Origin of the sequence: Amycolatopsis jiangsuensis, from assembly GCF_014204865.1 — a bacterium.
Classification (GTDB): domain Bacteria; phylum Actinomycetota; class Actinomycetes; order Mycobacteriales; family Pseudonocardiaceae; genus Amycolatopsis; species Amycolatopsis jiangsuensis.
The window spans coordinates 1,031,768-1,089,438 of sequence record NZ_JACHMG010000001.1 but is presented as its reverse complement, the minus strand read 5'-3'; the positions used below and the strand labels follow the sequence as shown (position 1 = coordinate 1,089,438).

Below are 57,671 nucleotides of genomic sequence, written 5' to 3'. Positions count from 1 at the left end.
CCAGGGCAACGAATACCTCGACTGCACCGCACAGGCCTGGTCGAACAACCTCGGCGCCGGCGACCCCCGCGTGATCGAAGCCGCGATCGCCCAGACCCGCGAGCTCACCCACGCCCGCCCCACCTTCCACACCCCCGCACTGCTCGAACTCGCCGCGCTCATGGTGTCGATCGCACCCGGGCAGCTCAACCGCGTCGGCTTCACCCTGCACGGCTCGATGGCGGTGGAAATGGCGCTCAAACTCGCCCTCCGCAACCGCCCCGACGCCGAACACGTCGCCGTCCTGCACGACGGCTACCACGGCCGTTCCATCACCACGATGGCCGCCAGCTGGCCGCACCCGCAGAACGCGTTCGGCCGCCTGCAACCACACTTCCTGCGCCTGCCCCGCCCGGACCTCTACCGCCCCCGCCTCGGCAGCACCGGCGAAGAGGACACCGAACGCACCCTCGCGGTCGTGCGCGACATCCTCGAAAAGGGCACCGAAGGATCCGTCGCCGCCCTCATCTACGAACCCCTCCAGGGCAACGGCGGGCACAACGAGTTCTCCCCCCGCTGGCACCAAGGAATCCGCGAACTCTGCGACGAGTTCGGCATGCTCCTGATCATCGACGAAGTCCAGACCGGACTCGGCCGCACCGGAAAGATGTGGGCCAGCGAGTACTACGACCTCGACCCCGACATCCTCGTGTTCGGCAAGGGTGTGGGCGGCGGCTTCCCGCTCGCCGGCGTGCTCACCAAACAGGAGTACGCGAAGTTCCAGGCCGGCGACGACCAGCTCACGTTCGGCCAGTTCCCCATCTCGATCGCCGCCGGGCTCGCCGCCGTCAGCGCTATCATCGAGGACGACCTGCCCGCCCGCGCCGCCGAACACGGCCACTACGCGACCGAACGGCTGCGGGAGATGCAGACCCGCCACCCCCTGATCGGCGAGGTACGCTCCCCCGGCCTGATGGTCTCCCTCGAACTCGTACGCGACCACGTCACCAAGGAACCGGCCACCACCGAGGCACACGAAGTGTTCGTCCGGGCACAGCGCAAAGGCGTGATCTTCGGCGAAAGCCGCTACGCGAGCCTCGGCAGCCTGATCAAGATCAAGCCCCCGCTCGACATCACCCGCGACCAGCTCTCCCACGCCCTCGACGTCCTCGACGAGGTCCTCACCGACGTCGAAACCGACCACGGGATCGGCCCCCGATGACGGCGCCCGAACGCCCGTCGGAAACCCGCGCCGACGCCACGCCGGTCTCCGACGACGACGACCTCACCACCCTCGGCTACCGTCCGCAGCTGCGCCGCACCATGAGCTCGTTCACCGCGTTCGCGCTCGCCTTCTCCATGGTCTCGATCAACACCGGCATCATCACCCTGTTCACCGACCCCTACCAGTTCCTCGGCGGATCCGCGGTGTTCCTGTGGCTGCCGGTGCTCCTGCTCGTGCTGACCCTGGTCGCGGTCTACGCGCACCTCGCCGGGCGAATGCCCATCACCGGATACGCCTACCAATGGTCGAGCCGGCTCGTCGGACCGAACTTCGGCTGGTTCACCGGCTGGATCGCGCTGATCTCGTTCCTCGCCGGCACCGCAGGCACCGCGGCCGCCGTGGGCACCGTCTTCGCCCCCGAGATCTGGACGGACCCGACCCCACGCCAGATCCAGCTGCTGTCCATCGGCTGCACCGTGGTCGCGGCCGTGCTGAACATCATCGGCGTCAAGGTCGCGACGCGGATCAACAACATCGGCGCGTCCATCGAGCTGATCGGCACCGTGGTCCTCGGCATCGTGCTGATCGCCGGCCTGCTGACCTTCTTCGGACACACCGAAGGGCCGGCAATCCTGACCGACACGAAACCACTGAGCGGCAGCGCGGTGACCCTCACCGGAGTCTCCCTGGCCGCCTTGCTGCCCGTCTACGTGCTGCTCGGCTGGGAAGGCGCGGCCGACCTCGCCGAGGAAACCCTCGACCCGCGCCGCGCCGCACCCCGCGCGATGTTCCGCGCGGTGATCGTGTCCGGCCTGATCGGCTTCGTGATCTTCGCCCTCCTCGGCATGGCCCTGCCCGAGGACCCCGCCGGCTTCTTCGCCAGCCCCGAAAACCCCGTGCTCCGGCTGCTGGCCGTCCACTTGGGACCATTCGCCCGTGCACTGATGATCGTGGTGGCCTTCGCCTCGATCTTCGCCTGCCTGATCGCCAACATGGCAGTGGCCACGCGGATGACCTTCGCCCTCTCCCGCGACAACATGCTCCCCGCCTCCCGCGGCCTGCAGAAGGTCACCAGCCGCAGCCGAGCCCCGGCCCGCGCGATCATTTTCGTCGCCGCGGTCGCGATCGGGCTGAACCTGCTCAACGACGGCCTCGTGGGCCAGATCTACGCCATGGTCGGGCTGACCTACTACCTGGTCTACGGACTGACCCTGATCGCCACCGCGATCGCGTCCCGCCGCGGCCGCATCCCCGCCGCCCGCCCCGGCGTGTTCGACCTCGGCCGCTGGCTCAACCCGATCGTCGTGCTCGGCCTGCTCTGGTGCGCCGCGGTCGTCACCGCACTCACCGTGCCCGAGGACAACCGCCAGAACGCGATCACCGCGGCGGTCGTCCTCGGAGTCGGCTTCCTGTGGTGGGTCCTGGTACTGCGCCGGCGCCTCAAGAACGGCGAAGCGGGCCCGCCCACCGCGCGCCCCACCGCGCACGACACTCAGCCGACCCCGGAATGACAGCCGGTCAGGCCACGCTGTCCTTCACCGGCACCGGATCACCGAGCCGCACCCGCTGCGAACGCGTGGTCAGGGAGATCGCGGCGGCAGCCAGCGTACTCACCGCGAGGAATCCGAACGCCGCCGCGAACCCGAACCGGTCCGCGAGCCAGCCCATCACCAGCGGCGCGAGCACCCCGGCCAGCTGCCCACCGGTGTTCACCAGCCCCATGCCCGAACCGACCAGGTCCCGCGGGAGCACGCGCAGCGGCAGGCCCACGATGCCGATCGAGGCCAGCGCGCTGAAGAACATCGCCAGGGTCTGCAGCACGGTGAACATCGTCGCCGACTCGGCCAGCAGCATCGGCACCAGCAACACCGCGGCGACCACCAGAGCGGGCACGACGAGCCGCCGCGCGTCCCGGTCGAACCAGCGGCTCATCAGCCAGCCTCCGATCATCACGCCCACCGCGTTGACCAGCTGCGGGATCGCCGCCGACACGCCGGCGGCGACCAGCGACAGGCCCTTCGCCTCGACCAGGTAGGAGGGCACCCAGGTGATCATCCCGTAGGCCAGCATGTTGAAGAAGGCGAACATCAGCGCGCACCGGATCACCAGCCCGTTCCGGAAGACCCGCGACACCGGCACTTTCGCCGGCTCGGGCAGCCCCTCCGGCTCGGTCAGCGCACGCGGCAGCGGCGGGGGAAGCAGTTTCCACAGCGCGATGCCGACGATCAGGCCGGCGGCCGCAACGATCCAGAACGTGTGCCGCCATCCCGCGGCCACCACCAGCGGCGCGACGATCAGCGGGCCGAGCCCGGCGCCGACGGAGTTCGATGCCAGGATCAGGCCGGCGCCCCGGCTGCGGCCGGCCTGCGTGGTGCGTTCGGCCAGCGCCTTGAACGAAGCCCCGGGGAACAGCGCCTGCGCCACCCCGAACAATGCCCGCAGCACCAGCAGCACGGCCAGCCCCGGGGCGAACCCGGTGGCGGCGGTGAACACCGACCACGCCACCAGTGAGATGACCAGCAATGGCCGTGCACCCACCCGGTCGGCCAGCAGGCCACCCGGCAGCTGACCGATCAGGTACGCGATCGCGAAAGCGGACACCACCAGTCCCTGCGTGGTGCGCGACAGCCCGAACTCGGCACCGATCAGCGGCAGCGCGACCGCGATCATCACGCGGTCGATGTAGTCGATGATGAAAACGCCCACCAGCAAGGTGAGAGTCGTGCGCTCCGTCCGCCGGACGGTCGCGGAAGTGCTCGAAGTACCCACCCGAGGTGCCTCCCGTGGCTTGACGATGAAGCATTGTGGGGCCACGGACCCCGGGTGCGGCTTCGTCCGATCCGCCGACAGAACCGTCCCGGTTCGGTGAATCGCACGAAGTGGCCGACCGCCACCCCACCGGAGGCGGCCGGCCGCTTCAGTTGCTGTTCGGTGTTGCTGGCTCGGACTTCGTAAACGGCTTATACGGTATGGAAAACACCAAACCCGCGCCGTATAGGGCGTTATACACTTGGATCAGGCGTTACCGAGTCCCCGGCGTTCGAGCAGGGGCTGGATTTCCGGGGCCCGGCCGCGGAAGGTCGCGAAGGCTTCCATCGGGTCGACGCTGCCGCCGAGGCCCAGCAGGGTGCGCCGGAAGTGGTCGCCGTTCTCGCGCTTCAACCCGCCGTTCTCGGTGAACCACTGCACCGTGTCGGCGTCGAGGACCTCGCTCCAGATGTAGGAGTAGTACCCCGCGCTGTAGCCGCCGGCGAAGACGTGGTTGAAGTAGGTCGTGCGGTACCTCGGGGGGATGCTCGCCACGGCCACGCCGGCCTTGTCCAGCGCCTCGGCCTCGAAGCGCTGGACGTCCTCCACGCGGTCGTCCGGGCCGAGGCGGTGCCAGGCGAGGTCGAGCAGCGACGCGGCCAGGTACTCGGTCGTCCGGAAACCTTCGCCGTACTGCTCGGCGGCTTGGAGCTTCGCCACCTGCTCGGCCGGCAGCGGCTCGCCGGTCACGTGGTGCTTGGCGTAGTTCGCCAGCACCTCCGGCCACATCTGCCACATCTCGTTGACCTGCGAGGGATACTCCACGAAGTCCCGCGGCACGCTCGTGCCGGAGAAGGCGGGGAACTCCACCCCGGACAGCAGCGAGTGCAGTGCGTGCCCGAACTCGTGGAACGACGTGCGCACCTCGTCCAGCGACAGCAGGGTGGGCTCCCCCGCCGGCGGCTTCGACACGTTCAGCACGTTGACCACCACGGTGCGCTTGCCGAGCAGCCGCGACTGGTCCACGAAGTTGTTCATCCACGCGCCGCCACGCTTGGAGTCGCGGGCGTAGTAGTCCATCAGGAAGAGACCGAGCTCGCTGCCGTCGGCGTCGCGCACCTCGAAGATCCGCACGTCGGGGTGGTACTTCGGCAAATCGTGCCGTTCGGTGACGCTCAGGCCGTACAGCCGGTTCGCCGCGTGGAAGACCCCGTCGTGCAGCACGCGGTCCAGCTCGAAGTACGGCCGCAGCGCGGCAGTGTCCACGTCGTAGCGTTCCCGGCGGACCCGCTCGGCGTAGAACGCCCAGTCCCACGGCTGCAGCGTCGCACCGGGCACGTCCGCTTCCAGGTACCGCTGCAGTTCCACGGCTTCCGTCCGGGCGTTCGCCACCGCGACCGGGGCCAGCCGTTCGAGCAGGCCGCTCGCCGCTTCGAGCGTCTTCGCGGTCTGGTCCTCGATCACGTACGACGCGTGGTTCGGGTAGCCGAGCAGCGCGGCCCGCTCCGCGCGCAGCCGCGCGATCTCGAGGACGACCGCCTTGTTGTCGGACTCGTTGTCCCGGTTGCCGCGCGACACCGAAGCGGTGAAGACCCGCTCGCGCACCGCGCGGTTCTCCAAGGACTCCAGCGCGGCCTGCGCGGTCGGCAGGGTCAGCGTGAGCACGTACTTCCCGTGCAGACCGCGCTCCCCCGCCGCCGCGGCGGCGGCCGCGACCGCACCTTCGCCCAGACCGGCCAGCTCGGCCTCGTCGTCGAGCACGACGGCGAGATCGTTGGTGTCCCGCAACAGGTTCTGGGAGAACCGGGTCTGCAGGGTGGACAGTTTCCCGTTCAGCTTCCGCAGCTTCTCCTGCTCGGCCTCGGCCAGCCCGGCGCCGGACCGGCGGAAGTCGGTGTGCACCCGCTCCAGCAGCCGCAGCTGTTCCGGCGACAGGCCGAGATCCGCGCGCCGCTCGTGCAGCGTGTCGATCCGCGCGAAGAGCCGCGGGTCGAGGTGGATCGCGTCGGAGTGCGCAGCCAGCCGCGGCGCCAGCTCGGCCTGGACTTCCTGGTTGGCCTCCGAGGCGTTCGAGCCGATGAGGTTGAAGAACGTGCCCGACACCCGCGTCAGCAACGCGCCCGCGCGTTCCATCGCGGCGATCGTGTTCTCGAACGTCGGCTCGGCCGCGTCGGTGGCGATCCGCTCGATCTCCGCGGTGTGCTCGGCGAGCCCGGCCTCGAAGGCGGGCCGGTAGTGCTCGTCGGAAATACGGTCGAAGGGCGGCAGCTCATAGGGCAGCTCGCTGGGGGCGGCGAACGGGTTGTCCGGCGAAATCATCGGGTAGCGCTCCTGGTTCTCCACGTCGGTCCCGCCCACCCTACGGGGCGGCGCACCCGCCGAAGGGACCATCGCGAGTCTCCGGGGTCGCCCGGAGCACCGTCACCGGCCGGTGCTGCCCCCCACCACGGCATCACCGCCGGCCTTCTTGGCGCGCCGGCCCTTCTTCGGCGGCGGAGGCACCACCCCGGACAGATCGCCGCCGTGGTCGTTCACGCGCAGCACGAACGGCCGCGTCTCGGTGTAGCGCACCACCGAGACCGACGCCGGGTCGACCACGATCCGCTGGAAGGAGTCGAGATGCTGGCCCAGCGCGTCGGCGAGGATCGCCTTGATCACGTCGCCGTGGCTGCACGCCACCCACACCGCGTGGTCGCCGTGCTCGGCGGTGATCCGCGCGTCGTGCGCCCGGATCGCAGCGACCGCACGCGCCTGCATCGCGGCCAGGCCCTCCCCGCCCGGGAACACCGCGGCCGAGGGATGCGCCTGCACCACCCGCCACAGCGGTTCCTTGACCAGCGTCTTCAGCTCGCGCCCGGTCCACTCGCCGTAGTCCACTTCGGACAGCCGCGGCTCCACGGTCCGGTCGAGGCCCAGCTCCCCCGCCAGCGGCCCGACCGTCTGCTTGCAGCGCAGCATCGGCGACACCACGAGTTCGGCGACCGGCACGCCGGCCAGCCTGCCGGGCAGCGCGGCGGCCTGGCCCCGGCCGGTGTCGTCGAGGCCCACCTTCGGCGTGCGCCCGGCGAGCACCCCGGACCCGTTCGCGGTGGACTTCCCGTGCCGGAGCAAGATGACCGTACTCACGCCGCCACCCTATCCGGTGATCGCGGTGCTCAGCTCCCGACCGGTCCCGCGTTCGGGTCGAGCACCCCACCGAAGATCAGGCCGAACAGCAACACCCCGAGCACCACCCGGTAGATCACGAACGGCACGAAGCTGCGCCGCTTGATGTAGGCCATCAGCCAGGCGATCACCAGGTAGCCGACGCCGAACGCGACGAGCGTGGCGAGGATAGTCGGCCCCCACTGCGCGCTTTCGCCGTTCTTCCCGATGTCGGTGAGCTTGTACAGCCCGGAGCTGAACACTGCGGGCAGCGCCAGCAGGAACGAGTACTCCGCGGCCTCCGAGCGGGTGTAGCCCATCAGCAGGCCGGCGCTGGTCGTGCCGCCGGAGCGGGACACCCCGGGGATCAGCGCGAGTGCCTGCGCGAAGCCGAAGCCCAGCCCGTGCGGCACGTTCAGCTGGTCGAGGGTGCGCTGCTGCTTCCCGATCCGGTCGGCGATCAGCAGGATGATCCCGAACACGATCAGCGTGGTCGCGGTGATCCGCAGATCGCGGAAGGTGGCGTCGATCTGGTCCTGCAGCAGCAGCCCGAGCACCCCGATCGGAAGCGAGCCGACGATGATCAGCCAGCCCAGCCGCGAATCGGGGTCACTTCGCCACTCTGGGCGGAACAGGCCGAGGAACCAGGCCCGCAGGATCCGGCCGATCTTCTTCCCGAAGTAGAGGATCACCGCGAGTTCGGTGCCGATCTGGGTGACCGCGGTGAACGCCGCGCCCGGATCGTCCCAGCCCGCCAGCGCGGCCACGATCCGCAGGTGCGCGCTCGAGGAGATCGGCAGGAACTCGGTGAGCCCCTGCACCAGCCCCAGCACCAGGGACTCGAACCACCCCATCAAGCCGCTCCCGCCCCGGCGCCCGCCCGGGCGCCGTCCAGTCCGATTCGCACGAGCGGTGAACCTATCGAGTGGATCGCGCGCCGCCGCGCCGGGGTCCGCCCCGACACGGGTCACCTTGGGCGGGCCGCGCGCCGGTCGCCCACTAGGCTCGCCGGTCGTGGAGAAGCGACAGCTCGGCCGGTCGGGACTGCGGGTCTCGCGTATGGCTCTCGGCACCATGACCTGGGGTGGCGACACCGATCCGGACGAGGCGGCCAGCCAGCTCGTCGCCTTCGTGGACGCCGGCGGCACGCTCGTGGACACCGCGGACATCTACGCCGAGGGTGAGTCCGAGCGGATGCTCGGCGGGCTGCTCGGCGATCTCGTCCCGCGTGACGACGTGGTGCTGGCCACCAAGACCGTGGCCCGGCGCACCGAAGGACCGTTCGGCGGCGGCGCCTCGCGCGGCGCGCTGCTGTCCGCGCTGGAGGGTTCGCTGCGCCGGCTCGGCACCGATCACCTCGATCTGTGGCAGCTGCACGCGTGGGACGCCGGGGTGCCCATCGAGGAGACGCTCTCCGCGTTGGGTCACGCGGTGAGCAGCGGAAAGGTCCGCTACGTCGGGGTGTCCAACTACTCCGGGTGGCAGCTGGCCACGGCGGCCGCGCTCGCCGCGCCGGAGGCGCCGGTGATCAGCGGGCAGTTCGAGTACTCGCTGCTGGAGCGCGGGATCGAACGCGAAGTCGTGCCCGCCGCCACGCACCACGGTGCCGGCGTCCTGCCGTGGGCACCGCTGGGCCGCGGCGTGCTCACCGGCAAGTACCGCACCGGCACCCCGGCCGACTCGCGCGGTGCCTCGGCCGACTACGCCGGATACGTCGAGTACCACCGCACCGAACGGGCGGCCCGGATCGTGCAGGCCGTGGTCACCGCGGCGGAAGGCCTCGGCACGTCACCGCTGGTCGTGGCGCTGGCCTGGGTCCGCGACCGGCCCGGGGTGGTCGCCCCGGTCGTCGGCGCCCGCGACACCGGGCAGCTGACCGGTTCGCTCGCGGCCGAGGAGCTCACCCTCCCGCCGGCCATCCGCAGTGCGCTGGACGACGTCAGCGGGATCGAGTTCGGCTACCCGGAACGGGGTACCCGGTGAGCGGCGGGTGTCGGGTGAGTGACAGGGACGTGACGGCTCGGGGATCCTGGAGGATGCTGGTGAGGACAGCTCGCCGGAAGAACGTCGGAGGCCCTCAGGTGCGTCGGCTCAGCGCCGCGTCGCGGTTCGCGATCCCGCTCGCCGGTGCCCTCGCGCTGTCCGCGTGTTCCTCGGGCGGGCAGGCCGACACCGATTCGCTGCAGGTCGTGGCGAACCCGGTGGCCGCGGAACCGGCCGTCTCCCCCGCTCCCGCGGTGTCGCCGGCCGGCCAGGTGCTGGCCATGCCCGCGGTCTCCGCGATCGCGACTGACACCCGGAGCCACACCCTCGTCGTGGCGGTGAAGCAGCCGCCGTCGGTCCGCGTCTACGATCTGGACGCGCTCGGCGAGACGAAGGCGACCGTCCCGCTGCCCGCGCCCGCAGAATCGCTGACCGCCTCCGAGGGCCAAGCCATCGCGAGCGTGCCCGGCAAGGGCGTGCTCGCGCGGATCTCGCTACCGGGCGGGCAGCTCGAGACCGAACCGGTCACCGGGCAGCCGGCCGAGGGCGTATCGAGTGGTGCGGACACGCTCGTGGCCGTACGCGACCGCAAGGCGGTCGAGGTGCTCTCCGGCGGCAAGGTCGCGAAGACGATCACAGGCCAGCTCTACAGCGCGGACGGTGTCGTGGACACCGGAGCCGGCGTCGTGGTCCTCGACCGGCTGCGCACCGCCGTGTTCAGCGTCGACGTGGCGGCCGGAACCATGGGCGAGGGCCTGCGCGCGGGCGAGGGCGCGGCCAACGCGGTCGCCGATTCCTACGGCCGGGTGCTGGTCACCGACGCGCGCGCCGGTGCGCTTCTCGCGTTCTCGACCAACCCGCTGATCCTGCGCCAGCGGTACCCGGTGCCCGGCGGAGCGTACGGCCTCGCCTACGACCACCAGCGCAATCTCGCCTGGGTCACCCTCACCGGGCGAAACGAGGTGGTCGGGTTCGACGTGCGAGGCGGCGAACCTGTGGAGAAGTACCGATTCCCGACCGTCCGCCAGCCGGATTCGGTCGGCGTGGACGACCGGAGCGGCCGCGTGCTCGTGGGCTCGGCCGCCGGAGAAGGGACCCAGGTGATCCAGCCATGACGACGGCCGAAGAGGCGGTGGTCGAAGGGGACTGGGAGTACCGCCGGCTGCGCCTGCCCCCGGCGGTGTCCCGGCGTGCGGCGATGATCCAGCTCTCCATCCACGCCGAGTTCGCCGGCTGGGAGCTGCGCACAGTGCGGCTCTACGCGGACGGCACCCGGCGGGTCTGGCTGCGCCGCAAGCGCACCGCCACCTCCCAGGCCTCCGGCCTCACCACCTGACCCTCGCGAGTGGCGCGGCCGGTTCTCGCGGACCTGGCCACTCACGAGGGTCGGCTGGCTCAGGACGAGCGCAGGAACCGGTCCAGCACGCGGGTGCCGAACTTCAGCGCCTCCACCGGCACGCGCTCGTCGACGCCGTGGAACAGGCCGGAGAAGTCCAGGTCGGCCGGCAGTTTCAACGGCGCGAAGCCGAAGTTGCGGATGCCGAGCTGCTGGAAGGACTTCGCGTCGGTACCGCCGGAGAGCATGTACGGCAGCGTCCGCGCACCGGGGTCCTCGGCGAGCACGGCGGCGGTCATGGCGTCCACGAGCGCCCCGTCGAAGGTCGTTTCGACCGGCGGGAGTTCCATCCACTCCTTCTCGATGTCCGGGCCGAGCAGCTCGTCCAGCTCGCGGTCGAACTGCTCGATCCGGCCGGGCAGGATGCGGCAGTCCACCGCCGCCTCGGCGACCGACGGGATCACGTTCGACTTGTAGCCCGCGGTGAGCATCGTCGGGTTCGCGGTGTCGCGCAGCGTCGCGCCGATCATCCGGGAGATGTTGCCCAGTTTGGCGACCGAACCCTCCAGGTCGTCCTCCGGGAAGTCCCAGCCGGTGATCTCGGTGACCCCGGCAAGGAACTCGCGCACCGAATCGGTGAGCACCAGCGGGAACTGGTGCGTGCCGAGCTTCGCGACGGCCTCGGAGAGCTTCGTGACCGCATTGTCCCGGTGGATCATCGAGCCGTGCCCGGCCGTGCCGCGCACGCGCAGCTTCATCCAGCGGATGCCCTTCTCCGCCGTCTCGATCACGTACGCGCGGACGTTGTCCTTCAACGTGATCGAGAACCCGCCGACCTCGCTGATCGCCTCGGTCACGCCCTCGAACAGCTCCGGCCGGTGCTCGACGAGCCACTGCGCCCCGAACTTCCCGCCGGCCTCCTCGTCGGCGAGGAAGGCGAACACCAGATCGCGCGGCGGGACGATGCCGTTGATCTTGTAGTGCCGGGCCAGCGCCAGCGCCATGCCGACCATGTCCTTCATGTCGACCGCGCCGCGGCCCCATACGTAGCCGTCCTGCACCGCGCCGGAGAACGGGTGCACCGACCACTCCGACGGGTCCGCCGGCACCACGTCGAGGTGACCGTGGATCAGCAGCGCGCCGCGGGACGGGTCGGCGCCGGGCAGCCGGACGACGACGTTGTGCCGGTCCTTCGCACCGGACTCGACATAGGTGATCTCGTAGCCGGCGTCGGTGAGCTTCTCCGCGACGTACTCGGCCGCAGCCCGCTCGCCGACCAGGGTCGCGGGGTCTCCGGTGTTGGTGCTGTCGATGCGGATGAGCTCGCTGGTGAGCGTGACGGCCTCGTCCGCGGCGGCGTCGATCTGGTTCGCTTCGGTCACCGGCCCTTCCTATCATCCGCGGTGCCCGGACGCCCCTGTCCCGGCGGGTGGGAGACGGGGCGTCACGCGGGCTGGACGCCGTCCGACTGATCAGCCAGTCAGCAGCTGATCGCAACTCCTTATCACTGCGGGATAACCGCAGGTAGTCCGCTGATTTGTGTCGCAACTGTTGCGATTTTCGCAACACAGGTTTAGCGTCTGCGGCCATGGACGAGACGGAACAGCTCAGGACCCGGGTCCGGACGCTGATCCGATCGCTTCCCGGAGCCCAGCGGGAGTTCGCCGCCGCGATCGGGCTCGACGGGACGAAACTGTCCAAGGCGCTGGGCGGCACCCGCCGGTTTTCGCCGCACGAGCTGGTCCGGATCGCCGAGTACTCGGGCGTCACGGTCAACTGGCTGCTCAACGGCAGCGACGACGCGCGCACCGTCACCGCGGTGCCCGCACCCGCCGCCCGGCCGGAGAGCGATCCGGCGCATCACACGCAGTCCGAACCCCGCCGCCGGATCCTGGAGACCGCCTGGGCGCTCATCGCCGAACGCGGCTACCACCGGGTGCGCATCTCCGACATCGCGCAGGCCTGCGGCACCAGCACCGCGGCCATCCACTACCACTTCCCCGGCAAGACCGAAGTTCTCAACGAAGCGTTGCGGCGCAACGTGAAGCTCGCCTTCGACCGGCAGGTCGCCGAGCTGCACGCGGTCGAGGAGGCGCACGACCGGCTGCTGAAGCTGGTCGAACTCCAGCTGCCGACCGAGGGACTGCTGCGCGCGGAATGGTCGGTGTGGCTGCAGGTGTGGAACGAGGTGGCGCTCGAGCCGGAGCTGCGGTCGCTCTACACCGATTCCTACGACCGCTGGTACCAAACCATCCGGATGACCATCCGCACCGGACAGGAACAAGGGGTGTTCCGGGTCGCCGACCCGGAAGCCGCCACCGTGCAGCTGACCGCGCTGATCGACGGCCTCGGCATCCAGGTGCTGACCGGCCGTCCCGGCAGTTCGGTGGGCACCATGCGTGCCCATCTGCACGATTTCATCACAAGGTCGATCGTCAAGGGAGCCTGATGAACCACGACGTCATCGTCACCTGCGCGCTGACCGGCGCGGGCGACACCGTCGGCCGGAGCCCGCACGTGCCGGTCTCCCCCGCCCAGATCGCCGCGAGTGCCGTGGAGGCGGCGAACGCGGGTGCCGCGGTGGTGCACATCCATGTGCGGGAACCGGAAACCGGCGCGCCCTCGCGTGAAGTGGCCCTGTACCGGGAAGCGGTGCGGCTGGTCCGGGAGTCCGGAGTGGACGTCGTGGTCAACCTGACCGCCGGGATGGGCGGGGACCTGGTGATCGACGAGGAGGATCCGCTCAAGCCGGTCGACGGCACCGATCTGGTCAACGCGATGGACCGGCTGCCGCACGTGGAGGAGCTGCTGCCGGACATCTGCACGCTCGACTGCGGGTCCCTCAACTTCGGCGAGGGCAGCCAGCTCTACGTGTCCACTCCGGACATGCTGCGCGCGGGCGCCCGGCGCATCCAGGAGCTCGGGGTCAAGCCGGAGCTGGAGATCTTCGACAGCGGGCAGCTGTGGTTCGCGAGCAAGATGGTCGAAGAGGGCCTGATCGACGCGCCGCCGCTGTTCCAGCTGTGCATGGGCATTCCCTACGGCGCGCCGGCCGACCCCGGTCTGCTGCAGGCCATGGTCAACCTCCTGCCGGAGGGTTCGCAGTGGGCTTCGTTCGCGATCGGCCGCAACCAGATGCCGTGGGTCGCGCAGTCCGTGCTGCTCGGCGGGCACGCGCGGGTCGGACTCGAGGACAACCTGTACCTCGCGCGCGGTGTCAAGGCGACCAACGGCCAGCTCGTGGAACGTGCGGTGGAGATCGTCCAGGACCTCGGCGCGAACATCGCGAGCCCGGACCGGGCACGGGAAATCCTCGGACTGAAGGAGCGGGTCGGTGCCTGAACCGGACACTGTGGACACTGTCGCTTGTGTCGGCGCCGGCGTGATCGGCGGAGGCTGGGTCGCGCACTTCCTCGCCCGCGGCTTCGACGTCCGGGCCTGGGATCCGGCACCGGACGCGGCCGCGAAGCTCACACGGCTCGTCGACGCGGCCTGGCCGGCGCTCACCGCGCTCGGGCTCGCCGAGGGCGCGAGCCGGGACCGGCTCACCGTCACCGGCACGCTGGCCGAAGCCGTGGAGGGCGCCGGGTTCGTCCAGGAAAGCGCGCCGGAAGACCTGGCGCTGAAGCAGAAACTGCTCGCCGACATCGACGCGGTCACCCCGGCCGGGATCGTGATCGCCTCGTCCACCTCCGGGTACGGCATGACCGAGATGCAGGTCGCCGCGAGGACCCCCGAGCGGCTCGTGGTCGGGCACCCGTTCAACCCGCCGTACCTGATCCCGCTGGTCGAGGTCGTCGGCGGGAAACTCACCGCGCCGTGGGCGGTCGAGCGGGCAGGCGCCTTCTACCGGCACGTCGGCAAGACCGTGCTGACCATGGCACGCGAGGTTCCCGGGTTCGTGGCGAACCGCCTCCAGGAGGCGTTGTGGCGCGAGGCGCTGCACATGGTCGACGCCGGCGAGGCGACGGTGGAGCAGATCGACGTCGCGATCACCGACGGGCCGGGTCTGCGCTGGCCGGTGCAGGGCCCGATGCTGACCTTCCACCTCGCCGGCGGCGAGGGTGGGATGGCCCACATGCTCGACCACTTCGGACCGTCGCTGAAATCGCCGTGGACACGGCTGGACGCCCCCGAGCTCACGACCGGGCTGCGCGACGCCGTGGTGCAGGGCTGCGACGAGGAAGCCGGGGACCGCACCATCGCCGATCTCGTGGCGGAACGGGACCGGGCGATCATCGCCATCCAGCGGGCAGTCGGCGAGGCACGCCGTGGGTGAGTACCGCGCCAAGGTCCGTCCGGAGTGGATCGACTACAACGGCCACCTGTCCGAGCCGTACTACGTGCTCGTTTTCGGCGACGCGACCACGGCGTTGATGGACCGGACCGGTATCGACCCGGAGTACCGGCAACGCAACGACGCGTCGCTGTACACAGTGGAGGCTCACGTCCGGTACCTGCATGAGGTCGGTCCGGACGCCGAACTGGTGGTGAGCACCGCGGTTCTGGACGTCGGCATCAAGAAGCTCCGGCTGTGTCACGAGATGCGAGCCGGGGGCGAGCTGGTCGCCACCGAGGAACTGCTCTGCCTGCACGTCACCGCGGGACGCACCAGTGCGTTCCCCGGCGAGATCGCCCGCCGGCTCGGCCGGCACCTCGCTCCCCTTCCCGACTACGCAGGACGTGCCATTGCCTGAACTCCTCCCCGCACACCCCCTCCCACCGGAAGTCATTCATGGAAGCGCGATGTAAACCGAATTCCCTGTCCCGGCGCGGCTTTCTGGCGCTGGGTGGCGTGAGCGCCCTCGCCGCCGTGCCGTTGTTGAGCGGGTGCGGCTCCACGGTCGCCGCGGCGGTCCCCACCGGGCCGCCGCGACGCGGGGGCACGCTGCGCGTCGGCGTCACCGGCGGCGGTGCCTCGGACACGCTCGACCCGCACATCCCGGCGACGAACCCCGACATCGCCCGGGTGATCAACCTCTATGAACCCTTGCTGCTGCGCGATCACGACTACCGGCTGCAGATGGTGCTGGCCGAATCGCTCACCGCGTCACCGGACGCGCGGACCTGGACCGCGGTGCTGCGCCGGGGCGTCCGGTTCCACGACGGACGTCCCCTCACGCCGGCCGACGTGGTCGCGACATTCCGGCGGATCACCGATCCGGACGATCCGAAGAGCGGCGCCGCCGGGCTGACCATGCTCGGCGAGGTGGCCGCGACCGGCGAGGCGACCGTGCAGTTCCGGCTCACCGAACCGAACGCCGGGTTCGACGACCTGCTCGGCCAGTACTCGCTCGGCATCGTGCCGGCCGATTTCGACCTGAAGCACCCGATCGGCACCGGCCCCTTCAAGGCGAGTGCGTTCACCCCCGGCCTGCAGAGCACCTTCGAGCGCAACGAGCACTACTGGCGACCGGGCCAGCCCTACGTCGACCGGCTGGTGCTGATCAACTTCGCCGACGACGACGCGCGGCTGAACGCACTGCTCTCCTCCCAGGTGGACGCGATCGACCAGGTCCCGGTGGCGCTGATCGACGTGCTGGGCAGCGATCCGCGGATCCGGGTGCTCACCTCCGAGACCGGCACCTGGCTGCCGTTCACCATGCGGGTGGACCGGCCGCCGTTCGACGACGTGCGGGTCCGGCAGGCACTGCGCCTGGTGGTGGACCGCGAGCAGATGATCAACCAGGTGCTGTCCGGGCAGGGCAGGCCCGGCAACGACCTCTACGCGCCGTTCGACCCCGCGTACGCCAAGCAGCTTCCGCAGCGGAAGCAGAACCTCGACGAGGCGAGACGGCTGCTGGCCGCGGCCGGGAAGCCGAACCTGGAGGTCGAACTGGTCACCGCGCCGATCCAGGCAGGTGCGGTGGAGGCCGCGCAGGTGTTCCAGCAGCAGGCCAAGGCGGCCGGCGTCACCGTGCGGATCCGCAAGATCGACACCACCACGTTCTACGGCGAGAACTACCTGTCCTGGGATTTCGCGCAGGACTTCTGGTATACCCGCAACTACCTGCCGCAGGTCGCGTCCGGTTCCCTGCCGAAGGCGCCGTACAACGAAACCCACTGGAACGACCCGGAGTTCACCGACCTGGTCACCCGCGCGAGTTCCACTGTGGACCCGGCTGCCCGCGCGGACCTGCTGCGCCAGGCCCAGCGCATCGAGTACGAGCGCGGTGGCCTGATCGTTTGGGGCTTCGTCGACCAGGTCGACGCCCACCAGGCGTACGTGGCCGGGCTGGTGCCCGACCGGACCGGGATCTCCCTGTCCGGCTACCAGTTCCGCCAGGCCTGGCTCGGCAAGGACACGGGAGGTGCGGCGTGACGCGGCTGATCGTGAAACGGCTCCTGGTGAGCCTCGTGGTGCTGTGGCTGGTCACGTTGCTGGTCTTCGTGGCGACGCTGCTGCTGCCGGGTGATCCGGCCCGCGCCATCCTCGGCCAGCAGGCCACCCCGGAACGGATCGCCGCGCTGCAGCACCAGCTGCACCTCGACGAGCCGGTCTGGCAGCGCTACCTGACCTGGCTCGGCGGCCTGTTCACCGGTGATCTCGGCACGTCCACCTCGACCCAGGGCCCGGTGACGGCGCTGCTGTCCGACCGCGTGAGCGCCTCGGTCGTGTTGCTGGTCCTCGCCGCGGTGATCGCCACTCCGCTCGGGCTCGCGCTGGGCACGTGGAGCGCGATCCGCCGCGGCCGGGCCACCGATCAGGCGGTGTCCGGCGTCAGCCTGGTCATCGCGGCCCTGCCGGAGTTCGTGATCGGGGTGGCGCTGATCGTGCTGTTCGCGACCACGGTGTTCAAGGTGCTGCCCTCGGTCACGCTCAGCCCGCCCGGCGAACCCGTGTGGCAGCAGCCCGGGCAGCTCGTGCTGCCCGTCGCGACCCTCGTCCTGGTCGTCACGCCCTACATCACCCGGATGATGCGCGCGACGATGAACGAGGTGCTCGACTCGGGCTATGTGGAAATGGCCCGGCTCAAAGGCATCCGGGAACGCACCGTCCTCTTGAGACACGCGCTCCCGCACGCGGTCGGCCCGGTCGCGCAGGTCGTCGCGCTGCAGCTGGCGTGGCTGGCCGGTGGCGTGGTCGTGGTCGAGTTCCTGTTCCGCTACCCCGGCATCGGCCAGGCACTCATCGACGCGGTCGGCAAACGCGACGTCGCAGTGGTGCAGGCGGTGACGCTGCTGATCGCCGCGGTGTACATCGTGGTCAACCTGCTGGCCGACGTGATCGGCATCCTCGCCGATCCCCGGGTGCGGACGGAGGCGCTGCGATGACCGCCGTGGACGAGGAGACCACCCTGCCCGCCGCCGCGGACACGCCGCCCCGGCCGACCGGACTGATCCGCACCGCGTGGACGTTCCCGCAGGCCAAGGTCGGCAGCGCGCTGACCGTGCTCGTGGTGCTGGTCGCGGTGCTCGGACCGTGGCTCGGCCCGGTGCTGACCGGGTACGACACCACCGGCTTCGCCGGGAAGCCGTTCAAACCGGACGGTCTCGCGGGCACCGACGGTCTCGGCCGCGACGTGCTCACCCGGTTCCTCGCCGGAGGAACCACGCTGCTGCTGTACGCGGTGCTCGCCACCGCGCTGGGCATCGTGCTCGGCGCGGCGATCGGCATGGTCGCCGGCTACGGCGGCGGCTGGCTCGACGCGGTCCTGATGCGGGGCAACGACGTGCTGCTGTCCTTCCCGCAGCTGGTGATCGCACTGCTGGCGATCGCCGTGATCGGGCCGAAGGGCTGGCTGCTCGTGCTGGTGATCGGGTTGACGCACGCACCGCGGACCGCGCGGGTGGCGCGCCAGGCGACCGTGGCCGTGCGCGGGCAGGACTTCATCCGCGCCGCCGAGATGTACGCGATGCCGCGCTCGCGGATCCTCGTGCGCGAGATCCTGCCGAACATCACCGGGCCGCTGATGGTGGAGCTCGGCCTGCGGCTGACCTATTCCATCGGCTACCTGGCCTCTTTGTCGTTCCTCGGGCTCGGTATCCAGCCTCCCACGGCCGACTGGGGCCTGATGATCAACGAGAACCGGATCGCGCTGGTGGTGCAGCCGTGGGGCGTGCTGCTGCCGGTCGTGGCGATCGCGGTGCTCGCCGTCGGCACGAACCTCGTCGCCGATTCGCTCGCCTCGGCCGCGGCCGGGCGGACCCGGGAGGTGCGGTCGTGACCGATCCCGTGCTCGAGGTGACCGGGCTGGCCGTGCGCACCACTGCGGGCGTTCCGGTGCTGCGAGACGTCTCGTACGCCATCGAACCCGGCGAAGTGCTCGCGCTCGTCGGGGAATCCGGCTCCGGAAAGACCACCGCTGGACTGGCCGCGCTCGGCCATTTCCGGCGCGGACTGGTCTCCGCCGGCGGAACCGTCACGCTGCGGCCGCGCGAGGGCGAACCGGTGGACCTGCTTGCCCTCGACGGCGCGGCACGGCGCCGGCTGCGGGGCAGCGCCGTCTCCTACATCCCGCAGGACCCGGCGCTGTCGCTGAACCCCGCGTTGCGGATCGGCCTGCAGATCGAGGAGGTCCTGCACACGCACGGCTATCCGGGTCCGGTGGACGAACGGGTGAGCGAGGTACTGGCCGAGGTCGGGCTGCCCGCCGACGAGCAGTACCGGCGCCGGTACCCGCACCAGCTTTCCGGCGGCCAGCAGCAGCGGGTCGGCATCGCGATGGCGTTCGCCTGCCGGCCGAGCGTGGTCGTGCTCGACGAGCCGACGACCGGGCTGGACGTGATGACCCAGGCGCTGGTGCTGGAGACAGTGCGCGGCCTGACCGCCGAGCACGGCGTCGCGGCGCTGTACATCACGCACGACCTCGCCGTGGTCGCGCAGCTCGCGGACCGGGTGGCCGTGATGTACCGGGGCGATCTGGTCGAGTGCGGACCGGCGGATCAGGTCCTCCGCCGCCCGGAACACGCCTATACGAAACGGCTGCTGTCGGCGGTGCCGGATCTTTCCGCGAAGCCGGCCGCCGCTCCCCCACCCGACGACGCTGTGCTGGCCGCCCGCGACATCCGCATGGCCTACGGCCGTCATGAGGTGCTGCGTGGAGTCGATCTCGCGGTCACGCGTGGCGAATGTGTGCTGTTGCTCGGGGAATCGGGCTCGGGCAAGACCACGCTGTCGCAGTGCATCGCGGGTCTGAACCGTGGTTTCACCGGCACCGTGGCGCTGGAGGGCACGCCACTCGCGTCGGCGACCCGGCAGCGCAGCATCGACGAACGGCGGCGCATCCAGTACGTGTTCCAGAGCCCGTTCTCGTCGCTCAATCCCCGCAAGACGATCGCGCAGTCCATCGAGGTCCCGCTGGTCCACCTCACTGCACTGTCGCGGGCACAACGGCGTGCTCGCGTCGCGGAGATGCTCGACCGGGTCCGGTTGCGGCCGGGCCTGGCGAACCGGCTGCCCGACCAGCTCAGCGGCGGGGAACGCCAGCGCGCGGCGATCGCCCGCGCGCTGGTGACCACTCCGGACGTCCTGGTCTGCGACGAGGTGACCTCGGCGCTGGACGTGTCGGTGCAGGCCTCCATCGTGGACCTGCTCGGCGAGCTGCGCCGGGAGCTGGGGATGGCCATGGTGTTCGTGACCCACAACATCGCGCTCGCCCCGGAGGTCGCGGACCGGATCGCGGTCCTGCGCGGTGGCGAGATCGTGGAGGAAGGAACGGTGGAGACCGTGCTCACCGCACCCGCGCACAGCTACACGCGTGAGCTGCTCGACACCACCCCGCGCCTGTGAGTGTGCGGGCCGGCTTCGAGGCCGTGCGCGACGCGTTCGCCGACGTGCTCGCCGGGTCCTCCGGCGGCGCCTCGTTCTGCGTGTACCGGCGTGGCGAACCGCTGGTGCGGCTGCACGGCAACTGGGCCGAGGACACCCGCGTGGTGTTGTTCAGCGGCACCAAGGGGATCGTCGCGACCGTCGTCGCGATGCTCACCGCGCGGGGGCTGCTCGATCCGGACGAACCGGTGTCGCGGTACTGGCCGGAGTTCGCCGCGGCGGGCAAACAGGACGTGCCGGTCTCCCAGGTCCTCGCGCACACCGTCGGGCTGCCTTACGTGGAGCCGGATCTGCCGATGCTGGACAACGCCGCCAACGCGGCCGCGCTCGCCGGGCAGAGTCCGCTGTGGACACCCGGCAGCCGCGTCGCCTACCACGCACTCACCTACGGCTACCTCCTGACCGAGCTCGTCCGGCGGGCCACCGGCGAACCCCTTGGCACCCTCGTGCGCACGATGCTCGCCGAGCCCCACGGTCTGGACCTGCGCCTCGGCACGCCGCCGGAGGTCCCGGTCGCGACGCTGCGGCGCGCGCCCGGGTACCGGATCAGCACGTTCCTCCAGGACCCGGGGCGACGCCGGGTGGTCGAGCGGATGTATCGCGGCCTGCTCGATTCGGGCGACACCATGAACTCACCCGAGTACCGCGGCGCGGCGCTGGCCGCAGGTGGTGGCGTGGGCACCGCCGACGCGATGGCCCGGCTGTACGACCTGCTGCTGTCCGGCGAGCTGGTCCCGGGGCAGGTACTGGGCCGGGCGACGCGCACCTGGTCCGAGGGCATCGACGCGATCAACGACCGCCCGCTGCGGTTCGGGCTCGGCTTCGAACTGGCCGACCCGATCGGCACCTACGGCCCGGCCGGCACCGCCTTCGGCCACTCCGGCGCGGGAGGCGGACGGCACGGCGCCTGGCCGGAGCACGGGATCGCGTTCTCGTTCACCACGAACGAACTCCAGGCCGAGGACGTCGACACCCGGGCGAGCAGCCTGCTGGCCGCACTGCACAGCTGTCTCTGATCCGGCCTACCGTGGACCCATGCGGATCGTGTCACTGCTGCCTGCCGCCACCGACCTGGTCGCCACGCTCGGGCAGCTCGGCAACCTCGTGGGGCGCACCCACGAGTGCGACTGGCCACCGGAGATCAGCGCGGTGCCGGTGGTGACCACCGCGGAGATCGACCCGGGCTCCTCGTCCAGCCGGGAGATCTCCGACGCCGTCGGCGGCTCCGCGCACCGTGGTTCGTCGCTGTATTCGGTCGATGTCGAGCAGCTGGCCGAGCTCGCCCCGGACCTGGTGCTCACCCAGGACCTGTGTGCGGTGTGCGCTGTCTCCTACACCCGGGTCGCCGATGCCGTGCGGATGATGGACGCCGGACCACGCGTGCTCAGCCTCGAGCCGCGGACCCTCGCCGAAGTCCTCGGCTGCGTCGCGACCCTCGGCGACGCACTCGGCGTGCCCGAAGTCGCCGCCGAACGCGACGCCGGACTGCGGCAGCGGCTCGCCGACGTACGAGCCGGGGTCGCCGGCCGAGCGCGCCCGCGGGTCGTGGCGCTGGAATGGCTCGACCCGCTCTGGCCGGCCGGGCACTGGGTGCCCGAGCAGATCACCACCGCCGGCGGTGCTCCCCTGCTCGCCCAGCCCGGCGAGCACACCGAGCCGATGCCGTGGGACGCCGTCCTGGACGCCCGTCCGGACGTGCTGCTCGTCCTGCCGTGCGGGTTCAGCCCGGACCGCACCGCGGACGAGCTCGACGTGCTCACCACTCGGCCCGGCTGGGCGCAGCTGCCCGCGGTACGGGCCGGGCAGGTCTGGCTGCTGGACGGACCGTCCTACTTCAACCGGCCCGGCCCCCGCGTGGTGCGGGGCGCCGAGATCCTCGCCTCGATCCTCCACGACGTACCGGCCGATCCCCCGGTGACCGGCGCCGAGGCCCGGCAGGTGAGGTAGCCGGGGCTACTCCGGCCACCGCACTCCCGTGCGGTGGGCCCGGCTGTCGCGGATGACCGCGGTGGCGGTGTCGAAGAACCAGTGCACCACCACTGCGCCGGGGTCGACGACGCCGCGGGCGCTGTCGCCGAGGTAGCTGGCTCGGCCGCGACGGGCGGTCATCTCCGCGGTGGCCCGAACGCCGCTGTCGGCGGCGCCGGCGGCCGCGGCGAGAGCGGCCGGAAGCGAGGCACCTTCCCGCGACGCTTGCTCCAGTGCGGTGACGGCCGGTTCGAGTGCGTCGATCATGGTGCGGTCCCCGGCACTCGCGCCGCCGAGTTCCCGCACGATCCGCAACCCTTCCGCGGAGGCGGCGGCGAGGACTGTCAGCGGGATCCCGTCCGAACCCGCCTGTGCCGTCGCCCGGGCGAAGGCCCGAAAGAACATGCCGAACAGCGCTCCGGACGTCCCGCCGGCCCGGACGAGGTACGACTCGGAGATCAGCTGGAACAGCGGGGAGAGGGAACGGTAACCCCGGGCCGCGAGGTCGCCGAGACCGGTGAGCGCGGCCAGCTGGGTGGCGCCGAAGTCGCCGTCCCCGGCACTGCGGTCGAGATCGGTCAGCTGCGGTTCGGACGCGATGACGCGGTCGGCGAACGACTGCAGCCACGCGACGGTCTCGTGGTGGCTCAGGTCGTCGTCGCCGGGCGGCGGCAGCACCGGATCGTCGGCTGACCCGGCGGCCGGAACCCGCAGGGTGATCTCCGGGGGACGCCGGTCGCCTATGCCGGAGAACTCGACAGGCGGCACGTTCGGCCACGCGGGAGCGGCCGTCGGCGCGTCGAACAGGTCCAGCATCTCGTCGTCCACGCGCACCAGGGTGACCGACACCCCCGACATGTCCAGCGCCGTGACGAAAGTGCCGACCAGCGATCGCCGGATCCGGACACCCGCACCGGCCAGCCGGTCGGCGACCTCGGCGAACACCAGCGAAAGCTCGAGGTCGTGAGTGGCGCCAAGGCCGTTCACCACGACGATCGTGTCGTCGCCGTCGGACAGGCCGAGAGCCCGCACTATCGGGTCCACCAGCGCGGCGACGAGTTCCCCGGCGGTCGCCGACGGAATCCGGGACGTCCCGCGTTCCCCGTGAATGCCGATCCCGAGCTCGGCCTCGCCCTCGGCCAGGTCGAAGGACGGCCGGGTCTCCCCCGGCAGGATCGGCGCGCGGAGCGCGACCGCCATCGAACGCGCCGCCGCCGCGGTGCGGCGCCCGAGCGCGGCGACGTCGGCGAGCGCGTCACCTCGCTGCGCGGCGGCGCCGCAGATCTTCTCCACGACGAGGGTGGCCGCAGTCCCCCGCCGTCCGGGGCCCTCGCCGTCCCGGTCACTGGCCACGTCGTCGTCGACGACCACGGTCTCCACGGCGATGCCCTCGGCCGCTGCCAGTTCGGCGGCGATGGCGAAGTTCAGGACGTCACCGGTGTAGTTCTTCACGATGTGCACGACGCCGGCTCCCGCGTGCGCGGCGGCCGTGGCGGCGTGGATCTGCACCGCGTTCGGCGAACTGAAGATCAGGCCGGGCGCCGCCGCGGTCAGCATGCCTTCGCCGACGAACCCGGCGTGCAGCGGCTCGTGCCCTGATCCGCCACCGGAGACGAGGGCGACCCGGCCGGCGGGCGGAGTGGTTTCGCGGACGAGGTACCCCGGGTCGGGCACCCACCGCAGGTCGGCGGCGTTCGCGACCACGCCGCGCAGGCTGTCGGCGACGAAGGACCGGGGGTCGTTGACGAAACGAGGGCCGGACAAGGCAACTCCTTGCAATGTGGAAGGGATGAGCGTGCGGGCCGCCGCGATCAGCAAGGCTGCCGACGTCGCGCCGGGGTCCTGGTGGCCGGCACTGCGTTCGCCGAGATAGCTGGCGCGGCCCTTCTTCGCGATCATGGCAATGGTGGCGTCGCGGCCGGCTTCGGCCGCGGCGGCCGCCCGGGCGAGCGCGCGGGCCGGTGACTGTCCTGCCGACAGCGCGGATTCGAGTGCGTCGACGGCCGGTGCGAGTGCGTCGTACAGGGTCTTGTCGCCAGGCTCGGCACCGCCCAGCTCAGCCACCCCGGCCACTCCCGCCCGCATCGCGCCGACGAGCGGGACGGCGCCGGTCGTGGTGGCCAAAGCTGCTGCCATACGAACGAAAAAGCTGCCGTACAGCGGGCCGCTGGCTCCGCCGACGTGGTCCACGATCGTCGAACCGACGGCGCGAAGCAGCTGCTCGGGCCGGGAAAAGTCGTGGTGCCGCACCAGCGTGGCGAGGACGAGTGCTCCGCGTCGCAGGTTGACGCCGTGGTCGGCGTCGCCGATGGCTGCGTCGAGGGCGTTGAGGTGTGCTTCGTGTTCGGTGAGCGACGCCGCGAAGGTCCCGATCCAGCGGGCGAACGCGGCGGTGTCCGGCAGCTCGTTCACCCGGACCACCGGCCCCACCGCAGCGCCTGGGTCAGCACCGGAGCGTCCCACAGCTCGAGGACGTCGGGATCCACTTTCGACAGCGTGACCGAGCATCCTGACTGGCCGCGGCTCGTCACGTAGGAGCCCACCAGCGACCGGACCGCCCGCACCTCTGCCCGCGCCAGCACCGCGGCGACCTCGTCGTAGATCAAGCAGAGCCCGGACAACCGCGTGCCACCGAGCCCGTTCACGAAGGTGATCACCTCGGTGCCGCGACGGCACTCCAGGTCGGCGAGAATCGGGTCGAGCAGCTGCGCGACGAGGTCCGCCGCCGGCCCCACGGGAATGCGGCGGCGTCCCGGTTCGCCGTGGATGCCGATCCCGAATTCGATCTCCGTGCCGGACTTTTCCGGCAACGCGACTCCCAAGCTGCGGCTGCCGTCGGCGACCCGGCGGGCCAGCGCCGCGACCTCGGAAAGCGGAAGTCCCCGTTCGGCCGCGGCACCGGCGATCTTCTCGACCAGGACCGTCGCGGCGATCCCGCGGCGACCAGCGCCGGGATGATCGCCGGCCAGGGCGGCGTCGTCGCGCACCACCACCGTTTCCACCGCGATCCCGGCGTCCGCCGCGAGCTCCGCGGCCATCGAGAAGTTCAGGACGTCGCCGGTGTGGTTCTTCACGATGTACAGGACGCCGGCGCCGGCCTCCACGCGCCGGGTGGCCTCGGTGATCTGCCAGGGCACCGGCGAGGTGAACAGCTCGCCGACGCATGCGGCGTCGAGCATCCCGGGCCCCACGAAACCGCTGTGCAACGGCTCGTGTCCCGAGCCGCCACCGGAAACCAGCCCGACCTTGCCCGGTACCGGGCCGTCCGCCCGCAGGACGATCCGGGCGTCGCGGTCGACCGCGAGACCCCGGCCCGCCGCAAGACCCTCCAACGCGTCCGCGGTCGCGTGCATGACGACTCCTCGTTGAGTTTCGGAACAGTATTCGACATTGTCGAACGACGGTCGTAAAGTACGCTACTGTGGCGGCACGCACAAGCCACCGCCCCGGCCGCGCGGTGAGGTGAGGGAGACCCGGTGATCCAGTCGGTGGATCGTGCGCTGCGGATCCTGAACGCACTGCAGAGCGCACGCAGGCTGAGTCTCCGCGAGCTGGCCGGCCGGCTCGAGCTGGCGCCGTCGACCGCGCACGGCATCGTGCGCACCCTGGTGACGCACGGCATGGTGGTGCAGGAACGCGATTCCCAGCAGTACCGGCTGGGCCCGGCCACCCTGCGGCTGGGCAATACCTACCTGGGCACCCTCGAGCTGCGCGCGCGGGCCTCCGGCTGGGCCGAAGACCTCGCCGAGCGGACCGGCTTCGCGGTCCGCACCGCGGTCCGGCTCCTCGACGACGTTCTCGTCGTGCACCACGCGCGACGGCCCGACGGCAGCCTGCAGATGGACGAGGTCGGGATCGTCATCCCGGCGCACGCCTGCGCTCTGGGCAAGGTGCTGCTCGCCTTCGGCTCCGACGACCGGGAACCGGCGCGGCTGCACAGCATGACCGGACACACCCTGACCGACGCGACCGCGCTGCGGAGCCAGCTGGAAACCGTCCGCCGGGGCGCACTCGCCGAGGAGGTCGAGGAGGCGGTGATCGGCGAGTGCGGCGTCGCGACACCGGTCTTCGACGCGACCGGCGACGCTGTCGGTGCGCTGGGCCTCGTCGTCCCGAGCACGGAGTGGCCGCTGGAACCGGCCACCGCGGACGCGTTGCGTACCGCCGCTCGCGCGGTGTGCCGGGAACTCGGCGGGCCCGCGCAGGCAATCCCGGGCTGAATCGCCGAGTGGCCCGGCTGCCCTCGCGAACCCCCGTGACCGAGCCGCGTCTCACGTCGTCAGAGATCACGAATCAGCCCGAACGCAAGCCCGAACTTGTCACACCCGATCCGGGAAGCGGACGGCTTCCTTCCGTGTTGGCTCCCAGCAGGACGAGGACGCGAAGGGGGCCCGCCGCCGATGGCCGTGAGCAGTTCCGAACACCGGTCCGCGGGGTACCCACGCGGCCGGCTCGCCGTGGACCTGCCGGTCGCCGGGCTGGTGATCGCCGCCCTCGCGCACTGGATCCGCGATGCTCCGGCGGACGCACTGATCTTCTTCGCGGCGGCCGTGCTGCTGCTGGTGACCGAACGGCACGCGCCCTCGGCCGAGAACGCGCTCGGCGAGCCGGTCCGGCTGCCAGGGTTGCCGCTGATCGCCGTGGTCGCGGTGGTGGCGCTGGTGTTCGGCAGGCAGACGGTGCCGATGCTGCTCACCGTGTCCGCGGTGGGAATCGGCGCGCTGGTGGTGGAGTGGCGGGAGCCCTCGCTGCCGGCCGCGCCGCGTGTGCCACGGGGCTGGGTCTGGGTGGCGCTCGCCGTCGGCTGGTGTGTCTGGGAGCTCGTCGCCTTCATCTACGAACAGGCCGCGGGCGGCCTGTCCCTGACCCATCCGACGATGAGCGACCTGGTCGACCCGATGCTCGGCAACCGGGTGGTGCAGGCGCTGGCCCTCGCGGTCTGGGTGGCCGCGGGGCTGGCCATGCTGCGCGCGGCCGCGGCGGCGAGGAGGACCGCGTGACCAGCAGGCTCGTCACCGAAATCGGGTTCGGCACGATCGTGGTCGCGGCGATCTCCCTGTGGGTGGCCAGCCACGTGGCGCCGAAGAAGGTGCCACCGCTGACGCGAGTGCTCTCCGCGCTGATGCGGAAACGGTCCACCCGCGTCGCGCTGGTCCTCGCGTGGTGGTGGGTCGGCTGGCACTTCTTCGTGCAGAGCTGAGCGGCCTCAGCGGTACCGCATCGCCGCCACGTTCCCGCGTTCGGCGAGGTACCGCTCGAACGTGACCACCCCGTCGGCGTGCCCGGGCGCCAGGTTCCCGCCCTCGGCGTAGGAGCGATAGAGCCGTCCGGGCCACCACACCCGCACCACCCGCTTGTCCCGCCCGGACGCGGCGAGCAGCGCCCGCACCAGGTCCGCCGCCGATCGCACTTCGGGTCCGCCGAGGTCGGCCACCCGGCCCCGCGGCGGACCGGCCGCCAGCTCCGCCAGCCGCGCCGCGACGTCACGCACGTCGACCGGCTGGAACCGCCACCGCGGCACCGGCACCACCGGCAACCGCGCCGCGGCGGCCAGCAACGACCGCACCAGCGCGTGGAACTGCGTCGCACGCAGGATCGTGTACGGCAGCCCGGAACCGGCCAGTACCTCCTCGGCAGCCAGCTTCGCCCGGTAGTAGCCGAGCGGGACCCGGTCCACCCCGGCGATCGACACATACACCACATGCGGTGCCTGCCGGCCCCAGCGCGCGGCCTCCACCAGCCGCCGCATCACCTCGGCCTCGCGGCGGAAATCCGTGGCACAGTGCACGATCACGTCCGCCCCGGCGACCGCGACGTCCAGGCCGCGTCCGGTCCGCAGGTCCCCGGTCGTCCACTCGGCGCCGCCGCCGGTGCGTCCGCGGCGGCTCAGCACCCGCACTCGCTGCCCGGCCGCCACCAGCTGGTCCACGAGCACCCGGCCGAGCTGGCCGGTTCCGCCGGTCACCAGGATCCGCTGCGGCACGTCGTCCTCCCGTCTCCCGGGCCATCGTGGCACGCGGGCCGGCCCGGCACCGCGCGACGGCCGGGATCAGTCGTCTCCGGCTTCCTCCAGCCCGTCGCGGTCGGCCCACTCGAGCAGTGGTTCCAGCGAGAAGGCCGCGTCGTCGATCCCGGCGTGCAGATCGCCGAGTTCGGCGAACCGCGCCGGAACCGTCGCGATGGTGCAGTCCCGGGGGTCGACGTCGTCGATCTCGTCCCAGCGCAGCGGGGTGGACACCGTCCCCTCCGGTACGCCACGCACCGAGTACGCGCTGGCGATGGTGTGGTCGCGAGCGTTCTGGTTGTAGTCCACGAACAGTTTCGCGGGGTCGCGGTCCTTGCGCCACCAGGCGGTGGTCACCTCGTCCGGCGCCCGCCGCTCCACCTCACGGGCGAAGGCCAGCGCCGCGCGGCGCACGTCGGAGAAGCCCCATCGCGGTTCGATGCGCACGTAGATGTGCAGCCCACTGCCACCCGAGGTCTTCGGCCAGCCGGCGAAGCCCAGCTCGTCGAGGACCTCGTGCGCGACGTGCGCGACCCGGCGCACCGTGGAGAACGGGCAGTCCGGCATCGGATCGAGGTCTATCCGCCATTCGTCCGGACGTTCGGTGTCCGCTCGTCGTGAATTCCACGGATGGAACTCCACTGTGGACATCTGCACCGCCCACGCGACGTGCGCCGCCTCGGTCACGCACAGCTCGTCGGCGTGCCGCCCGTACCGCGGGAAGTGCACCCGTACCGTCTCCAGCCACGGTGGCGCGCCGTTCGGCACCCGCTTCTGGTGCACCTTCTCCCCCGCCACACCGGACGGGAACCGGTGCAGCATGCACGGCCGCTCCCGTAGCGCCCGCACGATCCCCTCGCCCACCGACAGGTAGTAGCGCACGAGGTCCAGCTTCGTCTCGCCGCGCGCCGGGAAGTACACCCGATCCGGATGGGAGATCCGGACCGTCCGTCCGCCCACTTCGAGCTCGACCGCCGAGTCCTTGGCCATGTCCCGACGGTAGCCGCAAACCGCCCTTCGCGCGGGCCTCAGCCTTCCGGGAGCAGGGTGAAGTGCCCGACGCCCTTGGCCGCCGAGGTGACGGTCCACGAGTCGGGTCCGGTAGCCGGGCCCTCGCCGTAGAGCAGCCGGTAGTCCGGACGTCGCTTGGGCTGGGTCCGGTCGAACCAGCGGTAGTTCAGCCGCAACGCGAACGACTTGACCCCCGAGGCGCCGGCGATCCGCCGCTGCACGAGGGGCGCGACCTGGCTGCGGTCGGAGAACACGTCGAGGATCCGGCAGTCGCAGAAGTAGGCCAGCGTGCCGATCTCACCCGGACCGGCCACCGACTTCCCGTCCAGCCGGGCGCCCAGCTCACGCCCCACCCTGGCGTAGTCGGTCGAACTCGCCCAGTTGCCGAAGACGACCGGCGAACGCCACGGCACGCCCTGGGCGAGGTCCACCCCCACCGCGCCCGCGACGACCACCCCGACGACACCCAGTGCGGCCAGTGGCGCACCCCGGTGCGGCGCCGGACGCTCGGTCGCCTCCGTGAGCCAGACACCGGCCACCAGCACGGCGAACATCCCGATGCCGACCACCGGCGTCACGTAGTACCAGTGGTAGGGCCCGACCCCGAGCATCGAGTACACCAGGTAGTACAGCACCCCGCCCGCGCCGAGCCCGGCCACCGGTGCCAGTGCCGGGAAACCGTCCCAGCGGCGGGCGAAGCGGACGCCCGCCCACGCGATCAGGAGCACGACCCCGGCCAGCGCCGCCGCGAACGTGAAGACCACCGCGACCGGCTGGATGAGGAAATACATCATCGGCCCGGTGAAGTAGCCCCACTTGCCGAACAGATCGCTCTGGGCCTGCTTGATCACCAGCGTGTCCGGGACGAACGAACCGAGTGCGAACCAGCTGACCAGAAACCAGGGCGCGGCCACCGCGATCCCCGTCGCGAACGCACGCCAGAAGTGCCGCCGAATCCCCGCCGTGGCGAACCCGATGACCGCGACGAACACGACTAGGTCGAGCCGGGTCAGCACGGCCAGTGCGGCGGCCACCCCGAACAGCACCGGCCGCCCCTCGGCGGCGAACACCACCAGCCACAACAAAATGGCCGGTACCAGCAGGACTTCGAGCCCGGTGGCGGAAAGCAGGAACGGGTTCGCCACCACGAGCACCACGCCGAGCAGCGCAACCCACGGCGCCAGCCGGAACCGGTGCGTCAACCGCAGCCACGCCCAGCCGAGCGCCCCGCTCGTGAGCGCGGTGAGCACCCCGAGCGCGAACACCGGATGTGCGGAACCGCTGATCCGCGTCGCGAAGGTGAGCAGGCCCAGCAGCAGTACGTCGAGTGGCGACGTCGCGGAGTTCGCGACGCTGCCCGGCACGAGCGCCCACTCTCCGTGCACGGCAAGGTTCTTCGCGTAGGCAAGCGTGATGTACCCGTCGTCGGTCAGGCTTTCCCGCACCAGCAGGAACGACAGCAGCCCCAGCAGGGCCGCTGCCCAGGGCAGCCATCCGGTACGCACGGAAATCGACCGTACGGCACGATCCGCACGGTCTGCGCCACGGCGATCCGCCTCGGCGCTGCTCGCCGTCCTCGACTCCTCCACCGACACAGTCCCGGCACGATAGGGGGTGCGAGGTGTGTGGCGGTCAACGGCCTGTCGTGGCGAGGTGGTTCTCAGACGAGCGCGTGCCGCCCGGACCGTGCGGGATCCTCGCTCTCGTCGAGGATTCGGGTCGCCACACGGGTGATCGCGGCGTCCAGTCCGGCGCGGTCCGCGCCACCCCAGTCACCGAGCCGTTCGGCGATCCAGTTCCGCCACGCGTGCACGAGTTTCGCGGTCTCCGCACGGCCGCTCTCGGTGAGCGCGAACGTTCCGCGGCGATACGTCAGGTGCCCGGTCAGCTCCAGCCGCGCGAACGCCGGTTCCAGCACCTCGGGCGGCAAGGCGTAGTGCGCGCCGATGGCGGTGAGCGTGGCCGGCCGGTCCGTGCGCTCCCGCAGGTGGACCTGCACGAGGCACCACAGACCACCGCGGTCGAGGTCCGATCCGGCGCGGGCGGCGATGGCCGGCGCCGCCTTGCGCCGCTCGCGGAAGAACAGCGTCGCGATGGCCCGTTCGAGCTGCCGGTCGTGCTCGCGGGCTTCCGGCATGGCGAACCCGTCGCCGAGGTCCGGCGCGGCCGCCCGCGAGGTGTCCCGCAGCGGGACCTCCTTGAGGAAGCAGGCGAGCACGAACGCCAGCAGCCCCACCGGCGCGGCGTAGAGGAAGACCACGTGCAGCGCATCGCTGTAGGCCTCGATCACCGGGTCCGAGACCGCCCGCGGCAGCTGGTGCAGTGCTGCCGGGACCTGTACGACGTGCGGGTCGAGCCCCGGCGGCAACGGATGCTCGGCCGCCGCACGGGCGAGGTTCGGGCCGAGCTGGTTGGCGTAGATCGTGCCGAAGATCGCCGCGCCGAAGGAGCTGCCGATCGAGCGCAGGAAGGTCGCCCCGGACGTGGCGACGCCGAGATCGCGGTACTCCGCGGTGTTCTGCACCGCGATGACCAGCACCTGCATGCTGAGCCCGATGCCGAGGCCCAGCACCGCCATGTAGCCCGATGCCTCCCAGAATCCGGTGTCCGCCCCCAGCCGGGACAGCAGGTAGAGCCCGAGCGTCATCAACGCCGTGCCCACCAGCGGGAAGATCTTGTACCGGCCGGTGCGGCTGACCAGGTTGCCGGACAGGATCGAAGCGAACAGCAGCGCCAGCACCATCGGCAGCAGCCGGACGCCGGAGGTGGTGGCCGAGGTGCCCTGCACGTACTGCATGTAGGTCGGCAGGTAGGACAGCGCGCCGAGCATCGCGAAACCGACGACGAAGCTCATGATGCCGCTGACGGTGAACACCGGGTTCCGGAACAGCCGCATCGGCAGCATCGGCTCCTTCGCGCGCAGCTCCACGACCACGAAGGCGGCCAGCAGCACCACCGAGCCCGCGGCCATGCCGATGATCGTCGGCGAACCCCACGGGTAGGTGGTGCCGCCCCAGCTCGTCACGAGCGTGAGCCCGGTCGCCGCGAGGCCGATCAGCAGGATGCCGAGGTAGTCGATGACCGGCTTCGCCCTCGCCCGCACGCTGGGCATCGCGGCGGCCGCGACGATCAGCACGACCACGACCAGCGGGAGGTTCACGTAGAACGCCCATCGCCAGGACAGGTGGTCCACGAACAGCCCGCCGAGCATCGGCCCGGCGACGGTGACCACCCCGAACACCGAACCGAGCGCGCCCTGGTACTTCCCGCGTTCGCGCAGCGGCACCACGTCCGCGATCAGCGCGGTGGAGGTGACCATCAGGCCGCCGCCACCCAGCCCCTGCACCGCACGCCAGATGATCAGCCAGGTCATGCTGTCGGCGAACCCGCAGAAGAACGAGCCGATGCCGAAGACCACCACCGACAGCTGGAACATCAGCTTCCGGCCGAACAGGTCGCCGAGCTTGCCGATGACCACCGTCATGATCGTCTCGGCCAGCAGGTAGGCGGTGATCACCCAGGAGAGATGCCCGGCGCCCCCGAGATCGCCGACGATGGTGGGCAGGGCGGTGCCGACGATCGTCTGGTCCAGCGCGGCCAGCAGCATGCCCAGCAGAACCGCGCCGAACACCGCGTTGATCTTCCGCTTCGGCAGCGCGGCCCCCAGGGGCTGGTCCCCGGCGACCTCGGCCGTGGCCGTCATCCGGCACTCCTCCCGCCCGCGCCGGTGCTCCCGGCTCGTCCACCGTAGCCCACCTCTGTCCACAGTAGATTTACTCGTTCCGGTGACAGCGCGCGCCGACCGGCGCGGCACCACTTCGCAGGCCCCGTCGACCGCGGGCCGCACCCGCAGCTGTACCGGGCCGCACCGGGAGCTGTTCCCCTCCGGCCACGAAAAGGTTCCTGAAGATACCTCCCGCAGACCGTTCCGTCCGCACCGAACAGGCGATCGTGGTGTCAATCCGAAATGGGCGGTTCGCGCGGCTCGACTGTCGTGATCTCCCGCACACCTTAAGTTTTCCTAGGTGCGCTTGGTCACTGATTCACGGGACCAGTAACGTCCCGCAACCATGGATTCCACAGTCGTCACCGAGAAGGGTGACAACTACACCAAAGCACTGGGCAACCGCCAGGTGCAGATGATCGCGATCGGCGGGGCGATCGGGGTCGGGCTCTTCCTCGGCGCCGGGGGAAAGCTCCACACGGCCGGCCCGTCGCTCGTGCTCTCGTACGCGTTGTGCGGCATCGCCGCCTACTTCGTGATGCGCGCGCTCGGCGAACTGGTGCTGCACCAGCCCAGCTCCGGCAGTTTCGTGACCTACGCCCGCAAGTTCATCGGACCGTGGGCCGGTTTCGTGTCCGGCTGGATGTACTGGCTGAACTGGGCCATGACCGGGATCGCGGAGATCACCGCGGTCGCGATCTACGTGCACAAGTGGCTGCCCGACGTTCCGCAGTGGATCACCGCACTGGTCGCGCTCGGCGTGCTCATGACGGTGAACCTGTTGAGCGTCAAGCTCTTCGGCGAGCTCGAATTCTGGTTCTCCGTGGTCAAGGTGCTCGCGATCGTCGTGTTCCTGGTGACCGCGGTCGGGCTGGTGCTGACCGGCGCGAACATCGGCGGCGAGAAGGCCGGCGTGCAGAACCTCACCAACCACGGCGGGTTCTTCCCGGCAGGCGTCGGAATCGCGCTGATGACGCTGCAGGCCGTGGTCTTCGCGTACTCGGCGATCGAGGTCGTCGGCATCGCGGCCGGCGAGACGAAGGACGCCCGCAAGGTGCTGCCCAAGGCCATCAACGGCGTGGTGTGGCGGATCGGTGTCTTCTACGTCGGTTCCGTGCTGCTGCTGGCGATGCTGCTGCCGTGGCCGTTCTACAACGGCGACGAAAGCCCGTTCGTGACGGTCTTCTCCCGGCTCGGGATCGGCGGTATCGGCGACGTGATGAACGCGGTCGTGCTCACCGCGGCGCTGTCGTCGTGCAACTCGGGCCTGTACTCGACCGGCCGGATCCTGCGCGCCCTCGCGGACAAGGGCGAGGCCCCGAAGTTCGTCGGCAGGATGAACAGCCGGCACGTGCCCTTCGGCGGGATCCTGTTCACCTCGGTCGCCTACGTGCTCGGCGTGGTGCTGAACTACATCGTGCCCTCGGAGGCGTTCGACATCGCCACGGCGGTCGCGTCCCTCGGCGTGGTCGCCACCTGGGCCACCCTGATCCTCTCGCAGATGCGCATGCGGCAGGCCGCTCTCCGCGGCGAACTGGAACGCCCGAGCTACCGGATGCCCGGCGCGCCCTACACCAACTGGGCCACGCTCGGATTCCTCGTCCTGGTGATCGTCTTGATGGGCTTCTCGGACGGTGCCGAGAAGATCGCGTTCTACTCGATCCCGGTCATCGTCGTCGTCCTCGCGGGCGGCTGGTGGTTGGTCTCCCGCCGCCGCCAGGCGAAACTCGGCGCCTGACCTTCCGACGGACCGGCTCTGACGCCGGATCCCGATCGCGCGGCGGCCGGCTCCCCATCTCGGGGCCGGCCGCCACGTTCTGCACCCTACCGGGTGCCGTGGTCGGCAATCGGCGGATCGCCGCCTGCAGGCTGCCGTCCGCCACGAAATCCGCAGTGGACTTACCACTCCACCATCAGCGACGGCCTCGTCCGGACCAAGTTGTCCACAACCACTCCGACTGTCCACAGATTTCACCGCTGACTGGTCACTCGCTCTTCCGCCGGTAAGGTCGAACCCGGATCGCTCACGAATCGCGAGGAGCCCGGGTCGGCCGTCCTTCCTCCTTTTCCCCGGCGCGCCGATATCCACCGGCTCCGGCCGGATGCCCCTGGCTTCGCCCTTTTCCGTAAGGAGGATCATGATGGCTGGTGAAACTCTCATCGACATCACCGGAAATCTCACGTCCGACCCCGAGCTGCGTTTCACACCGACCGGCGCGGCGGTCGCGAACTTCACGATCGCGTCCACGCCACGCACTCTCGACAAGGCCTCGGGCGAGTGGAAGGACGGCGATGCCCTGTTCCTGCGCTGCACCTGCTGGCGTCAGATGGCCGAGAACGTAGCCGAAAGCCTCACCCGGGGGACACGAGTCTGGGCCAAGGGCCGCCTGAAACAACGTTCTTTCGAGACCAAGGAAGGCGAGAAACGCACAGTCGTCGAACTGGACGTGGACGAGGTCGGCCCGTCACTGCGCTATGCCACGGCCAAAATCAGCAAAACAACCCGCACCGGTCCCGACGCATCCACCCCACCCGGCGACGGCTGGATGACCGGAGCCCCCGTCACCGCGGGCGACGCACCACCATTCTGACGCCATTTCCCGTCATCGGGCACCACGCGCTCGGCACTTGTCCGGGAATCCACCCAGGAATGCATCACCAACACGACCAGGTACCGCAACACCGCGTCGCTCCTGGTACTCCAGCCGCAAATTGTGGTCATGGCTCGGGCGGATCGTCGCCGGGGGTGAACCTGTCGGGCTCGGTGTTGGCGTCGGCTGATCAATATGGCTGGTGCGTGATCTGCCTGGGCGGTGTCATGACGAGCGTGGCATGCAGGTGTTGGGTTCGTTGCAGGTCAAGGGAGATGCAGCCGGACGACGCGGTCCTTCGAGCGCCGTCCTTCGAGCGCCGTCCTTCGAGCGGCGTCCTTCGAGCGCGGTGAGGAACGCGTGCGCGAGCATCGCCATGACCGTCCAGTGATGCCGCGGGACCCGGCGCCGGGCCTGACGCTGATCCGGGCCGGTCAACCTGCTCGCCGGTCCTGCCCGCCGTGGTGCTCGGTCGTCACGCGCGGTTAACGTTCGTCCCGCGGCCCGATTTCACGTCGGCGAGGTCCAGGAACGCCTGCATCATGACCTGCTGGGTGTTGTAGACGACCAGTTCCGAGCCGTCCGCGAACGCCGAGCGCGCGGCAGCACGGTTGCCCACGATCGAGAGCACCGCTTTGCCCTGCGCTTTGCTCACCGCGTGCACCTGGCGCAGCAGCGACCGGACTTCCGGGTCATCCGCGGGCCTACCGCCCATCGACACGCCGAGGTCGGCAGGGCCGACCATCACGCCGTCGACGCCTTCCACCGCCATGATTCCGGCCGCGGACGCGACGCCCTCGGTGTCCTCGATCATCACGAACACACAGGTTCTTTCCGCCATGTTCGCCAAGTGCTCGGAGGTGCTCGCCTGCCCGTAACGACCCGCGCGCGAGTAGGTCGCGAAGCCCCTCGCGCCGAGCGGCGGATAGTGCGCGAGCCGTACCGCGTGCTGGGCCTGCTCGACCGTCGAAACGTGCGGGAAAATGATGCCGGTCGCGCCGAGATCGAGTGCCCGCAGCACGTTCTGCGGCTCGGAGGGGTCGATCCGCACCAACGTCGCGAGGCCCTGTGAATGTGCCTGAGCCAGGTGTGCCTGCAGCGGAATGGTGTCGCCGGGGCCGTGCTCGAGGTCGATGAGCACGAAATCCAGCTCGGCGAAGCCCGCGAGGTCGATCAGCAACTCCGACGGAAGCCGCACCAGCGCGCCGACGAGCTCCTCGTGACGGGCGATGCGTTCTTTGAACGTGACGCTCACACTTTTCCCTTCGTCGTACCCGGAACGCCGGTCGTGGAGCGAACGACGAGCTCGCACGGGAGCAGGTGCCGCTCGAACTCGCTGCCGTCGTCGGCCACTCGCCGTTCCAGCACTGCGACGGCCTCCTCCGCCATCCGGCTGATGGGCTGCCGGACGGTGGTCAGGCCGATGGCATCCCACGACGCCATCGGGATGTCGTCGAACCCGACGACCGAAAGACCGCCGGGCACGTCGATACCGAGACGCCGGGCGGCGTTCAGCACGCCGAACGCGATCAGGTCGTTCACGCACATGACCGCGGTCGGAGGACGCGTGCCGCCGAGCAGCTCGAGTGCCGCCGAGAACGCGGCCCGCTGGTCGAACCCGGCCTCGACGCGGTGCGCCAGCCGGACACCGGCCCCCTCGAGCGACCGCACGAACGCGGCCTCGCGATCCCGGCTGGTGCTGGTCCTCGCATCACCGGTGATCAGGGCGATCCGCCGATGTCCCAGCCCCAGCAGATACTCGGCGGCCGCGGTCGCGCCTGCCACGTTGTCACCGACGATGGCGTCGGCCTCGACCCCGTCGACCTCGCGATTGACCAGCACCAGCGGGAAATCGTCGCTCGCCAGCCGCGGGATGGCCGTCGAGTCGACCTGGGTGGAGGTGAAGATGATGCCGTCGACGCGATGTTCCAACAGCAGCCGGACACGAGCGACCTCGTCGTCAGTCACGCCGATCGTGGCCAGCAGCATCGTCTTGCCTGCCTCCGCGAGTCGCGCGCCGATCGCTTCGACCAGCTCCGGATAGAACGGGTTGGTGATGTCGGCGACGACCACGCCGACGAGACCGCTCTTCTTCGTCACGAGCTCGCGCGCTGCGGCGTTGACGACGTATCCACGCCTGGCGGCGGCCTCGATGACACGGGCCCTGGTCGCCTCGGCCACCGATCCCCCGTTCAGCGCCCGGGAGACGGTGGACTGCGAGACGTCGAGTTCCCGTGCGATGTCGCGACTCGTCGGCGACCTGCCGCCTCCGCTACGGCGAGACAACGACAGCTCCGGCACGCACGTGACCTGCCCCGGTGGGCCGAAACCGGGCGGGGCATTGCCAATGGATACGCATGCAGCTAGCCTACACGCCGATTGCATACGTATCCATCCGCGCCGAGCGCACCACCGTGGAACGGACATGGAATGACAGAGTCGCCGGAACAGCCCGTTTCCGCACCGTCCTCACGGCGCCCCGTCGGCAAGAACATGCGTTGGGGCATCGCCGTGTTGATCGGCGTGGGAATCCTGATCAACTACTTCGACCGCAGCAATCTCTCCGTCGTCGAGGGGCCGATGTCCCAGGACCTCGGTCTCTCGGCGAGTCAGTTCGGGATCCTGCTGTCGTCGTTCGGCTGGTCGTACCTGCTCTTCCAGATCCCGATGGGCGCACTGCTCGACCGGATCGGCGTCCGGTGGATGCAGCGCGTCGCGACCCTCATCTGGTTCGTCGCCACGGCATTGACCGCGCTGGTGAGCGGTATGGGACTGATCCTGTTCGCCCGTCTCCTCCTCGGCGCGGCCGAAGCTCCGTCGCTCGTCGCCGCGTCGAAGGCGGTCGGCTACTGGTTCCCGGTGCGCGAACGCGGGCTGGCGTCGGCGTCCTACGAAGTCGCCGCGAAACTGTCCAACGTCATCGCCCTCCCGCTCGTCGCGGGCGCCACCGCGATATGGGGCTGGCAGGCGGGATTCCTCACGACGGCGATCCTGAGCCTGCTCTACGCGGCGGCGTTCTGGTTGTGGTACCGCGATCCTCAGCAGAAGCGATCGCTTTCGAAGCAGGAGTACGACTACATCGTCGACGGCGGCGCCCAGCAGCCCGGCGAATCCGCCCAGCCGATCGTCGCCGGGGTCGGGATGTTCCTTCGCCAGCGCAGGATCTGGGGGCTGTCCATCGGTTTCGCCGCCTACAACTACTCCTTCTACCTGTTCCTGACCTGGATTCCGGGCTATCTGGAACGCGAGATGCACATGAGCGTGCTCAAGGGCGGCGCGTACGCGGTCATCCCGTGGATCGTCGCGACGATCACCGACCTCGTCGTCGCGGGCTGGCTGGTCGATCGGCTGATCAAGAAGGGGTACGACCCGACGAAGGTCCGCAAGACCGTGCTGGTGGTCAGCATGCTCTTCGGCCTCACCGTCGTCGGCGCGGCGTTCACCCACTCCCCCGGCTTCGCCGTCCTGTGGATCACCATCGCGATGGGCGGGCTCGCCGCCGTCTCCCCGGTGTGCTGGAGCATCCCGTCCCTCATCGCGCCGCGCGGCACCGTCGGCACGGTCGGTTCGATCATGAACTGCATCGGGCAGATCGGGGCCATCACCGCGCCATTGATCACCGGGTTCACCGTCGATGCCAGCGGCGCCTTCGCGACCGCGTTCATCATCGCCGGGATCATCCTGCTGATCGGCATCGTCAGCTTCGTCTTCGTCCTCGGCTCCCTCGAGCAGGTCACCTTGGGACAGCCTGCCGCTGCCGTGAACAGCTGATCGCACAACGGATTTCCGCGAGCCGGATCGCGGCCGGATGAACTCCCCCGCAAAGCGCCGCACTACCGCCTTTCCGACCTGGCCGAGGCGTTCCACCGACGGAAGACGCTGACCGCCGGGGCCGCGCCGTGGTAGCTTCCCGTGAATGCGCGTACCCCGCCGAGCAGCGGTCACTGTCAGGGCTTTCGTTGCGTTCTCCGCGATTCTGCTGGCCGCGGTGTTCGCGCCGGCGGCACAGGCGGCGCCCGCCGGAGCCGGCGTAGGTCACGGTGAATGCGCCACGCCCTCGGTCGATCGGCTGCAGCAGTGGCTGGTCAGCGGCGAGGGCACCACCGTCCCGCCCACCGGGAGCCTTCTCGTCCCGGACGCGGACGGCACCGGTTACGCGGCCAAGGTCGTGTTCCAGAAGGACGAATGGCATGTCGCCGTCGTGTGGCTCGGCAATCGGTTCGACGCCCAGACCGATCTCACCGGCTCTGCCGGCTTCTGGCTGACCTACCGCGCGACCGACGACTTCTACGTCCAGCTGCGGCCCGCGTCGCACTGGAGCGGCGGCGACAAATGGCTCACGCCGATTCCGTCGACCGGCGGGAAACTCGTGCGGAAATTCTTCCCGTTCGATCCCGCCGCGTGGACGTCACTGCCCGAACTGGGCGCACCGCCGTATTCCTTCGCCTCCGCGCTGACCGAGGCACGCGGCCTGGTTTTCGTCGGCAAGACCCCGAACACCCTCGAGTTCCAGGGTCTGCGCATCGACGGCTACCAGCCGCCCTGCCTCTGACGCTCGCACCAGGTACGGGCCGACCTTTCCTACAGGTCGATGACGACCTTGCCGTGCACGTGCCGCCCGGCCTGCCGTTCGACCGCGGCGCGGATCTGCTCGATCGGGAAGCTCGCCGCGATCGGCACCCGGAGCCGGCCCGCCGCGACCAGGCCGGCGATCTCCTCGACCGCGTCCCGCGGTGCGTTGGCGCCGTTCGCCGACGTGATCCCGTCGACCTGGCCGGCGATGGTGGTGATGCGCTCGTCCGGCACGCCGAGTTCGCGTGCCGCCAGCACGGTGTCCGTCCCGTGCAAATCCATGACCGCAGAGACACCGCCGGGGGTCAGCGCGCGGACCCGATCGACCAGACCGTCGCCATAGGCGACCGGCTCGGCGCCCAGCGCGCGCAAGGCATCGGCCGAGGTCGCCGACCCCGTGCCGATCACCCGCGCGCCCGCGAGGCGCGCGAGCTGGACGGCGAACACGCCCACCCCACCTCCCGCGCCGCCGATGAGCACCGTGTCCCCCGCGCCCACCTTGACCACGGCGAGAGCCGCGGCCGCCGTGCACCCCGCGATGGCAAAGGTGGCAGCGGTGCGGTCCTCAACGCCGTCCGGGGTGCGGTGCGCCTCACCGCCCACCGCAATGGTCCCCGCCTCGTCCACGACGACGTAGTCGGCGACCGCGCGGGACATGGCACCACCGAACACCCGATCACCGACCGCGAACTCGCTCACGCCGTCATCGACCTGATCCACGACCCCGGCATAGTCGGTGCCGAACCCGCACGGCAGGCTCAGGCCGAACCGCGCGGCGGTCTCCGCATCCGAGGTCATGAACCAGTCCATCGGATTCAGACCGGCTGCGGTGACCCGCACCCGGATCTGCCCAGGACCGACCTCCGGCACCGCTACCTCGCGGACGCGCAGGGCCTCCGGCCCGCCGAACGACTCGAACCGCACCGCCCGGCTCGTGGTCGCCGACGTGCTGACGCTCGGTTCCTCCATGCTCACCTGTCTCCTGTGAAGGTCCTCAAACGGACTACGCTTCGTTTAGGTGACTCACTCTAACACAAGTGGAGCGCGATCCGTTTTGACTGACACAGACAGCCGTAAACCGCGGGCGGACGCGACCCGCAACCGCCGGCAGCTGCTGGCCGTGGCCACCCGCTTGTTCGTTTCGGCCGAGACCGGGGCCGAGCCGTCGATGCGTGCGATCGCGCAGGCGGCCGGGGTCGGCATCGCCACGCTCTACCGGCACTTCCCCACCCGCGAGTCGCTGGTCGACGCGGTCTACCAGGACCAGGTCTCGCGACTCACCACCGGTGCCCGTGCACTCCTCGCCGAGCTCGACCCGCCCGCCGCGCTGCGACGCTGGATGGACCTGTTCGGGGCCTGGATCGCGACCAAGAACGGGATGCTCGACACGCTGCTCGCGATGGTCGAATCGGGCGAGATCGCCCATGCCCACACGCGTACCGAGCTGCTCGCGGCGATCGACGAAATCCTCGAAGCCGGCCGTACGACCGGGAAACTGCGCGCCGACGTCCCCGCCTCAGACATCGCTGCCGCGCTCATCGGCATCTTCACCGTGGCCGGCTCGCCCGAGCACGAAGCGATGGCGGCTCGCCTGCTGGACCTCCTGATGGACGGACTCCGCGCTTCCGCCCCCAGCCAACCCAGGGCGGCCAAGTAAGAACCTCATGCACTGCTGCTCGGCGGGTTCAGGTGTCGAGGAGCTCGGGGACGAAGATGTCGTCGCTGGTGAGCAGCCGCTTCGAGAGACCCTGTTCGTAGTGGTACCGCAGAAAGGTGTCGACCGCCTTGCGGTTCGCGCCGACGCCGTAAGGCCACCAGTCCTCGCCGAACAACTCCCTGTTCTCTTCGAAGTGCTTGCTGAACCACGGGGTGATGGTGCCCATGTGCTGTTTCAGCGCACCTTCACTGTACTTCCGCTGGGTGATCTCCTTGGCTTCGCAGAAGGCGCGGTAGATCGACCGCATCAGACCCGCCCGCGTCGCGAGCTCCCGCCGGACCGCGACGATGTGCATGTGCGGGAAGATTCCGGTGCGCCGGTAGTAATCGCGTTCCACGGTCTCGTAGCCGGGGAAGAGCCGGGCGATCTTCGCCGAGCCGTTCAGCAGGGCCTGCGGGACGTCCACTGAGATCAGCGCGTCGATCTCGCCGGACTCGAGCATCGTTCCCAGGGTCTCGTCGCCGCTCGTGTGCCGCACGTCCACGCCGTCCGGTACCGGTTGCGGAACCCAGTCGAACGAGGGAATCGGGTGGTCGGTGCCGCCGATCACCCAGCGGGACTGCTCGGGAGTCAGCCCGTACTCGTCGGCGAAGATGCCCTTGATCCACACCCCCGGATCGTGCCCGAACATCGCGAACTCGCCGATGGTCTTGCCCGCGAGGTCCGGTGGCGCCTCGATTCCCGCCGCGGTGTTCACGAAGACCGCCGAATGCCGGAAGTTGCGGTTCGGGAAGATGGGCAGCGCGAGGAACGGCGAGTCCTGGAGGTCGAACGTCCGCAGGAAATAGGTCATGCCGTACTCGGCGACGTCGTAGTGCCCCTCGACCATGCGCCGGAAGATGTCCGACACGAGCGGCGCCGACTCGAAAGTCGGGTCCACCCCGTCCAGGGCGACGCGACCGGCGAGCAGCGCCTCGGTGTGCTCGTAGGCGTAGGTGGCGATCCTCAGCTTCGCGGCCATGACGACTCCTCACTTCCGTGAATAACCATTCACCATTAGAGTGGACCCCGCAGGGTCGGCCAGTCAAGGTAAATGTTCATTCACGGTGGAGGTGGGCATGCCACGGATCACGCCCGAGCGCCGCGAGGCCAAGCGCGCGGAGATCGTGGGGGCGGCGCGGCGCTGCTTCTCGCGCGACGGGTTCCACCAGACCTCCATGCCCGACATCGCCGCCGAAGCCGGCGTCTCGGCCGGGGCCCCCTACCGCTACTTCGCGAGCAAGGAGGAGATCATCCTCGCCATCGCCGGAGATGCGTTCCGGCTGATCTTCGAGCCGGTCGAGCGGCTGGCCGCCCGCGCCCGCGCCGCCTCAGTCGCAGATCTGGTGACGGCGGCACTCGAAACACTCAGCGTCGAGACCGTCACCGATGCCGCGGGAAATTCGGTACCGGTCGAGGAATTGTTGCGCTGCGCGGTGCAAACATGGTCCGAGCTGCTGCGGAACGATGCCGTACGGGCCCGGGCCGCTGAGGGCTTCGAGTCCGTGCGCCGCGGCATCGCCGACGCGCTGCGCCGCGGCCAGGCGGCGGGAGCGGTCGCCCGCACCGTGGAGCCGGAGCGCGGAGCGCGGGTGGTGATGGGCCTGCTGCACGGATTCCTGCTGCAGCGAGTGGCCTTCGACCTCACCGACACGGCAGGCTTCACCGACGACATCCGGACGCTCATGGACGGGGATCCGACGCCGAGATGAGCCCCGCCGGCGCACGGGCTGCCTCACGCACTTCCACGGCGCTCACGCCTCTCGGCTCAGCCCCGCGCAGACCGCGCCGGGCTGAGCCGAGGGCGGACGCGGGATCAGCCCGCGGCTTCGAACTCCCGGACCGTGTCAAGGGCGGTGCCCATGGCGGCATTGGCCTCGCGTTCGATCATGATCTCCACTAGGACCGGGCGGCGGGTGCGTTCGGCCTCCTTGCGGGCCCATTCCAGGGACGAGCGGATCTGCGCCGGGTCGGCCACCCTGGTGCCGGAACAGCCGTAGGCCTCCATGATCTTGACGTTGTCCGTGCCGTGGTCGTCGTAGTGGATGTCGACCTGGTAGTTCATCGCGTAGCCGAGTTCGGACTGGCGGATCAGGCCCAGGTACTCGTTGTTGAGCATCACCAGCACGAAACCCACGTCGTACTGGGCGGCCACGGCCAGTTCCTCCACCAGGAACTGGAACGAGTAGTCCCCCACCACACCGACCACCTCGGCGTCCGGGCGCGCCTTCTTCACGCCGATCGCGGCCGGGATCTCCCAGCCCAGCGGACCCGCCTGCCCGCACACCTGGTAGTGCCGCGGCAACTGCGCGCGCTGGAACTGGCCGGACCAGATCTGGTACAGGCCGATCGCGGTGACGAAGTACGTTTCCGGACCGTAGAACTCGTTGAGCTCCTTGAACACCCGCGGTGCCTTGATCGGCCGGTCGTCGAAGTCCTCGCGGCGCGGCAGCTGCGCCTTCAGGTCCGAGAGCCGCTTCACCCAGGTGCGGTCGCGGGTCGTCTCGCGTCCGTCCAGGGCACCGAGCAGCGCCTCGAGGAACTCGCGGGTTCCCGACACCACACCCAGGTCCGGACCGAACACCTTGCCCAGCTGGGTCGGCTCGATGTCGACGTGGACGAACTTGCGGTCGCCGCGGTAGACGGTCAGGTCGCCGGTGTGCCGGTCGCCGAACCGCGCGCCCAGCGCGAGCACCAGGTCCGATTCGAGGAAGGCCGCGTTCGCCCAGCGCTGCGACGTCTGGATGCCGGCCATGCCCGCGAACAGCTCGTGGTCCTCCGGGAAACTTCCCTTGCCCATCAAGGTGACGCCGACCGGCACGCCGAGCCGCTCGGCCACCGAGAGCAACGGGCCGCTCGCCTCACCCAGCACCACCCCGCCGCCGGCGAGGATCAGCGGGCGTTCCGCGGCCAGCAACAGGTCCAGCGCCCGCTCCACCCGCGCCGGCGCCGGATGGACCGCGCTCACCGGCAGCCGCGAGTCGATCGAACGGTCCCACTCGATCTCCTGCTTCTGCACGTCGATCGGCAGATCGATGAGGACCGGTCCGGGACGGCCGGAGCGAGCCACCCGGAACGCCTCGCGGAAGATCCACGGCAGCTGCGCGGCCTCCTTGACCTGCACCGCCCATTTCGTGACCGGCTTCGCGATCTCGACGATGTCGACGGCCTGGAACGCTTCCTGGTGCAGTTTCGCCGACGCCGCCTGCCCGGTGATGCACAGGATCGGGATCGAGTCGGCGTGCGCGGTGTAGAGGCCGGTGATCATGTTCGTGCCGGCCGGCCCGGACGTGCCGATCGCGACACCGACGTTGCCGGTGGTGCGAGCCCAGCCGTCGGCCATGTGCGTGGCACCCTCCTCGTGACGCACCACCAGGTGTTCGATGTCGCTGCCCTGCAAGGCTTCATACAGCGGCAGGATCGCCGCTCCCGGGCAGCCGAAGGCGACGTCCACGCCCTCGTCGGCCAGCACGTCGACGACTGCCTGCATCGCGGGGACTCGGGCCATGGTCATGCCTCCTGCGGCGATCGGCCGGACAGTTCTTCGATGACCTTCAGCAGTGCGGAATGGTCGAGCGAGCCGTACCCCATCGCCCGCCCGGCCGCGACGAGCTGCGCCACCAGCCCGGTCATCGGCAACGCCACCCCGGACTGGCGGGCCGCGGCCAGCGCGATGCCCATGTCCTTGTGGTGCAGGTCGATCCGGAAACCGGGACGGAATTCCCGCGCCACCATCGACGTCCGTTTCAGCTCCAGGACGCGGCTGCCGGCCAGCCCGCCCGCCAGGACGTCGAGCCCGGTGCCCGCGTCCACACCGGACGCTTCCAGCAGCACGATCGCCTCCGCGACCAGGCCGTAGATCCCGCCGACCACCAGCTGGTTCGCCGCCTTCACGACCTGCCCCGCACCGTGCGGGCCGACGTGCACGACGGTCGTGCCCAGCACGTCGAACACGGGTTTGACGGCCGCGAAGTCCGCCGCGTCACCACCGGCCATGATGGACAGTGCGGCCTGCTCGGCCCCCGCCTGACCGCCGGATACCGGTGCGTCCAGCACGCGGATCCCTTTGTCCGCACCGGCTTTCGCCACCTCGATCGACGTCTCCGGCCGGATCGTGCTCATGTCCGCGAGCAACGTCCCGCGCCCGGCGTGGTCGAGGACGCCGCCCGGGGCCAGCACCACCTGCTCGACCTGCGGATGATCCGGCAACATGGTGATCACCACCTCGGCGCCGGACACCGCGTCGGGCACGGCCGCGGCCGCCCGGCCGCCCGCCGCCACCAGCTTCGCCAGCGCGCCGGCGTTCAGGTCGAATCCGCGCACCTCGTGTCCCGCAGCGGCCAGGTGCGCGGCCATCGGCGTGCCCATCACGCCCAGGCCGATGAAGCCGATCCTGCTCATCAGTTTCCCCTTTGCTCGAACGGCAGCCAGGCCAGCGAGTCCACAGTGGATCCCGCCGGCCGGTACTCGATGCCCACGTACCCGTCGTAGCCGGCCGCGGCCAGCTTCTCCAGGTGCCCGGCGAGATCCAGCGTTCCGGTGCCGGGCTGGTGCCTGCCCGGCACGTCCGCGATCTGCACGTGCCCGATCCGCGAGGTGTGCCCGGTGATCACCGAGTCCAGGTCGTCGCCGTTCGCCGCCAGGTGGTACAGATCGGCGAGCAGCTTCACGTTGTCGAGCCCGAGCCCGTCCAGTACGGCCAGCGCGTCGGCCGCCGTCTTGAGCGGGTAGTCCGGGGTCCCGGACAGCGGCTCGAGCACCAGCTGCGCGCCGATCCCGGCGGCCGCCTCCGCGGCGGTGCGCAGCTGGACCCGCGCCAGTTCGTCCTGTTCGGACGGTGGCACACCGGGGACCCGGTTGCCGTACAACGCGTTGAAGCTGCGGCAGCCGAGCCGCTCGGCGACAGCCAGCCCGATGGTGAGACTCGCCGCGAACTCCGTCTCCCTGCCCACCCACGACACCAGGCCGCGTTCTCCGCCTGCCATGTCGCCCGCGTAGAAGTTGAGCCCGGTGAGCTGCACGCCGGCCTCCTCGATCGACCGCACGAACCGGTCCACCTCGGCCGTGCCCGGATCGGCGTCGTCGAACGGCCACCAGAACTCGACGGCGGTGAAGCCCGCTGCCCGAGCGGCCCGGGCACGCTCGAGCAGCGGGAGTTCGGTGAACAGGATCGACAGGTTGGCGGTGTAGCGCAGCCCGTGCCGCGCCCCGGAAAAACCGGTCATCGGATACCTCGGCTCCTCGGATCGCTGACCTTGAATTTCGTAGTGTGGAATTTTTCTTCCGCAAAACGAGAATAGCTGGCCGCGGCGCACGCAGTCAACGGCCGGCAAGCCGTTCCGCGCCGGACAAGCGGCTTGACTTCCGCGCCGGACTCGACGCAACGTGGCGGCCGGTAGTAGCCCGCTAGCCGAGGAGTGACGGATGTCCGAAGTGCGGGGGTACTGCACGTTGTGCCGCTCCCGGTGCGGCGCGGTCTACACGGTCGAGGACGGCCGGCTCCGCGGCGTCCGGCCGGACCCCGGCCATCCGACCGGGGCGGCGATGTGCCCGAAGGGGCGTGCCGCGCCGGAACTCGTGCACTCCCCCGCGCGGCTCACCCGGCCGCTGCGGCGGACCACGCCGAAGTCCGATCCCGACCCCGGCTGGCGCGAGATCACCTGGGACGAAGCGCTCACCGAGATCGCCGCGAGGCTGGGCGAGATCCGGGCCCGCGACGGCGCCGAGGCAGTCGCATTCTCGGTCACTTCGCCGAGCGGCACGCCGATGTCCGACGCCATCGACTGGGTCGAACGGTTCATCCGGCACTTCGGCAGCCCGAACACCCTCTACTCCACGGAAATCTGCAACTGGCACAAGGACTTCGCGCACGCGTTCACCTTCGGCCGCGGGCTGCCCGGTCCGGACTACGCCTCGACCGGCCTGGCCGTCCTCTGGGGACACAACCCGGCGAAATCGTGGCTCGCCCAGTCCGCCGCGCTCGCCACCGGCCGCGGCCGCGGGGCCCGGCTCGCGGTGATCGACCCCCGCCGGTCCACCAGCGCGCTCCAGGCCGACCACTGGTTGCGGGTGCGGCCCGGTACCGACGGGGCGCTGGCGCTCGGCCTCGCCGGCCGGCTGCTCGCCCGCCGCGGGCACGACGAGCGGTTCGTCCGGTCCTGGACGAACGCACCCCTGCTGGTGCGCCAGGACACCGGCCGTTTCCTGCGCGCACACGAGATCGAATCCGGCGCATCCGGCTTCGTGGTCTGGGACGAGCGTTCCGCTCAGCCGGAGCCGTACGACACCAGCCGCGCCGCGCGTCGTCCGGAGAGGTTCGCGCTGCACGGCCTCCGGCGCGTGCACACGCGCTCCGGACCGGTCGACTGCGTGCCCGCGTTCGCGCACTACGAAAAGGCATGCGCGGCGTGGCCCCTCGACCGGACCGCGTCGTTCACCACCGTCGAACCTGCCGCCATCGAGGCGCTCGCCGAGGATCTCGCCGCGGCGGAATCTGTTTCCTACGCTTCCTGGACCGGCATCGGCCAGCACGGCAACGCCACGCAGACTGAACGCGCAGTGGCCACGCTCTACGCGCTCACCGGCAGTTTCGACGCGCCGGGTGGCAACGTCGTGCTGCCGAAGCAGCCGATCGCCACGGTGTCCTCACCGGACCAACTCGACCCGCGCCAACGGGGCAAAGCCCTCGGGCTCAAACGGTTTCCGCTCGGCCCGCCGGCACAGGGCTGGATCACCGCGCGCGACTTCTGCCGGGCGGCCGTGGACGGCGACCCCTATCCGGTGCGCGCGCTCGTGTCGTTCGGCGGCAACCTCCTGCTCTCGCAGCCCGATCCACATCGGACCGCGGAAGCACTGCGCAGCCTGGAGTTCGCCGTTCACCTCGACTTGTTCGAGAACCCCACCGCGCGCTTCGCCGACCTGCTGTTGCCAGTACAGAGCCCGTGGGAGCACGAGGCGTTCCGGCCCGGGTTCGAGATCACGCTCGCCGCCCAGGAACGCGTCCAGCTGCGGCCGAGAATGGTGGCGCCGGTCGGCGAATCGCGTTCGGACACCGAGGTGGTCTTCGACCTCGCCACCCGGCTCGGCCTCGGCGAGGAGTTCTTCGGCGGCAGCATCGAGCGGGGATGGAACCACCAGCTCGCCCCGCTGGGCCTCACCGCGGACGACCTCCGCCGGCACCCCGGCGGGGTCGATCTGCCACTGGAGCACCGCCACCGCAAGTACTCGGAGGTTCGCGAGGACGGTTCCGTCACCGGGTTCGACACACCGACCGGGCGGGTCGAGCTGTATTCCGAACGGCTTGCCGAGCACGGGCAGCCCGCGGTCCCTGCCGCCGATCCGCCACCGGCGGACCCGCGCCGGCCGCTCGTGCTCACCTGCGCGAAGAACGGCTACTTCTGCCACAGCCAGCACCGCGGGATTTCCTCGCTGCGCAAGCGGTTCCCCGAGCCGGTCGTGGAACTGTCCGCCGAACTCGCCCGCGATCGCGGCATCGAGGACGGCCAGTGGGCCCGCATCACGACCGCGCAGGGCGCCGTACGCATGCGGGCCAGGATCGATCCGGCGCTGCATCCGGACGTCGTGGTGGCGGAGTACGGCTGGTGGCAGCCGGCGCCCGACCTGGCGCTGCCGGGCGCCGACCCGCTCGACCACGGGGGCACCAACTACAACCTGCTGATCGGCACCGACGCGCACGATCCGGTCAGCGGCTCCAGCCCGCTGCGCTGCACCCCCTGCGACATCCGGCCCGCCGAAACGCGACCGTGGACCGGGCGCCGGGAGTTCGTCGTCGACCAAGCCCGCCTCGAAACCGCGGACGTCCTGTCCCTGCGACTGCGCCCGGTGGACGGCCGCGCGCTGCCCGCGTTCCGCCCCGGCCAGCACCTCACCGTCGCCTGGCCGGACGAACCCGAGGTGACCCGCAGCTACTCGCTCACCGGCGCCGCGGCCGGACCGGGCGAGGCGTACTCGATCGCCGTCCGGCGGGTCGCGGGCGGGCGGTTCTCCCCCGCCGCGCACGATCGGCTCCGGCCGGGCACCCGGCTGCTGGCCTGGCCGCCGTCCGGCCTGTTCGCGATCCCGGCCGTGCATCCGCAGCCGATCGTGTTGCTGGCCGCCGGCATCGGCATCACCCCTTTCCTCAGCCACCTCGAAACGCTGGCGCGGGCCCCGCTCGACGCCCCGGAGGTCGTGCTCCACTACGGCAGCCGGCACCCGCGGAGCCAGGCCTTCCGGGAGCGCATCGCCGAGCTGATCGGGCACCTGCCACACGCGCGCGTCGCCGACCACTACAGCCGCCCGGAGGCCGGCACCCCGAGCCGGGTCTCCGCGGACAGCATCGACGAGGGATTGATCCGCCGGCGGGCGCGTTTCTACCTGTGCGGTCCGGAAAGCATGCTCACCGAGGTCACCGCCGGGCTCGTCGAGCGCGGGGTCCCGCGGTTCGACATCTTCACCGAGAAGTTCCACGCCGCGCCCGCGCCGGTCCGGATCCGCGACGACGCCACGGCGAATGTCCGGTTCGCCCGATCCGGGCGCGCCCTCACCTGGCGGAAGACCGACGGCACCTTGCTGCAGCTCGCCGACGAGGCGGGAATCACACTGCCCAGCGGCTGCCGCCTCGGGCAGTGCGAAAGCTGTTCCGTGGCGCTCCTGCGCGGCACTGTCGCACACCTCGTCACCCCTGCGGACGACCTGCCCGAGGACCACTGCCTCACCTGCCAGTCGGTGCCGACCTCGGACGTGGTGCTGGACGCCTGAGCCCCCGGGGCCCCGTCGCAACCGCCACTCAGGGGCTGATCTCGAATGCACGCCACGTTATCGTCGGGAGATGGACCACGATCACGCGCTCTACGAGCACATCGCCGCGAAGAACCCGGCCGAACCGGAATTCCACCAGGCCGTGGCCGAGGTGCTCGAAGCGATCCGGCCCGCACTGGACCGGGATCCCGCGCTGTCCGCGGCGGCGATGCTGGAACGACTGTGCGAACCGGAACGCCAGCTGATGTTCCGCGTGGTCTGGACCGATGACGCCGGACGCGTGCAGGTCAACCGCGGCTTCCGCGTCGAGTTCAGCTCGGCGCTCGGTCCGTACAAGGGCGGGCTGCGCTTCCACCGCGACGTGACCCTCGGCACAGTCAAGTTCCTTGCCTTCGAACAGATCTTCAAGAACGCGCTCACCGGCCTCGGGCTCGGCGCCGGCAAGGGCGGGTCCGACTTCGACCCGGCCGGCCGCAGCGACGGCGAGATCATGCGGTTCTGCCAGGCGTTCATGACCGAGCTGCACCGGCACATCGGGCCGGAGACCGACGTGCCCGCCGGGGACATCGGCGTCGGCTCCCGCGAGATCGGGTACCTCTTCGGCCAGTACAAGCGGCTCACCAACCGCTACGCGGCCGGCACCCTCACCGGGAAGGACCCGCTGCTCGGCGGGATTCCGGCGCGGCCGGAGGCCACCGGCTACGGCACCGTGTACTTCCTGGACGCGATGCTCGCCGCCCGCGGCGAAAGCCTCGAGGACCGCACCGCCGTGGTGTCCGGGTCCGGCAACGTCGCCTTCCACGCCATCGCGAAACTCCGTGCGCTGGGCGCGAACCCGGTCGTCTGCTCGGACTCCGGCGGCTACGTGCACGACCCCCGCGGTATCGACCTCGATGTCCTGCACGAGCTGAAGGTCGCCGGCCGCAGCCGGCTCGCCGAGTACGTGAACCACGTTCCCTCGGCCCGGTACGTGCCCGGCGGATCTCCCTGGGACGTGCCCGCCGCGGTCGCGCTGCCGTGCGCCACCCAGAACGAGCTCGGCGAGCAGGCCGCGCTGCGGCTGGTCAAGAACGACGTCCGAGGGGTCGCCGAGGGAGCCAACATGCCCTGTACCCCCGGGGCGCTGCAGATCCTGCGCGAGGCCGGCGTCGCGGTCGGCCCGGGGAAGGCGGCCAACGCGGGCGGCGTGGCGGTGTCCGGGCTGGAGATGCGCCAGAACGCGGCCCGTGACCGCTGGACGTTCGACCGCACCGACCAGCAACTGCAGGAAATCATGGCGGACATCCACACCACCTGCCTGAGCACGGCCGAGGAGCACGGCGTGCCCGGCGACTATGTGTCCGGCGCCAACATCGCCGCGTTCCGCACCGTGGCGGCGGCGATGGATGCCGCCGGGTACGTGTGAGGATCGCGCCGTCTGTACAGAGTGGACGGTCGTGACGGCGGTTCGGCCGGGCTCAGTCAGCCGGGTGTAGTTCGACGCGCAGCAGTGCGGCATTCCGGACGACGCCGCCGACCGGCGCGGTGGTTCCACCGTCCGTGGTCACGTACAGCACGCGCCCGTGCTCGCCGGCACCGCGTCCCCAGGCGGCGCTGGACGGGCCGGTCATGGTCGCGTCGAACGGGTCCCCGGCGAGGTGGCGGACCTGGCTGCCGCGCCGGGGAACGAGGGGCACACGGTCGAGTGTGTTGGCCCGGTGCCGGGTGACGTAGGCGAAACCGGCGCCCTCGTCGAGACAGAAATCGTCGGCGTTGTCGATCGCGGCGACGAACTCCGCGGGCCCGGCCGGGTCCAGGGTCGCGGGGTCCACCGGGACCCGCATGAACACCTTCTGCGCTGTCGAGGTGTAGTAGAGGAATCCCGTGCGGGCGCTGTAGCGGACTCCGTTCACCCCGGGCTGCCGAGGTGGCGGGACCCCGCTGTCCGGATCGTCGGCCATGGTGTCGTGCGCCAGCCAGACTCTCGCCCTCACCTCGTCCGCATCGAGATCCACCCGCCAGATCAGGCCGGCGAAGCAGTCCGCGATCGCGAGCACGCCCCGTCCGAGCAGGCAGCTCCCGTTGAGCCCGCGGACCCGGTCGTCGGTGAAGGTCAGCACGACCTCCGGGGCAACCGGCCCGCCGGGCACCCAGCCGTTCAGGTCCAGCCGTACCAGCTGTGCTTCGTGGCCGCTGTAGGGCTCGGTGAGGCTGAGCACGAAGACGTCCGGCTCCACCTCGGCGATCCCGGTCACCGGATGGTCGAAGCGGTGCATCAGCACCGGCCCCTGTTCGGCGACCAGCCACAGCTCCTTCTGCAGCACCACGGTGACCAGCACCGATCCGTCCTCGCGGACGGCGAGGTTCTCCGGGAAGTACTGCTGCGGGAAGAACGCGACCGGCGTCAGGGTGACGGCCGGGACGGCGGTCATCGGCATGACGAGCTCCAAACGAGGACGGACATCCGCTTTTTGTTAAAGTAGGCTGCGGCGGTCCGGACGTCAAGCGGAGGGAGGGCGGCATGCCCCGGGTGAGCGAGCAGTACAAGGACGACCAGCGCGCCACGATCCTGGACGCCGCGCGCCGCTGCTTCGTCCGCAACGGCTTCCACCGCACGTCGATGCAGGACGTCTTCACCGAAGCGGGCAAATCGGCGGGCGCGGTCTACCGGTACTTCCCCAGGAAGGAGGACTTGATCACGGGCGTCGCCACGCAGAACCTCGACGACGTCGCCGCGGTTCTGCGCACCGCCCTGGCCCGGCCGGGACGGGAAATCGGCGAGGTGCTGGCGGAACTGCTGGAAGCGGTGACACAGCGGCATCGCGACCGGGACCTGGCCACCATGGCGGTCATGGTCTGGTCCGAGGCGCTGCGCGATCCGCGGCTGGCCGGACGACTCGAGGCGGCCACCGTCCGGATGACCGAGGACCTGGCCGGTCACCTCGGCGAGCGGCACAGGACGCCCGCCGAAGCCCAGGTGCTCCTCTCGCTGCTGCCGGGCTTCCTGTTCAACCTCGCGCTGTTCGGTCCACGAGCAGTCGGCGGTTTTCCCGAGGCCGTGCGTTCGCTCTGGTCCCAGTAGCTCGGTGAGCTATCTCGGTGCAGCAACCCGGCACCGTCACCTCGGCAGGCAGACCAGGCAGGTTGCCGCAGTGCTCGCGGCCGCGCCGCATCAGGCCGGCCGCAGGCTCCGGCTGCCCTCACCCGCACGGGCGTGGGCTCACGCGCCGGGAAGGGCTTGACCTCCAGCCGACTCGAGGTGTTCTGCTGGCGATCATGATCGGAAACGTATCGCAACGCATCGGTTCCCGGCGCGGCCGCGCACGCGCCGGCCGGGTACTCGTCGGCCTGGCAGGCGTGGTGACCACCGGCGGCGCGCTCGCCGCGGACTTCCTCGTGCCCGCGACCGCGCGCCAGCACCAGCGCAATCCGCGCTGGCCTGCCCACGCGAAATTCCACAACGCCCAGTACATCGTCATGTGCGGGCTCCTCGGCGGGACCGGGCTGAAACTCCTGACGTCGGACAAGGGTGACCCCGACCGCAACCTCAGGGTGGCCGCCGCGCTGCTGTCCACGCCTTGGCTGGGCATGTACGGCGCCACCCTGTTCCCCGGTACCGCGGTCGTCGACGAGGAATTCGCGGCGCTACCGAACCGCAAGGTCCTCGGCATCGACGGCAATCTCTTCGCCGGCACGGCCTGCCTCGCCCTGCTCGCCGCCGGCGTCCGCCTGGCGAAGCAGCCGCGCAGCGGTTCCGGCGGCTGAGCGCACGCGGCGCGAGGCGGCGCGGCGGTGACCTTCCCCACCGTCGTCTCCCGTCCCGCGCCGCCGGCGGACCGCGGCCGGTCACTGAACGCATTCACAGCCGATTCACCGAATGCACGCACCGGTCGCGCGCACCTGCTTTTATGCCCTTACCGCTCTCCTGGTGTTCCGGAATTCAGGACAGAACACCATTCGCCGAAGGCGTGCGACAGCGTGAACTGTCACGTTCCGCGACCGGTCCGATCGAGAGTTTTCCGGGGCAAACTCCCGAAGTACCATTCCGCAGCAGTGGGAAATTTTCTCTCGGCGTAACATCGCCGAAGCAATTCTCGATGGTGACAGTCATCCAGGTTTTCACCATCGAGGGGCATGAGTTTCGTGCATCAGGGAATCGCCGGGGCGGAACTCACCCCGGATCTGGACATTCGCACCCCCACGCTCGTTCCCGATGTCCCGGACATTCTCCGAAGCCCCGGCACACGGCGGCTGCACCACGTCTTCGAAGCGTCGGCGGACCGGGTCCCGGAGTCGGTCGCGGTCGACTGCGAGGGCCGCACTCTCACCTACGCCGCACTGGAGACCCGGGCGAACCGGCTGGCGCACCTGCTGCTCGGCCGGTGCGGCACCGGCGCCCGGATCGCCATCCTGCTGCGGCGTTCGTTCGACACGTATGCCGCACTGCTGGCCGTCGGAAAGGCCGGCGGCACCTTCGTGCCGATCGACCCGGCCTCGCCGCCGGACCGCATCGCCTACCTCACCGAGGACGCCGGCGTCGACCTGCTGCTCACGACCGCGGACCTGGCCGCCGACGCGGTGCGGGCGGCCGGGGTCGGCTGCGCGGTGCTGGAACTGGACACCGCGGCCGCCGAACTCGCCGCGGCCCCGGCACACCGTCCTGAGCCCGACGGCGCCGACGATCCGGTCGCCTACGTCATCTACACCTCCGGTTCCAGCGGCCGGCCCAAGGGCGTCGAGGTCGGGCAGTCGAGCATCACGAACTTCCTCGACGTCGTCCCGCGGATCTACGACGTGCGCGAGACCGACCGGGTCTACCAGGGCATGACCATCTCGTTCGACTTCTCCATCGAGGAGATCTGGCCCACCTGGTCGGCCGGCGCGACGCTGGTGGCCGGTCCGAACGACTCCCGCCGCCTCGGCGCCGAGCTGGCCGGTTTCCTCGAACAGGCCCGCGTCACGATGCTCTACTGCGTGCCCACCCTGCTCGCCACGATCCCGCGGGACCTCCCGCTGCTGCGCGGCATCCTGGTCGGTGGCGAAGCCTGCCCGGCCCAGCTGGTCGAACGCTGGAGCCGTCCCGGCCGCCGGATCCTCAACACCTACGGCCCGACCGAAGCCACCGTCACCGCGACCTGGGGTGAGCTGCTGCCCGGCCGGCCGGTGACCATCGGCAGGCCGCTGCCGACGTACTCCGTCGTCCTGCTCGACGAGGATCGCGAGCCGGTGCCGGACGGGGAGATCGGCGAGATCTGCCTGGGCGGTCCGGGCGTCGCCCGCGGCTACGCCGGGCGCCCGGACCTGACCGCGGACCGGTTCATCGAGCACGCGCTGGCCCCGCCCGGCGGACGGCTGTACCGCACCGGGGACCTCGGCCGCTGGACCGCCGGCGGCGAGGTCGAATACCTGGGCCGCGCCGACGCGGAGGTCAAGATCCGTGGTCACCGCGTGGATCTCGGAGAGATCGAAAGCGTGCTGATGGAGGACCCGGACATCGCCGAGGCGGTGGCCGCGATGAAGCCGGTGACCGAGGACGGCGATCCCGAGCTGGTCGCCTACGTCGTGTCCGCGACCGGAAATGAGGACGACGATCTGATCGGCCGGCTGCACTCGGCGGCCCGCGACCGCCTGCCCGGCTACATGGTCCCCGGCTACCTCGACTTCCTTCCCGCGCTGCCGGTCATGCCCAGCGGCAAGGTGGACCGGTCGCGGCTCCCGGCGCCGAGCGGGCGTCGGCTGGCGTCGGCCGGCGGTCCGGTCGTGGTGCCCGCGAACGAAAGTGAAGTCCGGGTGCGCGCTGCCTGGGCCCAGGTGTTCGGCATCGAGGAGAGCAGTCTCTCCGTCGAAGCGGATTTCTTCGCCGACCTCGGCGGGCACTCGCTGCTGGCGGCACGGGTGGTCTCGGCGCTGCGGCAGCATCCCGCCGGGGCGAACACCGCCGTGCGCGACCTCTACGCGCACCCCACCGTCCGCGGGATGGCCGCGCTGAGCGCGGACTCCGGGACCGCACCGGCCGAGGTGGCCGCGCGCCCGGCGCCGATCCGGCATCGCCGGCGGCGCATCGGTGCCGCCGGCGCGATCCAACTCGTCGCGATCTACCTGCTGCTCCTGGTCATCACGCTCCCGGTGTCCTATGTGTACACCCAGAACGACGGTGAGGTCTCGGTGCCGGTGCTCGTGCAGCTGCTGGCCGCGATCCTGATCAGCTACCTGGGCGTGCGCTGGCTGGTGCCGCTGCTGCTGGCCCGTCCGCTGGCCGCCGGGATCCGGCCGGGCCGCTACCGGCTGTGGGGACCGACCTATCTGCGGCTGTGGCTGCTGGATCTCGTGCTCGCCGTCGGGCCGCTGCCGGTGGTCAGCGGTTCCCCGCTGATGCCGGCCTATCTGCGGGTGCTCGGCGCTCGGGTCGGCGGCCGCACCACGATCGCGACCAGTTCGATCACCCTGCCGGCGCTGGTGCGCATCGACCGCAACGCTTCGGTCGGCTACGGCGTGGTGCTGCGGCCGTGGCGGGTCGCCGACGGCTGGGTCACCGTGGCACCGATCACCATCGGGGCCGGTGCCTTCGTCGGGGCGAACTCCGTCCTCGAACCCGGGACGACGCTGGCGGCCGGAGCCGCGCTCGGTGAGCAGTCGGTACTCGGTGAGGGCGGCACGATCCACGCCGGACAGCGCCGGAGCGGCTCGCCCGCCGCACCGGCCGCGGAGCTCGAACCGGCCGCGGAAGCCATGCTGGCCGCGAGGGGCAGACTGCACGGCTGGCGGGCCGACCACTACCTCGCCGCGGCCGCCGGGCTGCTCGGCCTGGAGATCGGCGCGATCGCCATGATCGTCCCCGGGGTCGCGCTGGTCTGGTGGGCGCTGCTGAACTACGGGGTGCTCGCCGGACTCCTCGCCACGCTGGCCGCGGGCCCGGTCTTCGTGCTCACCGTGTGCGTGGTCGTCGCGCTCGGGAAACGGCTGGTACTCCCCCGCGTTCCGGTCGGCGTCCACCCGGTGCGGAGCTGGCTCGGCGTGCGCAAGTGGATCTCGGACAAGCTGTTGGAATTCAGCCTCCTGTTCACGAACTCGCTGTACGCCACGCTCTACACGACGCCGTGGCTGCGGTTGCTCGGCGCGCACATCGGCCGCCGTGCCGAGGTCTCCACCGCCGCCCACCTCGACCCGGACCTGCTGACC

General features: G+C 70.6%; 48 protein-coding genes (2 of these 48 running past the window's edge). 29 read left to right on the top strand and 19 right to left on the bottom strand.

Annotated elements, in window-relative coordinates:
- Window positions 1-1,201: the 3' portion of an aspartate aminotransferase family protein gene (locus tag BJY18_RS04815; protein ID WP_221457564.1), read on the top strand. 131 nt of this gene lie to the left of the window's left edge; 1,201 of the gene's 1,332 nt are visible here — the last part of the coding sequence; its start codon lies off the left edge, out of view; the stop codon is at window positions 1,199-1,201.
- Window positions 1,198-2,715: an APC family permease gene (locus BJY18_RS04810; RefSeq protein ID WP_184778012.1), complete on the top strand. Its 1,518-nt coding sequence runs from the start codon at window positions 1,198-1,200 to the stop codon at window positions 2,713-2,715. Before BJY18_RS04815 ends, BJY18_RS04810 begins: the two co-directional genes overlap by 4 nt.
- A 7-nt stretch (window positions 2,716-2,722) precedes the next feature.
- On the opposite strand, the gene BJY18_RS04805 is transcribed toward BJY18_RS04810, so the two are convergent.
- The 4 genes from BJY18_RS04805 to BJY18_RS04790 form a co-directional block, all read right to left on the bottom strand.
- Window positions 2,723-3,973 carry an MFS transporter gene (locus BJY18_RS04805; RefSeq protein ID WP_184778011.1) on the bottom strand — a complete coding sequence of 417 codons (1,251 nt, stop codon included), beginning with the start codon at window positions 3,971-3,973 and terminating at the stop codon, window positions 2,723-2,725.
- Between the two features lie 246 nt (window positions 3,974-4,219).
- Entirely contained in the window at window positions 4,220-6,271 is a 2,052-nt protein-coding gene (locus BJY18_RS04800; RefSeq protein ID WP_184784423.1) for a M3 family metallopeptidase, read from the bottom strand.
- 102 nt (window positions 6,272-6,373) lie between these two features.
- Window positions 6,374-7,078 carry a histidine phosphatase family protein gene (locus BJY18_RS04795; RefSeq protein ID WP_184778009.1) on the bottom strand — a complete coding sequence of 235 codons (705 nt, stop codon included), beginning with the start codon at window positions 7,076-7,078 and terminating at the stop codon, window positions 6,374-6,376.
- 29 nt (window positions 7,079-7,107) lie between these two features.
- Complete coding sequence (locus tag BJY18_RS04790; protein ID WP_184778007.1) at window positions 7,108-7,950, bottom strand: undecaprenyl-diphosphate phosphatase; 843 nt, start codon at window positions 7,948-7,950, stop codon at window positions 7,108-7,110.
- 160 nt (window positions 7,951-8,110) lie between these two features.
- Here BJY18_RS04790 and BJY18_RS04785 point away from each other — a divergent pair, with 160 nt between their 5' ends.
- From BJY18_RS04785 to BJY18_RS04775, 3 genes are all read left to right on the top strand, one after another.
- Window positions 8,111-9,079, top strand: a complete 969-nt coding sequence (locus BJY18_RS04785) for an aldo/keto reductase (protein ID WP_184778005.1) — start codon at window positions 8,111-8,113, stop codon at window positions 9,077-9,079.
- 98 nt (window positions 9,080-9,177) lie between these two features.
- On the top strand, window positions 9,178-10,194 hold the full coding sequence (locus BJY18_RS04780; protein ID WP_184778002.1) for a YncE family protein: 1,017 nt from the start codon (window positions 9,178-9,180) through the stop codon (window positions 10,192-10,194).
- The gene (locus BJY18_RS04775; RefSeq protein ID WP_184777999.1) at window positions 10,191-10,415 is read left to right on the top strand and encodes a DUF5703 family protein; all 225 of its coding nucleotides are present in this window, start codon (window positions 10,191-10,193) and stop codon (window positions 10,413-10,415) included. Before BJY18_RS04780 ends, BJY18_RS04775 begins: the two co-directional genes overlap by 4 nt.
- A gap of 59 nt (window positions 10,416-10,474) precedes the next feature.
- Here the strand turns inward: BJY18_RS04775 and BJY18_RS04770 are convergent, their stop codons facing one another.
- Window positions 10,475-11,797 carry a M20/M25/M40 family metallo-hydrolase gene (locus tag BJY18_RS04770; RefSeq protein ID WP_184777997.1) on the bottom strand — a complete coding sequence of 441 codons (1,323 nt, stop codon included), beginning with the start codon at window positions 11,795-11,797 and terminating at the stop codon, window positions 10,475-10,477.
- A 206-nt stretch (window positions 11,798-12,003) separates the two neighbouring features.
- Here BJY18_RS04770 and BJY18_RS04765 point away from each other — a divergent pair, with 206 nt between their 5' ends.
- From BJY18_RS04765 to BJY18_RS04720, 10 genes are read left to right on the top strand one after another with little or no spacing between them, the layout of a single operon-like run.
- A complete protein-coding gene (locus tag BJY18_RS04765; protein ID WP_184777995.1) occupies window positions 12,004-12,864 on the top strand; it encodes a TetR/AcrR family transcriptional regulator in 861 nt (286 codons plus the stop codon).
- Window positions 12,864-13,757 (top strand): beta-keto acid cleavage family enzyme, encoded by an 894-nt coding sequence (locus BJY18_RS04760; protein WP_184777993.1) that lies wholly within the window; start codon window positions 12,864-12,866, stop codon window positions 13,755-13,757. Before BJY18_RS04765 ends, BJY18_RS04760 begins: the two co-directional genes overlap by 1 nt.
- Window positions 13,750-14,694, top strand: a complete 945-nt coding sequence (locus BJY18_RS04755) for a 3-hydroxyacyl-CoA dehydrogenase NAD-binding domain-containing protein (protein ID WP_184777991.1) — start codon at window positions 13,750-13,752, stop codon at window positions 14,692-14,694. Before BJY18_RS04760 ends, BJY18_RS04755 begins: the two co-directional genes overlap by 8 nt.
- The gene (locus tag BJY18_RS04750) at window positions 14,687-15,112 is read left to right on the top strand and encodes a thioesterase family protein (RefSeq protein WP_184777989.1); all 426 of its coding nucleotides are present in this window, start codon (window positions 14,687-14,689) and stop codon (window positions 15,110-15,112) included. The genes BJY18_RS04755 and BJY18_RS04750 overlap by 8 nt, the downstream gene beginning before the upstream one ends.
- 38 nt (window positions 15,113-15,150) lie before the next feature.
- Window positions 15,151-16,737: an ABC transporter substrate-binding protein gene (locus BJY18_RS04745; RefSeq protein WP_184777987.1), complete on the top strand. Its 1,587-nt coding sequence runs from the start codon at window positions 15,151-15,153 to the stop codon at window positions 16,735-16,737.
- On the top strand, window positions 16,734-17,690 hold the full coding sequence (locus tag BJY18_RS04740; RefSeq protein ID WP_184777985.1) for an ABC transporter permease: 957 nt from the start codon (window positions 16,734-16,736) through the stop codon (window positions 17,688-17,690). Before BJY18_RS04745 ends, BJY18_RS04740 begins: the two co-directional genes overlap by 4 nt.
- Window positions 17,687-18,583: an ABC transporter permease gene (locus tag BJY18_RS04735; protein ID WP_184777983.1), complete on the top strand. Its 897-nt coding sequence runs from the start codon at window positions 17,687-17,689 to the stop codon at window positions 18,581-18,583. The genes BJY18_RS04740 and BJY18_RS04735 overlap by 4 nt, the downstream gene beginning before the upstream one ends.
- Window positions 18,580-20,148, top strand: coding sequence for a nickel ABC transporter ATP-binding protein NikE (nikE, locus tag BJY18_RS04730; RefSeq protein WP_184777981.1), 1,569 nt, complete (start codon window positions 18,580-18,582; stop codon window positions 20,146-20,148). The genes BJY18_RS04735 and nikE overlap by 4 nt, the downstream gene beginning before the upstream one ends.
- A complete protein-coding gene (locus tag BJY18_RS04725; protein WP_184777979.1) occupies window positions 20,145-21,203 on the top strand; it encodes a serine hydrolase domain-containing protein in 1,059 nt (352 codons plus the stop codon). Before nikE ends, BJY18_RS04725 begins: the two co-directional genes overlap by 4 nt.
- A gap of 19 nt (window positions 21,204-21,222) precedes the next feature.
- Window positions 21,223-22,134, top strand: a complete 912-nt coding sequence (locus BJY18_RS04720) for a cobalamin-binding protein (protein WP_184777977.1) — start codon at window positions 21,223-21,225, stop codon at window positions 22,132-22,134.
- 6 nt (window positions 22,135-22,140) lie between these two features.
- Here BJY18_RS04720 and dhaL read toward each other — a convergent pair whose 3' ends face one another.
- Window positions 22,141-24,567 carry a dihydroxyacetone kinase subunit DhaL gene (gene dhaL, locus BJY18_RS04715; protein ID WP_312873742.1) on the bottom strand — a complete coding sequence of 809 codons (2,427 nt, stop codon included), beginning with the start codon at window positions 24,565-24,567 and terminating at the stop codon, window positions 22,141-22,143.
- Entirely contained in the window at window positions 24,564-25,508 is a 945-nt protein-coding gene (locus BJY18_RS04710) for a dihydroxyacetone kinase subunit DhaK (protein WP_184777975.1), read from the bottom strand. Before BJY18_RS04710 ends, dhaL begins: the two co-directional genes overlap by 4 nt.
- Before the next feature lie 123 nt (window positions 25,509-25,631).
- Here BJY18_RS04710 and BJY18_RS37690 point away from each other — a divergent pair, with 123 nt between their 5' ends.
- The 3 genes from BJY18_RS37690 (at window position 25,632) to BJY18_RS04695 (ending at window position 27,355) form a co-directional block, all read left to right on the top strand.
- Window positions 25,632-26,375, top strand: coding sequence for an IclR family transcriptional regulator (locus tag BJY18_RS37690; protein ID WP_184777973.1), 744 nt, complete (start codon window positions 25,632-25,634; stop codon window positions 26,373-26,375).
- Window positions 26,376-26,555: 180 nt separating this feature from the next.
- Complete coding sequence (locus BJY18_RS04700; protein ID WP_221457559.1) at window positions 26,556-27,155, top strand: hypothetical protein; 600 nt, start codon at window positions 26,556-26,558, stop codon at window positions 27,153-27,155.
- Window positions 27,152-27,355, top strand: a complete 204-nt coding sequence (locus BJY18_RS04695) for a DUF6186 family protein (RefSeq protein WP_184777971.1) — start codon at window positions 27,152-27,154, stop codon at window positions 27,353-27,355. The genes BJY18_RS04700 and BJY18_RS04695 overlap by 4 nt, the downstream gene beginning before the upstream one ends.
- Before the next feature lie 6 nt (window positions 27,356-27,361).
- Here the strand turns inward: BJY18_RS04695 and BJY18_RS04690 are convergent, their stop codons facing one another.
- From BJY18_RS04690 to BJY18_RS04675, 4 genes are all read right to left on the bottom strand, one after another.
- Window positions 27,362-28,138: an SDR family oxidoreductase gene (locus BJY18_RS04690; RefSeq protein WP_184777969.1), complete on the bottom strand. Its 777-nt coding sequence runs from the start codon at window positions 28,136-28,138 to the stop codon at window positions 27,362-27,364.
- A gap of 66 nt (window positions 28,139-28,204) precedes the next feature.
- Window positions 28,205-29,149 (bottom strand): non-homologous end-joining DNA ligase, encoded by a 945-nt coding sequence (ligD, locus tag BJY18_RS04685; RefSeq protein WP_184777967.1) that lies wholly within the window; start codon window positions 29,147-29,149, stop codon window positions 28,205-28,207.
- A 38-nt stretch (window positions 29,150-29,187) separates the two neighbouring features.
- Window positions 29,188-30,675, bottom strand: coding sequence for a hypothetical protein (locus BJY18_RS04680; protein WP_312873741.1), 1,488 nt, complete (start codon window positions 30,673-30,675; stop codon window positions 29,188-29,190).
- Between the two features lie 155 nt (window positions 30,676-30,830).
- Complete coding sequence (locus BJY18_RS04675; protein ID WP_184777965.1) at window positions 30,831-32,873, bottom strand: MDR family MFS transporter; 2,043 nt, start codon at window positions 32,871-32,873, stop codon at window positions 30,831-30,833.
- Between the two features lie 367 nt (window positions 32,874-33,240).
- Here BJY18_RS04675 and BJY18_RS04670 point away from each other — a divergent pair, with 367 nt between their 5' ends.
- Together BJY18_RS04670 and BJY18_RS04665 are read left to right on the top strand one after the other, a co-directional pair.
- Window positions 33,241-34,632 carry an amino acid permease gene (locus tag BJY18_RS04670; RefSeq protein ID WP_184777963.1) on the top strand — a complete coding sequence of 464 codons (1,392 nt, stop codon included), beginning with the start codon at window positions 33,241-33,243 and terminating at the stop codon, window positions 34,630-34,632.
- 403 nt (window positions 34,633-35,035) lie between these two features.
- Window positions 35,036-35,485: a single-stranded DNA-binding protein gene (locus BJY18_RS04665; RefSeq protein ID WP_184784419.1), complete on the top strand. Its 450-nt coding sequence runs from the start codon at window positions 35,036-35,038 to the stop codon at window positions 35,483-35,485.
- 475 nt (window positions 35,486-35,960) lie between these two features.
- Here the strand turns inward: BJY18_RS04665 and BJY18_RS04660 are convergent, their stop codons facing one another.
- Both BJY18_RS04660 and BJY18_RS04655 read right to left on the bottom strand, forming a co-directional pair.
- Window positions 35,961-36,740 carry an HpcH/HpaI aldolase family protein gene (locus tag BJY18_RS04660; protein ID WP_184777961.1) on the bottom strand — a complete coding sequence of 260 codons (780 nt, stop codon included), beginning with the start codon at window positions 36,738-36,740 and terminating at the stop codon, window positions 35,961-35,963.
- Window positions 36,737-37,786: a LacI family DNA-binding transcriptional regulator gene (locus tag BJY18_RS04655; protein WP_184777959.1), complete on the bottom strand. Its 1,050-nt coding sequence runs from the start codon at window positions 37,784-37,786 to the stop codon at window positions 36,737-36,739. Before BJY18_RS04655 ends, BJY18_RS04660 begins: the two co-directional genes overlap by 4 nt.
- Before the next feature lie 129 nt (window positions 37,787-37,915).
- Between BJY18_RS04655 and BJY18_RS04650 the strand changes: the two genes are divergently transcribed.
- Entirely contained in the window at window positions 37,916-39,256 is a 1,341-nt protein-coding gene (locus BJY18_RS04650; protein WP_221457557.1) for an MFS transporter, read from the top strand.
- Window positions 39,257-39,401: 145 nt separating this feature from the next.
- Window positions 39,402-40,037, top strand: a complete 636-nt coding sequence (locus BJY18_RS04645) for a hypothetical protein (RefSeq protein WP_184777957.1) — start codon at window positions 39,402-39,404, stop codon at window positions 40,035-40,037.
- Window positions 40,038-40,066: 29 nt separating this feature from the next.
- On the opposite strand, the gene BJY18_RS04640 is transcribed toward BJY18_RS04645, so the two are convergent.
- The gene (locus BJY18_RS04640; protein ID WP_184784417.1) at window positions 40,067-41,026 is read right to left on the bottom strand and encodes an NADP-dependent oxidoreductase; all 960 of its coding nucleotides are present in this window, start codon (window positions 41,024-41,026) and stop codon (window positions 40,067-40,069) included.
- Between the two features lie 85 nt (window positions 41,027-41,111).
- Here BJY18_RS04640 and BJY18_RS04635 point away from each other — a divergent pair, with 85 nt between their 5' ends.
- Window positions 41,112-41,714: a TetR/AcrR family transcriptional regulator gene (locus BJY18_RS04635; protein ID WP_184777956.1), complete on the top strand. Its 603-nt coding sequence runs from the start codon at window positions 41,112-41,114 to the stop codon at window positions 41,712-41,714.
- Between the two features lie 28 nt (window positions 41,715-41,742).
- On the opposite strand, the gene BJY18_RS04630 is transcribed toward BJY18_RS04635, so the two are convergent.
- Entirely contained in the window at window positions 41,743-42,735 is a 993-nt protein-coding gene (locus tag BJY18_RS04630) for a substrate-binding domain-containing protein (protein ID WP_184777954.1), read from the bottom strand.
- A 97-nt stretch (window positions 42,736-42,832) separates the two neighbouring features.
- On the opposite strand from BJY18_RS04630, the gene BJY18_RS04625 reads away from it, so the two are divergent.
- Window positions 42,833-43,465, top strand: coding sequence for a TetR/AcrR family transcriptional regulator (locus BJY18_RS04625; RefSeq protein WP_184777952.1), 633 nt, complete (start codon window positions 42,833-42,835; stop codon window positions 43,463-43,465).
- A 104-nt stretch (window positions 43,466-43,569) separates the two neighbouring features.
- Here BJY18_RS04625 and gcl read toward each other — a convergent pair whose 3' ends face one another.
- Genes gcl through BJY18_RS04610 form a run of 3 tightly spaced genes read right to left on the bottom strand, consistent with a single transcriptional unit; the run spans window position 43,570 to window position 46,978 of the window.
- Entirely contained in the window at window positions 43,570-45,261 is a 1,692-nt protein-coding gene (gene gcl / locus BJY18_RS04620) for a glyoxylate carboligase (RefSeq protein WP_184777950.1), read from the bottom strand.
- A 2-nt stretch (window positions 45,262-45,263) separates the two neighbouring features.
- Window positions 45,264-46,154 carry a 2-hydroxy-3-oxopropionate reductase gene (locus BJY18_RS04615; RefSeq protein ID WP_184777948.1) on the bottom strand — a complete coding sequence of 297 codons (891 nt, stop codon included), beginning with the start codon at window positions 46,152-46,154 and terminating at the stop codon, window positions 45,264-45,266.
- A complete protein-coding gene (locus BJY18_RS04610) occupies window positions 46,154-46,978 on the bottom strand; it encodes a hydroxypyruvate isomerase family protein (RefSeq protein ID WP_184777946.1) in 825 nt (274 codons plus the stop codon). Before BJY18_RS04610 ends, BJY18_RS04615 begins: the two co-directional genes overlap by 1 nt.
- A 199-nt stretch (window positions 46,979-47,177) precedes the next feature.
- Here BJY18_RS04610 and BJY18_RS04605 point away from each other — a divergent pair, with 199 nt between their 5' ends.
- Entirely contained in the window at window positions 47,178-50,513 is a 3,336-nt protein-coding gene (locus tag BJY18_RS04605) for a molybdopterin-dependent oxidoreductase (protein ID WP_184777944.1), read from the top strand.
- A 70-nt stretch (window positions 50,514-50,583) separates the two neighbouring features.
- A complete protein-coding gene (gene gdhA / locus BJY18_RS04600) occupies window positions 50,584-51,918 on the top strand; it encodes an NADP-specific glutamate dehydrogenase (RefSeq protein WP_184777942.1) in 1,335 nt (444 codons plus the stop codon).
- Between the two features lie 52 nt (window positions 51,919-51,970).
- Here the strand turns inward: gdhA and BJY18_RS04595 are convergent, their stop codons facing one another.
- On the bottom strand, window positions 51,971-52,930 hold the full coding sequence (locus tag BJY18_RS04595) for an SMP-30/gluconolactonase/LRE family protein (protein WP_184777940.1): 960 nt from the start codon (window positions 52,928-52,930) through the stop codon (window positions 51,971-51,973).
- Window positions 52,931-53,013: 83 nt separating this feature from the next.
- Between BJY18_RS04595 and BJY18_RS04590 the strand changes: the two genes are divergently transcribed.
- From BJY18_RS04590 to BJY18_RS04580, 3 genes are all read left to right on the top strand, one after another.
- Window positions 53,014-53,574 (top strand): TetR/AcrR family transcriptional regulator, encoded by a 561-nt coding sequence (locus tag BJY18_RS04590; RefSeq protein ID WP_184777938.1) that lies wholly within the window; start codon window positions 53,014-53,016, stop codon window positions 53,572-53,574.
- A 194-nt stretch (window positions 53,575-53,768) separates the two neighbouring features.
- A complete protein-coding gene (locus tag BJY18_RS04585; protein ID WP_184777936.1) occupies window positions 53,769-54,257 on the top strand; it encodes a hypothetical protein in 489 nt (162 codons plus the stop codon).
- Between the two features lie 369 nt (window positions 54,258-54,626).
- Window positions 54,627-57,671, top strand: partial view of a Pls/PosA family non-ribosomal peptide synthetase gene (locus BJY18_RS04580; RefSeq protein ID WP_184777934.1) — the 5' portion only. Its footprint extends 987 nt past the window's final position; 3,045 of the gene's 4,032 nt are visible here — the first part of the coding sequence; it begins with the start codon at window positions 54,627-54,629; its stop codon lies off the right edge, out of view.

What these genes read in the sequence shown, in the direction of transcription:
- BJY18_RS04700 (WP_221457559.1), top strand. Translation starts at nt 26,556, where the DNA reads ATGGCCGTGAGCAGTTCCGAACACCGGTCCGCGGGGTACCCACGCGGC.
- BJY18_RS04625 (WP_184777952.1), top strand. Translation starts at nt 42,833, where the DNA reads ATGCCACGGATCACGCCCGAGCGCCGCGAGGCCAAGCGCGCGGAGATC.
- BJY18_RS04790 (WP_184778007.1), bottom strand. Translation starts at nt 7,950, where the DNA reads ATGGGGTGGTTCGAGTCCCTGGTGCTGGGGCTGGTGCAGGGGCTCACC.
- BJY18_RS04610 (WP_184777946.1), bottom strand. Translation starts at nt 46,978, where the DNA reads ATGACCGGTTTTTCCGGGGCGCGGCACGGGCTGCGCTACACCGCCAAC.
- BJY18_RS04765 (WP_184777995.1), top strand. Translation starts at nt 12,004, where the DNA reads ATGGACGAGACGGAACAGCTCAGGACCCGGGTCCGGACGCTGATCCGA.
- BJY18_RS04590 (WP_184777938.1), top strand. Translation starts at nt 53,014, where the DNA reads ATGCCCCGGGTGAGCGAGCAGTACAAGGACGACCAGCGCGCCACGATC.
- BJY18_RS04640 (WP_184784417.1), bottom strand. Translation starts at nt 41,026, where the DNA reads ATGGAGGAACCGAGCGTCAGCACGTCGGCGACCACGAGCCGGGCGGTG.
- BJY18_RS04710 (WP_184777975.1), bottom strand. Translation starts at nt 25,508, where the DNA reads ATGCACGCGACCGCGGACGCGTTGGAGGGTCTTGCGGCGGGCCGGGGT.
- gdhA (WP_184777942.1), top strand. Translation starts at nt 50,584, where the DNA reads ATGGACCACGATCACGCGCTCTACGAGCACATCGCCGCGAAGAACCCG.
- gcl (WP_184777950.1), bottom strand. Translation starts at nt 45,261, where the DNA reads ATGGCCCGAGTCCCCGCGATGCAGGCAGTCGTCGACGTGCTGGCCGAC.
- BJY18_RS04760 (WP_184777993.1), top strand. Translation starts at nt 12,864, where the DNA reads ATGAACCACGACGTCATCGTCACCTGCGCGCTGACCGGCGCGGGCGAC.
- BJY18_RS04675 (WP_184777965.1), bottom strand. Translation starts at nt 32,873, where the DNA reads ATGACGGCCACGGCCGAGGTCGCCGGGGACCAGCCCCTGGGGGCCGCG.
- BJY18_RS04585 (WP_184777936.1), top strand. Translation starts at nt 53,769, where the DNA reads ATGATCGGAAACGTATCGCAACGCATCGGTTCCCGGCGCGGCCGCGCA.
- ligD (WP_184777967.1), bottom strand. Translation starts at nt 29,149, where the DNA reads ATGGCCAAGGACTCGGCGGTCGAGCTCGAAGTGGGCGGACGGACGGTC.
- BJY18_RS04745 (WP_184777987.1), top strand. Translation starts at nt 15,151, where the DNA reads ATGGAAGCGCGATGTAAACCGAATTCCCTGTCCCGGCGCGGCTTTCTG.
- BJY18_RS04605 (WP_184777944.1), top strand. Translation starts at nt 47,178, where the DNA reads ATGTCCGAAGTGCGGGGGTACTGCACGTTGTGCCGCTCCCGGTGCGGC.
- BJY18_RS04645 (WP_184777957.1), top strand. Translation starts at nt 39,402, where the DNA reads ATGCGCGTACCCCGCCGAGCAGCGGTCACTGTCAGGGCTTTCGTTGCG.
- BJY18_RS04615 (WP_184777948.1), bottom strand. Translation starts at nt 46,154, where the DNA reads ATGAGCAGGATCGGCTTCATCGGCCTGGGCGTGATGGGCACGCCGATG.
- BJY18_RS04595 (WP_184777940.1), bottom strand. Translation starts at nt 52,930, where the DNA reads ATGCCGATGACCGCCGTCCCGGCCGTCACCCTGACGCCGGTCGCGTTC.
- BJY18_RS04735 (WP_184777983.1), top strand. Translation starts at nt 17,687, where the DNA reads ATGACCGCCGTGGACGAGGAGACCACCCTGCCCGCCGCCGCGGACACG.
- BJY18_RS04800 (WP_184784423.1), bottom strand. Translation starts at nt 6,271, where the DNA reads ATGATTTCGCCGGACAACCCGTTCGCCGCCCCCAGCGAGCTGCCCTAT.
- BJY18_RS04665 (WP_184784419.1), top strand. Translation starts at nt 35,036, where the DNA reads ATGGCTGGTGAAACTCTCATCGACATCACCGGAAATCTCACGTCCGAC.
- BJY18_RS04720 (WP_184777977.1), top strand. Translation starts at nt 21,223, where the DNA reads ATGCGGATCGTGTCACTGCTGCCTGCCGCCACCGACCTGGTCGCCACG.
- BJY18_RS04650 (WP_221457557.1), top strand. Translation starts at nt 37,916, where the DNA reads ATGACAGAGTCGCCGGAACAGCCCGTTTCCGCACCGTCCTCACGGCGC.
- BJY18_RS04775 (WP_184777999.1), top strand. Translation starts at nt 10,191, where the DNA reads ATGACGACGGCCGAAGAGGCGGTGGTCGAAGGGGACTGGGAGTACCGC.
- BJY18_RS04670 (WP_184777963.1), top strand. Translation starts at nt 33,241, where the DNA reads ATGGATTCCACAGTCGTCACCGAGAAGGGTGACAACTACACCAAAGCA.
- BJY18_RS04810 (WP_184778012.1), top strand. Translation starts at nt 1,198, where the DNA reads ATGACGGCGCCCGAACGCCCGTCGGAAACCCGCGCCGACGCCACGCCG.
- BJY18_RS04630 (WP_184777954.1), bottom strand. Translation starts at nt 42,735, where the DNA reads ATGGCCGCGAAGCTGAGGATCGCCACCTACGCCTACGAGCACACCGAG.